Below are 56,816 nucleotides of genomic sequence, written 5' to 3'. Positions count from 1 at the left end.
CCGCTCGTCCACGACCCGCACGAACACCGCAACGTCGAAGGCCGTGCGCTGGCAGGCCACGTCGTGCACGATGCTCGCGGTGATCGGGGCGCGCTCGCTGCCGGACTCCGCCTCCTGCTGCATCACGGCCAGCTCGGCGGCCTCCCCGACGGGCCGTGACAGGGCGGCCGTCGCCATCAGCATGACGCCGTCCCGTGCGTCGAAGTGGTGCGCGAGCTTGACCAGTTCGTCGACCGGGCGGCGCAGCGCGAAGGCGTACAGGGCGCGCATGGCCATCGCCTCGCGATGCTCCTTGCGCATCCTGTCCAGGATTTCCATGAAGTGCCTGACCTCGACCCGCGCGACCCAGGCGTACGCCTCGTTGAGCGACTCGGCCAGGTCCGGCTGGAAGAGGTGATCCGTGCGGCGGTCCCCCGCGGCGCTGTCGGCGCCGGTCATCCGCCGCCCAGCATCGCGGGTTCGACCTCACCCCAGTACCTGACGAAGTCGGCGGGGTCGGGCAGCAGTTCGCCGGCTTTCCGGTCCACGCGGCGGGCCAGGTCGCGGCTCTGCTCGTCCCCGGCCTTCAGCCGTACCACCACGCGGCCCGCGAGGTCGGGCCGGCGCATCAGATCGGGCAGGTTGCGCTCGCCGTTGAGGAGCAGCTCGCGCACCCATTCGTCCACCGTGCCCAGGGCGCGGGTCCGGGGCCGGCGGCCCTTGGCGTGGTTGGTGAACAGCGGGGCCGCCTCCGAGGCGTCGTTCAGCAGCATCCGCGGCGCGTGGTGGACGCCGCACTCCTGCATCCCCTCGTCGATACCGGCGCGGAGCGCGCCGAGGGTGAGGTCCTCGGGGTGCTCGGGCATGCCCTGCCCGAGCACGTTCAGCAGATGGCCACTGAAGGGCGTGCAGGTGTCGAGGGGGTGCGGCAGGTTCTGACAGGCGCCGGCCCACGCGTTGTGCACGCTGCCGCCGACCGCGGTGAGGACGCAGGTGCCGTTGAAGCGGGTGCCGAGAGCGCCCGGCAGGGCGGACTCGGGTCCCAGGTGGGGCAGCATGCTGGAGTAACAGCAGTCCGCTATCAGCACTTTGAGGCCGGCCTTGCTCTTCCTGATCGCCCGGTACACGTACCAGGCGGACAGCCATGTCCAGGGTTCGCTGCTGCGCGAGGAGCCGACGGCGAAGTGGACCTGGCCGCCGGGGACGTCCTGCCAGTAGGCGCCGTGCCCGACGTACACCACGAGCAGGGTGTCCTCCGGCCCCTCGCCGGCCGCGGCCGCCTCGTGGAGGGCGCGCATCACGCCGTCGGCCGTCCGCACCTCGTCCCGCTCCAGCACCGGGGACCGGTCGGCGGCGCCCCAGCGCGGGTCCCGGGCCAGCGCTTCCCCGTAGGCACGGGCGCTCGCCTCGATCGTCGGATAGCCCTGTATGCCGGATTCGTCGTCGTATGCACCGACCCCGATCACCAGCGCCCGGGAGGCCATGCCGGTCAGCTCCCCTCGGGGGTGGTGAGGCCGTCGGTGCGCGGCGCGGGCTGCGGGTCCTGGGCGGGCGGCGGGGCCTGCGGGGGCTGGACGACGATGATGGTGACGGGTGGTGGATCGAGCCTGCGGCCCCGCCAGTTCTCGATCGCCCGCTGCACGGCGACCTGCACCGCGGCGCCGACGGCGCCGCCGAGCACGGCCTCCAGCATGATGGCGGCGAGACCGCCGTCGAGGGTGCCGTCCTGCCCGGCCGTCTCCAGCCGCCAGGTCAGCCCTGTCTCCCGTCCCAGCTCCTCCAGGAGCTGCTCCGGCTCGTCCAGCCCGACCGGTCCCTCGACCTTCACGGAGATCGTCGCCGTCATGTCTCCCGTGCCTCCCCCGCCGCCGCGCGGCGTACCCACCCACTCTGCCAGGCCGAACGCCTGCTGTGCGAGGGCGCGTTGACGCTCGTTACAGGGTCAGTACCTCCTCGCCCGCGATCGCCCACAACGGCGGAGGGGAAGCGGGCGGTTGTGCGCCGGTTTCCGTGATCGCCGGCCGGGACGGGCGGAGGGGCGGCAGAAGGACGGAGCTCTACGGGTAGCTGGTCAGATTGGCCACGTTGGTCGAGGAGTTGGACGGGCCACCGGTGCCGTTGACGACGTGCCGGATGGTGCCGGTGCCGCCGAGGGAGACCGTCACCATGCTCTGGAAGCGCACGCCCGCGGTGTCGGGCGCCTCGATGGCCCGTTCCGCGACCACGCCCGGGTTCACGTTGAAGTAGCAGTAACTGCCGAGGCCGTAGGCCTGGTGGCTGGTGACCGAGTCGGCGACCTTGTAGGCGGCGTAGCCCTGCGTGGAGCCGTTCGTCCAGGCCGCCTGGTTGGGCGGGTCGTACGGCATCTCGTTCTGGTAGAAGTACGTGCGGCCGCCGTTGCCGTTCCAGACGGTCTGGTACTTCTGGTAGTGCTCGACGAACAGGCCGTACGCCGTGACGTTGTCGCCGTTGACGATCAGGCCCGTGTCCGCGGTGTTGCTGGTCCAGCCGACGCCACTGCCGTGGTCGGCGCGCCAGATCCACATGTGGTCGCCGATGACGTTGTCGCTGTTGATCACGAGGCTGGTGGTCGCCTTGCCGACGCCCGCGCCGCCGACGCGGAAGTACACGTCGTGCAGGGAGGTCGGGTTCGCGGCGTGGGAGGCGGCGGAGCCGGTCGGCCCGACCTCCATCAGGGTGGGCGAGTTGGTGGTGCCCGCGTCGAAGAGGACGCCCGCGACCTTCACGCCGTCGACGTCGGCCACCTTCATCGCGGTGACGCCGTTGTCCGGGACGAACGTGGCGAGACCGAGGCCGAGTACGACGGTGTCGGCGCGGTTCACCTGGAGCGTCTGGTTCAGGTGGTACACGCCGGGGGTGACCAGGAGGTTCTTGCCCGCTGCCAGCGCCGCGTTGATGTCCGCGGCACTCGCGCCCGGCTTCACGACGTAGAAGGTGTCCAGGGCCAGGGAGCTGCCGGACGGGGAGCCGTTCGCCCAGCTGGTGCCGGTGGAGTTGGACCGCACGGACGGCACGAACACCTTGTAGGCGCCGTCGCCGTCGACGTAGAGGAAGGGCTTCTCCCGGCTGACCGGGGACTGCGCGACGGTGGTGTGGGGCGGGTTGGGGAAGCTGGTGCCCGGGACGCCCTGGCTGCCGACGAAGACCATGTTCCAGTTGGCGCCGGTCCAGCTGCCGAGCTGGGAGTTGCGGGTCAGCCACTGTTGCTGGCTGCCGGAGTCGACCTGTCCGTCGATCTTCGTGTCCGCGAGCAGGCCGCCGCTGGACCAGCCGTTGTCGTCGAGGGCGAGGTTGCCGCGCAGGTGCATCCGGCGGTACGCCGCCGCCTGCGATACCGCCCAACGGTCGCTGCCGTTCGTGGGGTTGACGGACAGGTTCTCGGCCCCGCGCCAGAAGTTCTGCGTCGCGTTGCCCTGGAACCAGTCGGCCTCGGCGTGCACGGCGCCGTTGACCGTGACCGAGTCCGGGCTCAGACCGAGCCCCGCGACCTGGGTGTAGAAGCCGACGTTGACGTCCGCGCTGTAGGAGCCGGGCTTGAACAGGACGGCGTAGCGCTGGGCGCCGAACTGGTTGGTCTCCTGCTGCTGGAAGATCGAGTTCAGCCGCGACTGGATCGTCGAGGACGGCATCGACGGGTCGAAGACGACCACGTTGGGCCCCAGGTCCGGGTCGGTGGCCGACTGGGCCACCGGGACCACCTGGAAGCGCTGGGCCGCGCTGCCGTTGCACGTGTACTGCACGAACTGCACGCTGTCGGCGGTGGAGGCACCCGGATCGTCCAGGCACTTGCCGCTGTTGCGGTTGACGAAGTGGTAGGCGCCGCCGCCCTCGTGGACGGGCAGCCACTGCTGGTTGGCGCCACCGCCGTAGGTCCAGAGGTGGACAGGAGCGTTGTCGGCGGTGGAGACGTCGGCCACGTCCACGACCTGGCCGGTGCTGTTGCGGTTGTCGATGCGGACGTAGCCGTCGCTCGTGGCGGTGAAGCTCCACTGCTGGGCCGTGGTGCTGTTGCACGCGTACTGCTGGACGACGGTTCCGTTGGAGGTGCCGGCCGACCTGGCGTCCAGACAGCGTCCGCTTGCCGCGTTCATGACAGTAGAAAACCCGGTGGGCAGCGCTGTGGCGGCATCGGCAGGCGTGGAGAGGGAGGTCAGGACAGACGCGGCGGCCACCGTGACGAGGGTGACGGCGCCGGATCTGCGGAGGCGCGTGAGGGTGTGCATGCGCAGAGCCCTTCGTGGGGGGTGAGGGTGTCGCGAGGTGTCTGGCTGACCCGTGAACCTAAAGGTATGGACCACTTACGTCAAGAGATGAAGTAAGGTTTGAGGGAAGGAGGTTGGCCTCATCGGTCACCCGCCGCGCTCAGAGGTCATGGGCGCCCTGATTGGGTGGCCGTCCGGGGGTACCCGGCCCGCATGAAGCTGCATATTCCTGGACACAAAGAGCACCACGCCAGCGACGAGGCTCCGGAACGCGAGGTTCCGCGCGCTGAGGAGATGGGCCCCGGGCCCGACGTGGAGCGGCGTGCGCCGGATACGCCCTCGCAGCTGCCGAAGCCGGCGTGGGGGGCCGTGCTGCGCGGCAGCCTGCGGGAGTTCAAGGACGACGAGCTGACCGACCGGGCCGCCGCGCTGACGTACTACGGCCTGCTGTCGCTCTTCCCGGCCCTGCTGGTCCTGGTGTCGATGCTCGGCCTGACCGGCAAGTCCGCCACGGACACGGTGCTGAACAACCTCAAGCAGTTCACTCCGGGATCCGCCCGCGACATCATCACCGGCGCCGTCGAGCAGCTGCAGAACAACGCGGGCGTCGGATCGGTCATGGCGATCGTCGGCATCGTCCTGGCGGTGTGGTCGGCATCCGGATACGTGGCCGCGTTCATCCGCGCGGCCAACCGGGTCTACGACATGCCGGAGGGCCGCCCGATCTGGAAGATCCTTCCGGTGCGGGTCGGCCTGACGGTCGTCCTGATGGTGCTCGCCGTCGTCAGCGCCCTGATCGTGGTCTTCACCGGCACTCTGGCCCGCAAGGCGGGAGGGGCGCTCGGCATCGGCGACACCGCCCTGACGGTGTGGTCGATCGCCAAGTGGCCCGTCCTGGTGGTCCTGGTCACGATCATGATCGCGCTCCTGTACTGGGCCACCCCGAACGCCAAGGTGAAGGGGTTCAGGTGGATCACCCCGGGCAGCTTCCTCGCCCTGGTCATCTGGCTGCTCGCGTCCGCGGGCTTCGCGTTCTACGTCGCCAACTTCGCCTCGTACAACAAGACCTACGGCACCATGGCCGGTGTCATCGTCTTCCTGATCTGGCTGTGGATCAGCAACCTGGCGATTCTTCTGGGCCTGGAGTTCGACGCCGAGACCGTCCGGCAGCGGGCGATCGCCGGCGGCCTTCCGCCCGACAAGGAGCCCTACACGGAGCCCCGTGACACCAGGAAGTGGGACGAGCAGGACCTGCGCCGGCTCGACGACTCGGGACCGGCGCGCAGCGGGTGACGGACTGAACCGGACTCGGACCGCCTATCTCGGGGAGCTTGGGGACAACCGCAGGACATGAGGTTGCCGACGGACATGCATGAGGTCGATCGGACTCTGACGCAGCGGGCGGCCGGCCGGATCCCGCCGGTCGTGGCCAAGGCGCTGTCGGCGGTGGAGGAGTCCGCGGAGAGCAGCAAGCTGTGGTGCGGTGCCGCTGCCGCGATGGCATGGCGGGGCGGGTGGCGGGGCCGCAGGGCGGCGGCCGCCGGAGTGGTGGCCATGGGGGTCGCCCAACTGGCGTCGAACGGCCTGTGCAAGCAACTGGCCGAGCGCCCCAGACCGCCCACGGAGTGGATCCCGCACGATGAGGTCGCCGACCGCCCCGACTCGTCCTCGTTCCCCTCCGGGCACACGGCGGCCGCGGTCGCCTTCACCGCCGCCGTCGCCCCCACCTGGCCGGCCGCGGGCGCGCTGTGCGCGGTGCCGACCGCTCTGGTGGCCGTGGAACGGGTGCAGTCGGGCGCCCACTACCCCAGCGATGTCGCCGCAGGTGCCGCCATCGGCCTGGCCGGCGCCTGGCTCACGCGCCATGCCGTCGCCCTGTTCCTGCGCCATTGGCCATAGGACGGGCCGACCCGGACCGACAGGGCACGGCTCTCAGCGCCCCGGCGCCGCCCCGCTGCTCGCGCGGACCACGAGGTCGACGGGGACGAGTGACTCGGGGTGCGGCGGTTGTGCCGAGTCGTCGATCCGGCTCAGCAGAAGCCGCAGGGACCGGGTGCCGATCTCCGCGAAGTCCGTGCGCACGGTGGTCAGCGGCGGCAGCAGATGCGCGGCCTCGGGGATGTCGTCGTAGCCCACCACGCTGATCTCGCCCGGCACCGAGCGTCCCGCCTCGTGGAAGGCGTGCAGGACTCCGAGGGCCATCTGGTCGTTGGACACGAACACCGCGGTGACGTCCGTACGCCGGGCCAGCCGGCGCCCCAGGTGGTAGCCGGAGTCGGCGCTCCAGTCGCCGAACAACGGCTCGGGGATGCGCGCACCGGCCGCCTCCAGCGTGGAGCGCCAGCTCGCCAGCCGGTGGTCGGCGGAGGTCCAGCCGCTCGGCCCCGCGATGTGCCAGACGGTCGGGTGGCCGAGCCCCAGCAGATGCTCGGTGGCCTTGCGGGCGCCCTTGCGCGAGTCGCCGGTGAGCCGCTCGGTCTCCGGGTCGAAGCCGTTCTCCAGCACCACCAGCGGGGTGTCGAACCGGGTGTCCGCCAGGGCGTGGCCCACCCACAGCTGCGGGGCGATGGCGATCACACCGTCCGCGCCCTCGGCCGAGAGCCGGTCGACTGCCTCGACGACCGTGTCGTGCTCGGCCGTGTCCAGGGCGATGGAGCTGAGCAGATAACCGGCCTCCTGGGCGGCGGTGTTGATCGCGGTCAGGATCGCGGACGGTCCGTAGCGCGCCGCGTCGAAGGTGATGACCCCGAGCATCCGGGTCCGCCCGCTGGCCAGCGACCGGGCGCTGCGGCTGGGCCGGTAGCCGAGGGTCCGCATCGCCGTCAGTACCGCCTCGCGGGTCTCGGGGCGGACCGACGGATGCTCGTTGAGCACACGGGAGACGGTCTGCTTGGAGACACCGGCCAGCCGGGCCACGTCGTCCATCACCGGGCGCGAGCCGGCGAAGTTGCGTCGGCTGCGCCCCTTGGGGACGGCTCCCTCGGCGGCGCTTGGGGTCATGGTGGCGGTTTCCTCGACGTGTGGTGGCGGTGGTACGGCGGTCCCGGCCCGCCCCGGCAGCACAGCTTAGGCGGGCCGGTCCCGAGGATCCGGCGGCGGCATCGGGCTCCGGGGCGGATCAGCCCGCCCGGACCGACCAGGTGTGCCTGGTGATCCACTCGGCGTGGGTGATGGCGGCCGTCCCCCGATCACCACGCGCCTGCTCCGGCAGATGCACCGGCGCCCCGGAGTGCAGGGGCAGCACCCGCAGCCGCAGACCCTCGGCCCGCAGGGTGTCGGCGGGCAGCCGGTCCAGGCCGATGTCCCATACCAGTCCCGAGCAGAACTGGTCGGCGACGAGCGTGTCTCCCACATACGCCCGCCCCACGTCCCCGCCCCAGTGCAGCCGCAGCAGCGTCCCGGGCGGCAGCGCGTCCGGCACCTCGACGCGGTACTCGGCGGCCACGGTGTCGAAGTGCTTGTCGGCCGGCGCGCTCGCCCGGCCCTGGACGCCGGTGACGGCCTCGGGGGCGGTCCCGGCGGCCCGGACCAGAGTGACCTCCACCGCGGAGCCCTCGCCGGCCGGCGCCTTCGGAACCGCGTAACGGGTGAACGCCCCGTCCGTGACCGCCTCCGCCGTCACCCCGTCCACCACGGGCGCCCGCCCGGGTGCGGGCAGCACGGCGAACGACGTCGCCGCCCCCGAACCGTGCAGCCGTACCTCGTCCCGGTCGAAGACCACACCGTCACCGCACAGCACCAGCCGCTCGGCACCCCAAGCCTCGCCCCGGTAGGCGGTACGGGCCGTCGCGGCGTCCAGCACCAGCAGCCCGACCCGCCCGCCGTCGTCGGTGTCCACCTCCACCAGGGCGTCGGTGCCGGGACGCAGCCCGGTCACCAGCAGCCGGTCGCCGACCGGGGTGACGTCACCGGTGGGCGTGTGCAGAGCCGACACCGTGGCCGTGTCCAGGGCGAGTTCGGGCGCGATGCCCTCCGTCGCGGCCAGCACCAGGACGGTACGGCCGTCGACGTCGACCGTGCACACCGGCTGGGCGGTGGCCCACTCCAGCCGCAGACCGGCCACGTCGAGACGCAGCGGCCAGCAGAAGTACGCGCCGCTCGGAACCGTGACAGGAACGCTGGGCAGGGTCAACTCGCCACCGGTGGACGGGAATTCCACCGTGAACGAGGTCTCCGGGTGCGCCGGGAGCTGTTCGTGCGGCTGGTGGTTGTTGACGAACAGGAAGCCCGAGGCGCCGTCACCGCGCACCGCCCAGCGCAGGGTGTCCCGGTCGAACTGCCCGTCCGGCCGCCGCTCGGGCAGCGCCGACTCCATGGGGGCGATCAGGTGCCCGAAGTCGGCCAACAGCAGTTGCTGGAGCCGGAGTTCGTGGTAAGTCCGCCGATACTGGCCGTACTCACCGAGCGGTGCCTGGAAGTCGTACGTCAGGACGGGCAGGTCGTTCGGATAGCCGGTGGCGTGCGACTCCTGCAGGGTGCTGAGCTCACCCGGCGGGTTCGTGCCGCCGTGGAACATGTAGAAGCCCTGCCAGACCGAGCCGCAGCCGATCTTGGTGAGGCCGAGTGCGCCGATGTCGTCGGGGTCGACGTACGGCCGACGGTGGTACGACACCGCCATGCCGCCGCCCAACTCGCAGGTGGCCCAGGGGAACCGGTCCGCGAAGGCATCGGGCTCGCTGCCCCGCACGCTGACCGGGCGCAGGTCGGATCCGATGCCCTCGTCGTCGCGCTGGTGGGTGAAGAAGAAGTGCTTGCGGCAGGTGTCGGGCCAGCCGCCGTCGGCCTCGGTCCAGAAGGCCTCGGTGTAGCCGCCGTAGAGCGGAAGCAGATCGTCCGGCGGGAGTCGGACACCGCCCCACGCGGTCGAGGTCCACAGGGGCGCGCTCAGGCCGGCCTCCTGGGCCATCCGCTTCAGCGTCAGCAGGTGGCCGGGCTGGTCGTAGAGCTCGTTCTCGATCTGGATCGCCACGATCGGGCCGCCGTGGGCCCGGTCGAGGCCGCTCAACTGCTCGGCGATCGCCGCGAACCAGGGGCGTACGGCGTCCAGGTACACCGGGTCGTCGGTGCGGGGTGCGCAGTCGCGGGCCAGGACCCAGTCGGGCAGGCCGCCGTTCCGGACCTCCGCGTGCGACCAGGGGCCGACGCGGGGGATGAAGTCCAGGTCGTGGCGGGCGCACAGCTCGGCGAAGCGGCGCAGGTCACGGTCGCCGTCGAAGCGGACGCGGCCCTCGATCTCCTCGTGGTGGATCCAGATGAGGTAACTGGCGACGGCGGTGACACCGCCCGCCTTCATCTTCAGCAGCTCCTCCTCCCACTCGTCGGCGGGGTAGCGGGAGTAGTGGAACTCACCGGAGACCGGGAACCAGGGCCGGCCGCCACGGGTGAGCCAACGGCTGGTCACTTCGATCGGGTCGGGCACCCCCGAGGCGTCCGCGAAGGGCAGGTGCCCGGTCAGCGGAGGCCCGGCGGGGGAGGGGAGGCGCAGGTGGTGAGGGTGGGACATCAGTCGATCTCCGGTCCGAGGTCGGGCGTGTCGGTGAGCTGGGCGCGCGTGCCGGTGGTGGCGTGCAGCTCCAGCAGGACCAGTTCGTTGGTGCCGGGGCGGAGGACGGGCGCGGGGACGTACAGGGTGTGCTGGGGACCCCGGTTCCAGTAACGGCCGAGATGGAACCCGTTGACCCAGGCCTGGCCCTTGGTCCAGCCGGGCAGGGCGAGGAAGGTGTCGGCCGGGGTGTCCACCTCGAAGGTGCCCCGGTGGAAGGCGGGTACGGCGTCCGTGGTCGCCTCGGAAGGGCCGAACGGCACGGCGGCCAGGTGGTCCAGGGGCACGGCCCGGCACTCCCAGCCGCGCAGTTCCGCGCCCTGGAAGGACACCGGACCGAGCAGCCCCTTGGGTGCCCCGATGCGCGGCCCGTAGTTGACGCCGCCCATGTTCTCCACGAGGACTTCGAGGACGGCACCGGTGTGCGGCACCCGCACGGACAGGGTCTCGTCGTGCCGTTCCCGCTCCAGTACGCCGACGGAGGCGCCGTCCACGAAGACCTGCGCGCGGTCGCCGACCCCGCCCGGGAAGTGCAACAGACCGTCGCCCGAGCCCGGAAGCGTGGTGCGGTAGAGCACGTAACCGGTGTGCACACCCAGTTCGTTCATCGTCACCGGGGCCTCGGTGCTCGTCGACGACAGCCCGCGGACGTACGGTAGCAGCGGCGCCCGGTGATCCAAGTGCACGTCGGTGAGCGGGAGTTTGGGGGCGGGTGAGGGCGCGTGTTCGTCGGGTGTGGCCGTGTGGCGGGCGATCACCTCGCGGAACGCGTGGTACTTGGGGCCGGGGTCACCGCTCTCGGTGAGCGGGGCGTCGTAGTCGTAGGACGTGACGGTGGGCTCGTAGGCGTGTTTGTGGTTGGCTCCGTTGGTGAAGCCGAAGTTGGTGCCGCCGTGGAACATGTAGATGTTCACCGAGGCCCCCGCCGCCAGCAGCCGGTCCAGGTCGGCCGCGGCGTCGGCGGCCGACCGTACGTGGTGCGGGCCGCCCCCAGTGGTCGAACCAGCCGATCCAGAACTCCGAGCACATCAGCGGGCCTTGGGGCTGGTGGGCGCGGAGCGCGGCCAGGTTCTCCTCGACCCGGCTGCCGAAGGTGACCGTGGCGAGCGTGCCCGGGAGGGTGCCGGCCGCCAGGTGCTCGGCGTTGGCCTGGTCGCAGGTGTACAGCAGTTCCTCGACGCCGCGGTCCCTTAGCGCCTGCTGGACGTGCTTGAGATAGGCGGTGTCGTCGCCGTACGCCCCGTACTCGTTCTCCACCTGGACGGCGATCACCGGGCCGCCGTGCGCGGCCATGAACGGCCGTAGGGCGGGCAGGAGTCGGTCGAGGTAGCCGTCGAACGCCGCCGTGAAACGGGGGTCGCTGCTGCGCAGCCGGATGCCGGGGTCCGCGAGCAGCCAGGCGGGCAGACCGCCGTCGTCCCACTCGGCGCAGATGAACGGCCCCGGGCGCAGCAGGACCTGCAGACCCTCCTCCTGGGCGAGGCGCAGCCAGCGGGGCAGATCGAGGAAGCCGTCCAGGACCAGGGTGCCGGGTTCGGGCTCGTGGAGGTTCCACGGCAGATACGTCTCGATCGTGTTGAGGCCCATCAGACGGGCCTTGCGCAGCCGGTCGGCCCACTGGTCGGGATGGGTCCGGAAGTAGTGCATGGCCCCGGAGATGATCCGGAACGGCTCGCCGTGCAGGAGGAAACCGTCGGAGGACGTCGTCAGAGCGGGCATGCGGGGCACCCTTCGAGTCAGCGGGAGTTCAGCGGGTGGGTCCGGGTACTGCGGATGAGCCAGAGCGTGGCGGCGAGACACAGCGCGGAGACACCGCTCAGCAGAAGCGGAACGGCCCGGATCCCGGACCATTCGATGGCCTTGCCCAGCGCCGGGCCGGCCGCCACACCGCCGATCATCGAGGCGGCTATGACCAGCGCGCCGGCGCGACGGGCGCCGGGGGCGGCCCGGTGCAGCCAGGGCAGACCGGTGGGGAAGATCGGCGCGATGAACAGACCGACACCGGCATACGCGTACGGCGCCAACTCCCCTACGGACGCCAGCAGAAGACAGACCGTCATACCCGCGCAGGACACGGTGATGATGGCCTGTGCCGAGAACCGCAGCGCGATCGGGGCGACCAGGAAGCGGCCCACCGTCATCATCAGCCAGTAGACGGAGGTGGCGGTCGCGGCCACCCCGGCGCCGTATCCCACGGTCTGCAGATGGGTGGGCTCCCAGCCGCCGACGCCCGCTTCGATGCCCACGTGCAGGACGTACAGGGCGACGAACACGGAGAGCACCGAGGCCAGGCTGCGGCCGAGAGCGCCGGGGGACTCGGGAGCCGTGCCGGACGGCTGTGGCGCCCGGTCCCGTACGCCCTTCAGGCACAGCAGCAACGGCAGGTTGACGAGCGCGAAGCCGAGGAAGACCGCCGCATAGTGCCCGGCACCCACCACACCGATCAGCGCCGGACCGAGGATCGCGCCCACGCCGAAGTGCGCGTTGAGGATGTTCAGCATCGCGGTGGAACGGTGGCCGAAGCCGACCGCGAACAGCTGGTTCAGGCCGTAGTCGATGCCGCCGAAGCCGAGCCCGGCGAGCAGCGCGGCGGTCAGGGCGGTGGGCCAGTTCGGCGCGAGCGCGAAGCCTGCCGCGCCGAGCGCCATCAGCAGGTACGAGGCGCCCAGGATCCGCCGGTCGCCGATCCGGCCGAAGAGCCGGTCGAACAGCAGGACACCGGCGACCCCGCCCACGAAATGGGCGCTGAGACCGAGTCCCGCTCCCGAGGGAGACAACCCGAACTCCTCGCGGAACGCGGGGATCGCCGGGCCGTACAGCGCCTGGAGCGCGCCGATGAGCACGAACCCGACGCAGGAGGCGACCACGGCGGCCGGGCTGAAGACCGGAGTGCGCGGGGGCGCCAGTGTGGAGGACATGGACGTTGATGTTACCGGTAACATCCCGACGGTCAAGATCCACGGACAAATGGAGAAGGAGGGGTGATGCTGGACTGGCGGTCCAGCGATTGGACTGCTAGTCTAGGTGGACTGTCGGAGGTGGGAGGACGCGATGGAGGCCGAGCGGGACGCGATCATCACCGCACTCACATCGGTCGTCGACGGGATCGCGGCGACCTTCGGGCCGGTGTGCGAGGTCGTGCTGCACGACTACCGCAGGCCGGAGACCTCGGTCGTGGCCATCGCCGGCTCGGTGACCGGGCGCAGGGTCGGCGGGGCGATGAGCGAGATCGGCATGCGGATGGTCGCCCGTGGCGACGAGGCGGCCGACGAGCTGAACTACGTCACCCGGACCGACGCCGGCAAGCTGGTCAAGTCGTCGACGATGCTGCTGCGGGACTCATCGGGCGCGGTCTTCGGCGCGCTGTGCGTCAATGTCGACGTCACCGCGGCGAGCGAGGTCCACGCCCTGCTGGGAGCCCTGGCCGGGAGCGGCACGGCCCCCGAGGAGCCGCCCGTCACCACCTTCGGTGACGACATCGACTCCGTCGTCGACGTCATGCTCGACGCGCACCGGCATCAGTCGTGGGCGCTGCTCGACCGTGCCGGGCGCCTGGACCTGTTCCGCAGCCTGGACGACCGGGGCGTGTTCGCGGTCCGGCGGGCGATCGAGCAGGTGGCAGGACGGCTCGGGATCTCGCGCGCCTCCGCCTACAGCTACCTCTCCCAGTCCCGGAAACAGGCGAACACTGGAGGGCACTCGTGACGACCACCACCCCGCCGGTCACCCTGGACGACGTCCAGGACGCGGCCACCCGGCTCAAAGGCGTCGCACACCGCACACCGGTGCTGCGCTCACGGACCCTCGACGCGCTGGTCGGCGCCGAGGTCTTCCTCAAGTGCGAGAACTTCCAGCGGGTCGGAGCCTTCAAGTTCCGCGGCGCCTACAACGCGGCCTCCCGGCTGACCTCGGACCAGCTCGCCCGGGGCATCGCCGCCTTCTCCTCCGGTAACCACGCCCAGGCCGTCGCCCTGGCCGCCCGTGAGCTCGGCACCACCGCGGTGATCGTCATGCCCGAGGACGCCCCACGCTCCAAGCGGGCGGCCACCGAGGGCTACGGCGCCGAGATCGTCACGTACGACCGCTACACCGGCGACCGCGAGGCCATTGCCGAGGCCCTGGCCGCCGAGCGGGGCCTGGCACTCATCCCTCCGTACGAACACCCGCACGTGATGGCGGGACAGGGCACAGCCGCTCTCGAACTCCTGGAGGAGACGGGCGAGTTGGGAGCGCTGGTCACGCCGGTCGGAGGCGGCGGACTGATGGCGGGCAGCGCGACCGCCGCCAAGGGCCTGCACCCGGGTATCCGCATGGTCGGCGTGGAGCCGGAGGCCGGCGACGACACCAAGCGGTCCCTGGAGGCGGGGCGGCGCGTCAGCATCCCGGTACCGAAGACCATCGCCGACGGGCAGGCCCTGCACACACCGGGCGAGCTGACCTTCTCGGTGAACCGGCGGCTGGTCGACGAGATCGTGCTGGTCTCCGACGACGAGATCCGCGACGCCATGCGGTTCGCCTTCGAGCGGCTGAAGATCGTCGTCGAGCCGAGCGGCGCGACCCCGCTGGCCGCCCTGCTCGGCGGCCGGGTGGGCGGCCTGCCGGACCGGGTCGGTGTGATCGTCTCCGGCGGCAATGTCGACGCGGAGCGCTTCGCGCGGCTCTGTGCGGGCGGGGGCTGAGGGGGCGGGGTCTGGGCGGGCAGGTCTGGGCGGGCGTCCTCACTCGAATGGCAGGCCGGACCGGACAGGCGGACGATGGAGTGGTGGGGCCAGGCCACCGCCGGTGCCGTCCAGGCAGGGCGGGAGACGGAGACCGGCCCCGGCCGTACCGAAACACGGCCGGAAGGGAGAGCCGTCATGTTTGAGGTGAAGACGCTCGACAAGCCGGACGAGCGCCGCGATTTCCCGCGGGGCCACCTCGAAGCGGTCCACATGAGCGGACTGGACTTCGCCGTGGGCACCTTCGAACCGGGCTGGCGCTGGTCCGAGTCCGTGGCACCCATCGCGGGCACCAAGAGCTGCGAGGTCCACCACAACGGCTATGTGGTCCAGGGCCGCATGCGCATAGCCATGGACGACGGTGGCGAGGGCGAACTGGGCCCCGGCGACATCTTCGTGGTGGCACCCGGACACGACGCCTGGGTCGTCGGCGACGAGCAGTGCGTGGTCTACGACTTCGCGGGCGGCATGGCGAAGGACTACGCCAAGGGCAAGTGAGCCACACCCGCTCCGTACCGTCACCTCACACGGTGACGACGATCTTCGCGCGTGCGTGCTCCACCTCCAGATGCCGGATGGCCTCGGCCGCCTCGCCGAGCGGATACGTCCGCTCGACGGCCGGGGCGATCTTCCCTGCCTCGGCGAGTTCCCGCAGGGCCGCGAGGTTCTCCTTGCGTGCCTTCGCCGGGAGTTGGAGCACCCGTTGCCGGACGAAGGGGGAGAGGAGCAGTCCCCGCAGCGTGAGCCGCACGGGGCCGAGGAGGCTGCCGCCCTCGTACACGCCCCCGCCGGACAGGACGACCGTTCCGGCGGGAGTCGTCGCGCGCCGCAGATCGCCCAGTGAACGATTGCCCACCAGGTCCAGTACGACGTCGTAGCGGCGTCCGGCGCGGGCGAAGTCCTCCCTGGTGTAGTCGACGACCTGGTCCGCCCCGAGCGACCCGACGAGTTCGACATTGCGCGCGCTGCACACAGCGGTCACCTCGGCGCCGTACGCCTTCGCGATCTGTATGGCGAAGGTGCCCACGCCGCCCGACGCGCCGTTCACCAGGACGGACTGCCCGGCCCGGAGCCCGGCCACGTCCCGCAGCCCGATGAGCGCGGTGTTGGCGGCCAGCGGCATCGCGGCCGCCTGCTCGAAGGAGAGGCCGGCGGGCTTGAGGTCCGTCTCGCTGTCCTTGGCACACACGAACTCGGCGAACGTCCCGTCCGCCTCGCCGTACACCTCGTCGCCCGGATGCAGCCCCTTGACCCGGTCACCGACCGCCTCGACGCGGCCGGCGAAGTCCCGGCCCCTGATCCGCACCTTCGGCGCGCGCGGTCCGAACGCCAGCCGGGCGATCTTCGGGTCGCCGCGCAGGTAGTGCCAGTCGTAGGCGTTCACCGAGGCCGCGTGCACCCGGACGAGCACCTCGTCGGCGGCCGGCACCGGCTGCTCGACCTCCCTCAGCTCCAGTGTGTCCGCCGAGCCGTACCGGTCCTGGACGACTGCCTTCATGGGACCCCCTCCGTCGTTTCGGAGCGTAGGGAAGAGGCCTCGCCTTGCCATCGGAAACCGATCGGTCTACTCTGCTGACGTAGGTAAACCGATCAGTTTCCCGATGCTCCTGGAGACTCGCATGACCACCATCGAAGGTTCCGTCGCCCTGGTCACCGGCGGCAGCCGCGGCATCGGCCGGGCCCTGGTGACGACCCTGTACGAGCGCGGCGCGAAGAAGGTGTACGCCACCGCCCGCGACCCGCGGACCGTCACGCACCCCGACGCCGTCCCGCTGGCGCTCGAGGTGAGCGACGCGGCCTCCGTCGCGGCCGCCGCCGCACAGGCCCAGGACGTCACCCTGCTGATCAACAACGCGGGCGCGTCCGTGAAGGCCGGCTTCCTGGACTCCCCCGTCGAGGACGTCCGCCGCGAGTTCGAGACCAACTTCTACGGCCCGCTCCTCGTCACCCGGGCCTTCGTCCCGGTCATCGAGCGCAACGGCGGCGGCCACATCCTGAACGTCCACTCGGTGCTGTCGTGGCTCGGCATCGCCGGCTCCTACAGCGCGTCCAAGGCCGCCCTGTGGTCGCAGACCAACTCCCTGCGCCTGGACCTGAGGCCGCGCGGCATCGGGGTCACCGGCCTGCACGTCGGGTACGTCGACACCGACATGACCGCGAAGATCGACGCCCCGAAGGTCACCCCCGAGAGCGTGGCCGCACAGGCCCTCGACGGCATCGAGTCCGGCGCCCACGAGGTGCTCGCCGACGACCTGTCCCGACAGGTGAAGGCAGGACTAGCCGCCGACCTCGCCACGCTGTACCCGCAGTTGGCGGCCTGAACCGACCGCGTATCGGCCCGCCGTCTTCCGGACGTCCTGGCTCGGGCCCCCGGCTCGGCCGGCCCTGGGCGGTGATGGCATGGGTGTCGGTGTGGGTGAGCCTGCGTGGAGTTCGGCGGTGGTCATCGGGGCCGCGGGTGAGGGTCGCGGGTCGGTGGGTCCGGGACTTGTTCCGCGCCTGGCGCACAGGTGTCGCCCGCGCGCCCGCGTTCGGGTTCGGGTCCCTGGCTCGGCCGGCCCTGGGCGGTGATGGCATGGGTGTCGGTGTGGGTGAGCCTGCGTGGAGTTCGGCGGTGGTCATCGGGGCCGCGGGTGAGGGTCGCGGGTCGGTGGGTCCGGGACTTGTTCCGCGCCTGGCGCACAGGTGTCGCCCGCGCGCCCGCGTTCGGGTTCGGGTCCCTGGCTCGGCCGGCCCTGGGCGGTGATGGCATGGGTGTCGGTGTGGGTGAGCCTGCGTGGAGTTCGGCGGTGGTCATCGGGGCCGCGGGTGAGGGTCGCGGGTCGGTGGGTCCGGGACTTGTTCCGCGCCTGGCGCACAGGTGTCGCCCGCGCGCCCGCGTTCGGGTTCGGGTCCCTGGCTCGGCCGGCCCTGGGTGGTGATGGCATGGGTGTCGGTGTGGGTGACCTGGGAGCCGTGCCCGCGGTCGCGTCCCCGGCGCGAGTGGTCAGGGCGGCGATCGTACGGGCGTCGGTGTGGGCGACCTGCGCGGAGTCCGGTGGCGGTCATCGGGACCTCCGGTGAGGGTTGCCGGTCGGTGGCGTCGGGACCTACTCCGCGCCCGGTGCGTGGTACCCGGCGATCGTGAGCCGGGCCTCGCGGGTGGCGGCCATGGCCGTGAGCTTCCCGGCGCCGGCCCCGGGTCAGATCGGCAGCAGTCGTCCCACCAGCGCGCTGAGCTGGCGGGCATTGCGGCACTCGTGCATCTCCACCGACTCGGCGTACTCGTACGCGGCCGAGTCGCCCGTGCCCCACTGCGCACGCGCCTCCGGGTTCAACCAGTAGACACGGCGTGCCCGTTCGGTGATCTCCCGTACGGCGGGCAGGTTCGGGTCGCTCATGTTGGTGCGGGCGTCACCGAGCACGAACACCGTCGTGCGCGGGCTCAGCGCATCCCGGTACAGCGACGCGAACTCGCCGAGCGCCACGCCGTAGTCGCTGCTGCCGTGCCACCCCGTCAGCGTGGCCTCGGCCCGGATGCGGGCGCCGAGCCCCTCCGGGTCGGCCGCGCCGTGTTCGAGGAGCCGGGTGATCTCGTCGAGCCGGTTGACGAAGGCGAACACCCGCACCTTGCTGAACTGGTCGTGCAGCGCCTGCACCAGCAGCATCGTGAAGTCCGAGAACCCCGACACCGAGCCCGACACATCGCACAGCAGCACCAGTTCGGGCCGGGCCGGCCTGCGTCGCCGCAGTACCGGTTTCATCGGCACCCCGCCCGTGGACAACGAACCGCGCAGAGTCCGCCGTAGATCGATACTGCCCCGCGCGGCACGGCGGCGACGGGCCGCGAGCCGGGTGGCGAGCTTGCGGGCCAACGGCTGCACCGTGCGCCGCAGTTCGGCCAGCCGGTCCTTCCCGGCGAACAGGAAGTCGACCCGGTCCGTCGTCGGGGCCACCGCCCGCCGCGCGATCTCGTCCCTGCCCCGCCGTTCGGCGACCCGCCGCCGGGCCTCCGCCGCCACCAGCGCGCGGAACGCCTCGATGCGCCGCCGGAGCTCGTCCTCAAGGAGCCGGTCCGTGAACCCGGACATGCCCTGTTGCCCCCGGACGTCGTCGCGGACGCGCGCGAGCAGCGTCTGCGGGCGCAGCCGGTCGAGGGTCTGGTACGACGACCAGCCGTCCGACGCGGGCGAGTTGCCGTATCCGCCGAACCCGTCCACGGCCTCCACCGCCAGCCGGGCCATCAGGGTCTCGTCGTTCGCGGCGAGGGCCTTGGCGAGGCGCTCGCGCAGGTCGTCCGGGTCCCCGGAGGTCTCTTCGGGGGCGCCGACGCCCCGCGGGAAGTACAGGTCGAAGACCGGGTCGAACACCTGCCGTTGGGCCGTGCCGTGCAGCAGCGTCGCCGCCAGGCCCTCCCGCAGCCGCTCCCGGTCCGCGAGGCCCAGCGCCTCGACCGCCTGGGCCGCGTCCACGGTCTCACCGGTCCCGATCCGGACACCGTGCGCGCGCAGAGCGCCGACCAGGGAGGTGAGCCGCTCGGCGGTGCTCACACCGCGTCCAGGTCGAGCTTGGCCCCCGCCTTGAGGATGTCGTCCTGGTGCTTGAGCAGCACACCCAGACTGTCCCGTACGACCGTCTCGTCGAGATGGTCCGCGCCGAGCGCGAGCAGCGTCCGCGCCCAGTCGATGGTCTCCGCGACCGAGGGCACCTTGCGCAGGTCCATGGCCCTGAGCGCCCCCACGACCCGGACCACGGACTTCGCCAGCGCCTCGTCCAGGCCCGGCACCCGCAGCCGTACGATCCGCCGCTCCAGCTCCTCCTCGGGGAACCCGATGTGCAGGAACAGGCAGCGGCGGCGCAGGGCCTCCGACAGTTCGCGGCTGGCGTTGGAGGTGAGGACGACGAAGGGACGGCGGGACGCGGTGATCGTGCCCAGCTCGGGGACCGTGACCTGGAAGTCGCTGAGCACCTCGAGCAGCAGGCCCTCGACCTCGACGTCCGCCTTGTCGGTCTCGTCGATCAGCAGCACCTTGGGCTCGTCGCCGCGGATCGCCGTGAGCAGGGGCCGGGAGAGCAGGAACTCCTCGCTGAAGATGTCCGTGCGCGCCTCGTCCCACGTCTCGTCGCGCCCCGCGCTGATCCGCAGGAGCTGCTTGGCGTGGTTCCACTCGTACAACGCCCGGGACTCGTCCACACCCTCGTAGCACTGCAACCGGACCAGCCGGGCCCGCGCGACCTCGGCCACGGCCTTGGCCAGCTCCGTCTTGCCCACCCCGGCGGGGCCCTCGACCAGGAGCGGCTTGCCGAGGCGGTCAGCGAGAAAGACGGTGGTCGCGACCGCGGGCGAGGCGAGGTAGCCGGTCTCGGCGAGGCGTGCGGAGACGTCGTCGACGGATGTGAACAGCAACGGGGCCTCCTGCGCGGCGCGAACAAATGTCCGCCAACTATCTAAGCGCTTGTTCACCCGTTCTGTCACGTGGTGCGAGAGGCCGCAGCAGGAAGGGGGGCGTCACCGAAGTGACGCCCCCCGACCGGTGCTCCTCACGCTGCCGAGCCCACCGCCTCCACCGCCGGAGTGCGCAGCACCCTGCGGGCCGTGACCAGGCCTGTCCCGATCGTCGCGGCCGCCGCGATCGACGCCACCGCCAGCCAGATGCCGAGGCCCTGGTGGGGCAGTACCGAGTCGGTGCGCACGACCGTGAACGGAATGATTCCGGCCAGCGCCGCCACCGTGCCGAAGCACAGACCGACGGCCGTGAGGACCAGACCTTCCACGCCCACCGTGCCCAGCACCTGCCCCGGGGTCGCCCCGGCGAGGCGCTGCTGCCCGAACTCCCGGCCGCGGTAAGTCGTCGCCGCGTACAGCGAGTTGACCAGCATCACGCAGACGAACACCACGATGATGCCGACGACCGTGAGGTTCAGCGTCTGAAGGTTCTTCGCGTCGACGGTCCGGACCGCGCCCGAGGCCCTCATGGCGTCGCTCTCCACACCCTGCATGTACAGCGTGGCGACGGACACCGCCGTGAACAGGATCAGCGACATCAGGATCCCGGACAGGTGGTCCGCCCGCCGGCGCAGGTTCCGCACGGCCAGCCAGCCGCTCGGACCGGTCAGCGGCAACCGGTCCAGGACACCCTTCAGCAGCCGCGGCGCGAGCAGCGCGAACCCCACGGACAGCAGGATCGCCCCGTACGCCGGTGTCGCCATGAGCGCCTCGTCCGTCGCCGAGAAGGCGAAGGTGGAGGTCACCGACACGGCACCGGTGCCGAGAGCCGCGTACGCGAGGAACGTCCGCGCCCGGCCGCGCGGTGGGCGTGTGCGCGTGGCCCGCCGTACGGCGAGGAAGGCGGCGCCCGCCGCGGCGATGAGCGTGATGTCGACACCCGACAGCAGCGCGACGGGGCCGAAGGAGTGGTCGACCGAGCCGGCGACCTGCCCGCTGTCCTGGAAGGCTTCCAGCAGGGCCTGTCCGCCGAGCATCGCCGGACCGATCGCCAGCACCGCACCGATCAGGGCGACGGCCACGGCCTCACCCACCACCATCCGCCTGATCTGCCCCGGAGTCGCCCCCGAGCAGCGCAGCAGCTCCAGCTCACCCGCGCGCTGGCGGACGTTGACCGTCAGCGTCGAGGCCACGGCGAAGAACACCAGGAGGGTGCCGTAGCCGCCGACGACACTCGCCGACATGGTCAGCGTGTCCGAGCTCACCGGGTCCACGCCCGGCCGGCCCGCCGTGTCGTACAGCGAGTTGAACGTCATGATGATCCCCGCGCCCAGGAAGGCGGCCAGCAGTGTCGCGAGGAACCGTCCGGGCCGTTGCCCTATCGACCGCATCGCCAGCATGAACATCGCTCACACCTCCGCTGTCACGTCGTCGCCCAGGTGCGCGAGGCGCTCGGCCACCGCGTCCGGTGTCGGTGCGTCCATCCGGCCCACGAGCCGGCCGTCCGCCAGGAACACCACGGAGTCGGCGTAGGAGGCGGCGACCGGGTCGTGGGTCACCATCACCACGGTCCGGCCGTGCACCCGCACCGCCTCCCGGAGCAGCCGCAGCACGTCCCGCGCACTACGGGTGTCCAGGGCGCCCGTCGGCTCGTCCGCGAAGATCACCCGAGGGTCCGTGACCAGAGCGCGGGCGATGGCGACCCGCTGCTTCTGACCGCCGGAGAGCTGGTCGGGACGATGGCCGAGGCGGTCGCCGAGCCCGACGGAGGTGAGGACCTCCTCCGCCCTCCTCCGGTCGACCTTCCGGCCCGCGAGCTTCAGCGGCAGCACCGTGTTCTGCGCGACCGTCAGCGTCTCCAGCAGGTTGTACTGCTGGAACACGAATCCGACCCGCCCACGCCGGAACCTCGTCAGCTCCGCCTCGCCCCCGCCCGTCAGCTCCGTGCCGTCCACCCGCACGATCCCGCTGTCCGGCCGGTCGAGACCGGCCGCGCACTGCAGCAGCGTGGACTTGCCGGACCCGGACGGCCCCATCACCGCGGTGAAGGTGCCCCGGCCGAGGCTCAGCGTGATCCCGTCCAGGGCGGTCACGGCACTGTCGTCGGTGCCGTAGGTCCTGCTGACCTTCACCAGCCGCAGCGCCTCGTCGGCGGGTCCCGTGTCCTGCCTGCGTCGTGAGCCTGTGCGAAACATCGTCGTCCCCCTTTGTCCGGCACGCCGTGTGCCCTGCTCAAGAAGCTACGGAGCCGCGGGCCGGGGCACATGGGGCGCAGAACCCGTCTTCCGGGGTGTATTCAGTGACACCCCCGCACGGATACGGCAGGGTTGATCGCCATGACCGACGGAACAGCCTGGCTCGCCGAGGCCCAGTCCATCGCCTACGGCGGCTACAGCGTGGTGATCGCCCCCGACCTCGAGTCGGAATCGCTGGCGAGAAGGATCGCCGAGACCGCCCGGGGTCCGTACCGGCCCCGCCCCATAGGGGAGTTGACCGGCCGTCAGGTGCAGGACCTGCTGGAAGGCCTCTACGGAGGAGTTTCCGAGGGCATCGCCCTGCGCCACGGCGAGCTCGACGAGTGGTCCTACGTCATCAAGTACGGCGGCTGGCAGGGCGAGTTCGGCTCCGCCGGCCGACCGGTCGACCGGGGCGGGCTGCACGTCTTCCACCTGGAGTACGAGGAGGAGAACGGCAGGCCGGTGCCCCCGCGCTTCACCTACCGCCACGACGAGAACCTGATGTGCGCGTTCAACCTGTACCTCGACGGCAGCTGGGCCCAGGGCAGTCCCGAGGGTGACTCCGAGGTGGCCGCCGTCGTCCAGGAACGGCTCACTGCTGCCGGACTGCCCGACGACGAGCTGGACCGCCGGGCCGTGCACCGGGCCTGCCTTGAGGTCATCCAAGGGCACTTCGGCCTCACTCTGCCCCGCGAGCGGATCCTGGAGGACACCCTGCCGACGCTTCTGCTGACCGCACCGTGACCCACGGACGCCGACGGCGGTCGGCGTTGTCAGTGCGGCGCTGTACGTTTCCGGACATGGGGATCTATCTGGTGAGCGTGGGCGCGCGGGAGTGGTTCGACGCGGACGAGGAGGAGGGCCGGGGGGCCGTCGCCGCGGGGCTGAACGAGGAACTGCGCCGCCGGGGGCTGCCGCCGTACGAGTCCGTGCCCGAGGACACGGAGTTCGTCCGTGGGTCGGGGCTGCAGTTCGAGGAGAAATTGGTGCCGTCCATGGACGGTTTCCTGCGGCTGGCGCGTGAGCATCTGGCGCCCTCCGAGCCGGAGGCCCTCCTCGACTGGTCGGTACTGGTGCCGGTGTCGCTCGACGTGGAGGTCGAACTGCCCGTCGAGTCCGCCTACTCGGACACCACGGTGATCGCCGGAGCCCCGCGGATCCTCGACCTCGCGCGCCGGCTGGCCGAGGCCGTGCGCCTGCCCCTCGACGAGATACCCGAAGCCTGCGACAACCTCGACCTCACCATGTGGTTCCTCGACGGCGAGGCGAAACGGGTGGCGGACGCCCGGCCCGGGCCGTGGGGCGAGGACCTGGACGCGGCGTTCTACGTGGCGCTGTATCTGCGCGCCGCCCAGCACTCGCTGCGGCGGGGGTGTCCGATCGTCTACTGCTGACGTCACCCCGGCTGTGCAGCAGAAGTAGATTCACCTCCGAGCAGCCGAAGGGACAACGGCATGACCGATGGAGTCGACAGCGCGCACACGGCCGCCGACCGTACCGCCGTAGAGGGCCTCACGGTGGAGCACCGCACCAATCCGCTCGGCGTGGACGCGGACCGCCCGAGATTCGGCTGGCGCACCGCGTCCCGGGTCCGTGGCCGGCGTCAGACGGCGTACCGCCTCCTGGTCGCGTCCACCCCCGACCGCCTGGCCGACGGCCGCACGGACGTCTGGGACAGCGGCCGGGTCGACTCGGCGGACTCGGTGGCCGTGCGCTACGCGGGCCCCGGGCTGCGCGCCTCGACCCGCTACCACTGGACGGTCCAGGTCTGGGACGAGAACGACCGCAGGCTCCCCGAGGCCCCGACCGCCCGCTTCGAGACCGGCCTGCTCAGCACCGACGGCGTGACCGGCTGGGACGGCGCGAAGTGGATCAGCATGGCGGGCAAGGCGCCGAACAGCGCGGGCTCGCCGCTCCTGAGGAGGCAGGCGGACCTGAAAGCCGGCCGCGTGCGCGAGGCCCGGCTCTACGTCTCCGCGCTCGGCGTGTACGACGCCTACGTCAACGGCCACCGGGTCACCGTGCCCCAGGACGGCTCCACCACCCACGAACTCCTCACCCCGGGCTGGACCAACTACGACACCACCGTCAGCTACTTCACCTACGACGTGACGGGCCCGGTGGTGGGGAAGCCGCAGGTCACCCTCGCGGCGGTGCTGGGCAACGGCTGGTTCAACGGCCGCGTCTCCGACAACAGCGTCTACTACTCCGAGGACGGCAACCGCCTCGCCCTCAAGGCCAAACTCCTGATCCGCTACGAGGACGGCTCGACCCAGACCGTCGTCACCGCGCCCGGCGACGACTGGAGGGCCACGGACACCGGCCCCTACCGCGCCGACGACATCTACGACGGCCAGACCTACGACGCCCGCAGGGAACTGCCCGGCTGGACCGAGAACGGCTTCGACACCTCTGCCTGGTCCGGCGTCGAGGAGCACGACTTCACCACCCGGTTCCCCGAGTCCCGGCTGGTCGCCTACCCCGGCGAGTCGGCCCGGCTCATGCCCGAATGGGACCGCAGGCCGCGGTCGATCACCGTCTACACCGGCGGCGGCGACTTCGTCCCCGACCCCGCCCGCACGGTCACCGATCCCTCCCGGGCCGCCACCACCCACACCACCCTGCACCCCGGCGACACCGCCGTGATCGACCTCGGCCAGAACCTGGTCGGCGTCCCCCGCTACACCCTCCGCGGACCCGCGGGCGCCGAAGTGGCCTTCGCACCGGGGGAGATGCTCAACGACGCCGGCGCGGGCGCGGACGGCCCGGAGGGTTCCGTCTACCGGGCCAACCTCCGCACCGCCGAAGCCACCAGCACGTACATCCTCAAGGGCGACCCGAAGGGCGAGACCCACCAGGACTCCCTGACCTTCTACGGCTTCCGCTACGTCTCCGTCACCACGACCGCCACCGTCACCCTCACCGAACTGACCGGCAGGGTCGCCACCTCCGCCCTCCGCGACATCGGCACCGTCGAAACGGACGACGCCGACGTCAACCAGCTGATCAGCAACGTCCGTTGGGGCCAGCGCGGCAACTACCTGTGGGTACCCACCGACTGCCCGCAACGCGACGAACGCTGCGGCTGGACCGGCGACACCCAGCTCTTCGCCCACACCGGTCTCTACAACGCCGATTCGGTCGCCTTCCTGAGCCACTTCCAGGACATCCTGATCGACTCCCAGCGCACCTATGGCGCGGACGGCGCCCAGTTCACCTGGATCGCGCCCGGGGCCCGCTACAACGAGCCGGTCCCGGCGAGCGGTTGGGCGGACTGCGGAGTCGTCGTCCCCTGGACCGTGTGGCAGATGACTGGCGACACCACCCTCGTCGACCGCAGCTGGGAGGCGATGACGGCCTACATGGACTGGATCCGCGCGCGCACCGGAGACACCTACGCCGGACAGGGCGCGATCTTCGGCGACTGGCTGGCCTTCCAGGTGACCAGCACCCAGCTCATCAGCGACGTCTACTACGGCTACAGCGCCCGGCTCATGGCGGACATGGCCCGCGCCACCGGCCGCACCGGCGAGGCCCACGCCTACGAGGAGCTCTTCTCCCACATCAAGCGGGCGTTCATCACCAAGTACGTGAGCACCGAGGGAGGCCGCCTCACCGTGCGTTCCAGCCTCGGCTCCCCGCCGCCGTGGACCCCGGGAGGCAGTCCCACCCGGACCGAGGACGACAGCCAGACCGCGCTGCTCTGGGTGCTCAAACTCGGCCTGTACGACACCGAGGTCCAGCGGCGCGCACTCCTCGAGCTCCTCGTCCAGAACATCCGCAACGACGCCGCCTACAAGGCCGCCCACCCCGACAGCACCCGTGTCGGACACGCCGAGAACACCCTCTCCGTCGGCTTCCTCGGCGTGAACGTCCTGGCCCCCGTCCTCACCGAGGAGGGCCAGGTGGAGCTGGCGTACAAGCTGCTGCACCAGGACGCGATGCCGTCCTGGCTGTACTCCGTGAGGAACGGCGCGACGACGGTCTGGGAGCGCTGGAACTCGTACGCGAAGGAGGAGGGCTTCGGGCCGGTCGAGATGAACTCGTTCAACCACTACTCCTACGGCGCGATCATGGAGTGGATGTACGAGAGCATGGCCGGTATCGCGAAGGACCCGGCCCACCCGGGCTTCAAGCACTTCCACCTGCGGCCCCACCTCGACCCGACCGGCAGGATCACCCAGGTCTCCTGCTCGCACCGGTCGCCGTACGGCGAGATCGTCAGCGAATGGGCGGTGCGGGAGAGCGAGTTCAGGCACCGGGTCGCGGTCCCCGCCAACAGCACCGCGACCCTGCGCATCCCCACGAGCGACCCCGTCTCCGTGCGCGAGAGCCGCACCCCCCTGTCACGCGTCAAGGGGGTGACGTACCTGGGCTTCGAGGACGGCACCGCGTCCTTCGAACTCCCCTCAGGGCGCTACGAGTTGACCTCCGCGCTCGCCTGAGGGTCCACCAGCACCACCTCGAGGGTGCGCGGACCGTGCACCCCCTCGACCCGGTCCAGTTCGATGTCGCTGGTCGCCGAGGGGCCCGAGATCCATGTCAACGGGCGTACCGGGTCGAGGCGTTCGAGGGCCTGCGGCACGGAGGAGACGACCTGGTCCGGGACCCGTACGACACAGATGTGATGGTCCGGGACGAGGGTGATGCGGCGGCGGCCCTGGTCCGGGCCCCCGTCCAGCACGATGGTGCCGGTCTCGGCGACCGCCACCGCGCACGCCGTGACCACGCTGTCGACCCGGTCCAGTTCGTGCGGGGTGCTCTCGACCCGGTCCGGGACCTGCTCGGTATCGGCCTGCGCCAGCCATGAACCGTCCAGCCCCGGCGGTACGAGCACCGTCTTCGCACCCCGTGCCGCGAGCATCCCGGCGAGCGTCGCCGGCAGGTCGGCCGCCGTAGAGCGGTGCACGATCGCCCGGTAGTCCGCGAGGTTCTCGGCCAGCAGTTCCACCGTCTCCTCGACGCTCCGGTCGCCGTGCTCGCGCAGATACCCGCGCTCGATCGGGGTGTCCTCGCTCGGGGCGTCGGCCAGCGCGCGCCGCACCCGGCCCAGGATCCGTTCCCTGCTGCTCACTTGCCGCCCTCCTTGCCACCGTTGGTGCGCTGCCACCAGTCGCGGAAGGGTTCCGCGGGCACGGCGGGCAGATCACGGGTGCCGCTCCACGCCTTGCCGGGACCGGGCAGACTGCGCGGATGCAGGCGTCGGGTACGCGAGGCCAGCCGCTGGCCGGTGCGCAGTGCGCCCGGATGGGCGAACGCCCAGCGGGCCGCCCGCATCGCCGCCCGCTCGGCCGCGTGTCCCTTGGCGGGCTTCAGCACCACCTTGTTGCCTTCGCGGACCACCGGCCCGCCCTCCACGATCCGCTCCCGCAGATGCACCAGCACCTCGGGGATGTCGATGGCGACCGGGCAGACCTCGTAGCAGGCCCCGCAGAGACTCGACGCATACGGCAGCGAGGCGTCGATCTCGCTTGCCGTGCCCCGGAGCTGGGGGCTGAGGATCGCGCCGATCGGGCCCGGGTAGACCGAGCCGTAGGCGTGGCCGCCGGCCCGCTCGTACACCGGGCACACGTTCAGGCACGCCGAACAGCGGATGCAGCGCAGGGCCTGGCGGCCGACCTCGTCGGCGAGCGTGTCGGAGCGCCCGTTGTCGAGCAGCACCAGATGGAAGTTCTGCGGGCCGTCCTCGTCCCTGGTACCTGTCCAGGTGGACGTGTACGGGTTCATGCGCTCGGCGGTCGAGGAGCGGGGGAGCGTCTGGAGGAAGACCTCCAGGTCCTGCCAGGTCGGCACGATCTTCTCGATGCCGACGACCGAGATCAGCGTCTCGGGCAGGGTCAGACACATCCGGCCGTTGCCCTCGGACTCCACGACCACCAGGGTGCCGGTGTCGGCGACCATGAAGTTGGCGCCGGAGATGCCGACCTTGGCGCGCAGGAACTTCTCCCGCAGGTGCAGGCGGGCGGCCTCGGCGAGTTCGGCGGGCGTGTCGGTGAGGCCCTCGGGGGCCGGGCGACCCCACTCGCTCATCTCGCGCGCGAAGATGTCCCGGATCTCGCCCCGGTTGCGGTGGATCGCCGGGACGAGGATGTGCGAGGGCCGGTCCTTGCCCAACTGCACGATCAGCTCGGCGAGATCGGTCTCGTAGGCCCGGATGCCCTCGGCCTCCAGAGCCTCGTTGAGCCCGATCTCCTGCGTGGCCATCGACTTGACCTTGACGACCTCCGACTCGCCGGTCATCTTGACGAGTTTGGTCACGATCTCGTTGGCCTCGTCGGCGTCGGCGGCCCAGTGGACGGTGCCGCCCGCCGCCACGACCGACTCCTCCAACTGCACGAGGTAGCGGTCGAGATGACGCAGCGTGTGGTCCTTGATCTGCTTGCCCGCCTCGCGCAGCTCCGCCCAGTCGGAGACCTCACTGACGGCCTTCTCCCGCTTGGCGCGGATCGTGTGCGTGGCGTGGCGCAGATTGCCGCGCAGCGTCGGGTTGTTGACCGCCTCGTGCGCGGCCTTCGGGAAGGCCGGCATCCCTACGAACGTTCCGCTCATACGGCCGGTTCCTCCTCCGTGCTCGCCAGGATCTCCGCGATGTGCACCGGCCGCATGCCCGACTCCAGCCGGCCCATCGTGCCCCCGATGTGCATGAGGCACGAGTTGTCGGCGGCGCACAGCACCTCCGCGCCCGTCGACTCGGCGTTGCGCACCTTGTCCGCGCCCATCGCCGCCGAGACATCGGCGTTCTTCAGCGCGAAGGTGCCACCGAAGCCGCAGCACTCGTCGGCGCCCGGAAGCTCCTTGAGCTCGAGTCCCTTGACCGCCTGGAGCAGCCGCCGGGGCCGGTCACCGAGACCGAGGCTTCGCAGTCCGTGACAGGTCGGGTGGTAGGTCACCGTGTGCGGGTAGTACGCCCCGACGTCCGTCACCCCCAGCACGTCCACCAGGAACTCCGTCAGCTCGTACGTCTTCGGCACCACCGGAGCGAGAGTGGTCGCGAGGCTCTCCCCGCGCCCCTCGGCCCGGGCCCGCTCACCCATCCGCGGATACAGCTCCCGCACCATCGCCCCGCACGATCCGGACGGCGTCACGATCGCCTCGTAGTCCCGGAAGACATCGGAGAAATGCCGGGCCAGCGGTTCCGCCTCATGTCGATAGCCGGTGTTGTAGTGCGCCTGCCCGCAGCAGGTCTGGGACATCGGGAAGTCGACGTCGACGCCCAGCCTGGTCAGCAGTTTCACCACGGCGCGCCCGGTGTCCGGATAGAGCGTGTCATTGACACAGGTCAGGAACAGGGCGACACGCATCGCGGCTCCTTGTGGTCGATCATCGGATGAGTGAAGCGTAGTCCGGGGTGGGAGTCCGGGGGAGACCCCGGTCAGTCCCCGGCGAGCCGGGCCTGCGCCTCGCGCCAGCGCGCGGAGTCGCCCCGCGGCTCGTACCGCGTGAGCGGCTGGGTCCGGGTGAGCAGTTCGCGCCCGCCCGCGAGGTCACGCACGAGCCCGTGGGCCCGCGCCTGGACCAGGACGTTGCCGAGCGCTGCCGCCTCGGTCGGCCCGGCCACCACCGGCAGCCCGCAGGCGTCGGCGGTCAGCTGGCACAGCAGGGCGTTGCGCGTCCCGCCCCCGACGACGTGCACGACGTCGACGGGATGGCCGGCCAGCCGCTGCGCCTCGTCGACGGCCTTGCGGTGGGCCAGCGCGAGCGAGTCGAGGATGCACCGCGTGACCTCGGCGGGGGAGACGGGCACCGGCTGCCCCGAAGCACGGCACGCCTCGGCGATCCGCTCCGGCATCCGGCCCGGCGCGAGGAACTTCGCGTCCCCGGCGTCCACCACCGACCGCAGCGCCGGCACCTTGGCGGCGTCGAGGAGCAGTTCGCCCAGGTCCGGGTCGCCCCAGGCCCGTACGCACTCCTGGAGCAGCCACAGTCCCATGATGTTCCGCAGATAGCGGACCGTGCCGTCGAGCCCCAGCTCGTTGGTGAAGTTGGCGGCCCGGCTCTCCTCGGTCAGCACCGGAGCGTCGAGCTCCAGGCCCGCGAGGGACCAGGTGCCGGTGCAGATGTAGGCGAACCGCTCGCCGGACGCGGGCACGGCGGCCACCGCGGAGGCGGTGTCGTGCGACCCGACGGCCGTCACCGGCACGGGCCCGCGCAGTCCGGTCTCCTCCAGCACCTCGGGCCGCAGCAGTCCCGCCGGATCCCCCGGCTGCCGCAGCGGCGCGAACAGTTCGAGGTCGATCCCGACCCGCTCGGCGATGTCGTACGACCACGCCCGCGTCCGGGGATCGATCAGCTGGGTCGTCGAGGCGTTGGTCAGCTCGGTGCCCTGCTCGCCGGTCAGCCAGTAGGTGAGCAGGTCGGGAATGAGCAACAGGCGCTGTGCGCCCACGAGTCGGTCCGCCACGAGCTGGTACAGCGTGTTGAACGGCGCGTACTGGAGTCCGGTCGCCGCATAGAGCTCCGGCGCGGGCACGGTCGCCCACACCTTCTGCGCGACCCCTTCGGTACGGGAGTCCCGGTAGTGCACCGGGTTGCCGAGCAGCGCCCCGTCGGCGTCCAGCAGCCCGTAGTCCACGGCCCAGCTGTCGATACCGACGGAGTCGACCTGCCCGGCGGCCCGCAGCCCGTCCAGGACACCCCCGTACAGCGAGAGGATGTCCCAGCGCAGGCCCTCGGGGACCCGGACCGGACGGTTCACGAACCGGTGTGCCTCGGACAGCTCCAGGCTGTCGGGGCCGACGCGGCCGACCATGACACGTCCGCTGGACGCGCCGAGGTCGACCGCGGCGTACGACTTCACGGACGCGCTCATCGCAGGAAGGCGGCCGCGACGCCGGCGTCGACCGGGACGTGCAGCCCGGTGGTGTGCGTCAGCTCCCCGCCGGTCAGCGCGAACACGGCGTTCGCCACGTGCTCGGGGAGCACCTCGCGCTTGAGGATGGTCCGCTGCGCGTAGAACTCGCCCAGCTTCTCCTCCTCCACGCCGTACACGGCCGCGCGCTTGGCACCCCAGCCGCCGGCGAAGATCCCGGACCCGCGCACCACCCCGTCCGGGTTGACACCGTTGACGCGGATGCCGTGCTCGCCCAGCTCGGCGGCCAGCAGCCGCACCTGGTGGGCCTGGTCGGCCTTGGTGGCGGAGTAGGCGATGTTGTTGGGCCCGGCGAAGACGGCGTTCTTGGAGGCGATGTAGACGATGTCGCCGCCGAGCTTCTGCGCGATCATCACCCGGGCCGCCTCCCGCGACACCAGGAAGGAACCGCGCGCCATGATGTCGTGCTGGAGGTCCCAGTCCTTGGCGGAGGTCTCCAGGAGCGGCTTGGAGATGGAGATGCCCGCGTTGTTCACGACCAGGTCCACCCCACCGAAGGCCAGCACCGCGGCGCGGAACGACTCGGCGATCTGCTCCTCGGACGTGACGTCGACGGTCACGGCGACGGCCTTGTCGGGCCCGCCGAGCTCCTCGGCGACCGCGGAGGCGTTCTCGGCGTTGAGGTCCGCGACGACGACACACGCCCCCTCTGCGACCAGGCGCTGCGCGATGGCCTTGCCGATACCGCTGCCCGCGCCGGTCACCAGCGCCACGCGGGTCGCGAGCGGCTTGGGCTTCGGCATCCGCTGGAGCTTGGCCTCCTCGAGGGCCCAGTACTCGATGCGGAACTTCTCGGACTCCTCGATGGGCGCGTACGCCGAGACGGCCTCGGCGCCCCGCATCACGTTGATCGCGTTGACGTAGAACTCACCCGCGACCCGGGCGGTCTGCTTGTCCTTGCCGAAGGAGAACATGCCGACACCGGGGACGAGCACGATCGCCGGGTCGGCGCCGCGCATGGCGGGGGAGTCGGGCAGCGCGTGCCGCTGGTAGTAGGCGGCGTACTCCTCGCGGTACTCGGCGTGCAGGACGTCGAGCCGCGCGATGGCCTCCTCCAGCGGAGCCGTCGGCGGCAGGTCCAGGACGAGCGGCCGCACCTTGGTCCGCAGAAAGTGATCGGGGCAGGAGGTTCCGAGCGCGGCGAGCCGGGGGTGCTCGGCGCGGGCCAGGAACTCCAGGACGGCCTCGGAGTCGTTGAAGTGCCCGACCTGCGGCTTGTCCTGGGAGGCGACGGCGCGGACATACGGTGCGAGGGCAGCCGCCCGCTCCCGCCGGTCGGCCTCGGGAAGGGCGCCGTATCCCTCGATGACGGGCCCGAAGGGCTCGGCCTTGCCGTGCTCCTCCAGGAACTTCTCGGCGGTCCGGATGATGTGCAGCGAGTTCCGCTCGCACTCCTCGGCCGTGTCACCCCAGGCGGTGATCCCGTGCCCGCCGAGGACGACACCGATCGCCTGCGGGTTGGCGGCCTTGATGGCGGCGATGTCCAGCCCCAGCTGGAACCCGGGCCGCCGCCACGGCACCCAGGCGACGGTGTCGCCGAAACACTCGGCGGTCAGCTTCTCCCCGTCGGCGGCACAGGCCAGCGCGATACCGGAGTCCGGGTGCAGGTGATCGACATGGGCGGCCTCGACCAGCCCGTGCATGGCGGTGTCGATGGACGGAGCCGCCCCACCCTTCCCATGCAGGCAGTAGTCGAACGCGGCGACCATCTCGTCCTCGCGCTCGACACCCGGGTACACATCGACGAGCGCCCGCATCCGATCGAGCCGCAGCACGGCGAGCCCACCCTCGGTGAGCGTCCCGAGGTCACCCCCGGACCCCTTGACCCACATCAGCTCGACGTCACCCCCGGTGACGGGGTCGGTGTCGGTGCCCTTGGCGGACGCGTTGCCGCCGGCGTAGTTGGTGTTGCGGGCGTCTGAGCCGAGCCGGTGAGACCGGGCGAGGAGGGCGGCGGCTTCGGGGTGGGTTGCCATGACGTTCGATTCCTTCTGGAGAGAGGGGAAGTTTTCCTACCTAGGGGCGCGGGGCTGCATCAATGTGCGGCTCCGCCGCGTGGGCGCGACCAGCCACAACGGACCCGCACCCCGCATACGACGGAAATCGGCAGACGCTTACGCTCCCCAACCAGCCTGTTCCCCACCAACCCGCTCGGCCACGATCTTCTCGGCCCACCCGGACCGCTTGTACGCAGCAATCGGATTGGCGTCCAACCCCGTCTCTTCCCGCAGCTCGGCCAGAAGCGGCCGCACATCCGTGTTGTACGCATCCATCAGCACAGCGTTGGCCTCCAGCACATCACCCTCGCGCTGAGCCACGGCAAGAGCGTCCCGGTCGACCAGCAGCGCCTTGGCGGTCGCTTCCTGGACGTTCATGACGGACCGGATGATCGCCGGAATCTTCGCCTCGATGTTGTGGCACTGGTCGAGCATGAAGGCGACGTCGGGCGTGTACCCGCCGCCACGGATGACCTCGTACATGATCCGGAACAGCTGGAACGGGTCGGCCGCCCCCACCATGAGGTCGTCGTCGGCGTAGAACCGCGAGTTGAAGTCGAACCCGCCGAGCTTCCCCTCCCGCAGCAGCGTGGCGACGATGAACTCGATGTTGGTGCCGGGAGCGTGGTGCCCGGTGTCGACGACGACCTGCGCCTTGTGCCCGAGCTTCAGACAGTGCGCGTACGCCGTCCCCCAGTCCGGTACGTCCGTCGAGTAGAAGGCCGGCTCGAAGAACTTGTACTCGAGCAGCATCCGCTGCCCGTCACCCAGACGGTCGTACACCTCGGACAGACCTTCGGCCAGCCGGTCCTGCCGAGCCCGCAGATCATCCTGACCGGGATAGTTCGTGCCGTCGGCGAACCACAGCTTCAGGTCCTGGGACCCGGTCGCGTCCATGATGTCGACGCACTCCAGCAGATGACCGAGAGCCTTCCGCCGCACGGAGGCGTCCGGATGGCAGATGCTGCCCAGCTTGTAGTCGTCGTCCTGGAACGTGTTGGAGTTGATGGCGCCCAGCTTCACGCCCCGCTCCTCGGCGAACTTCGCCAGCGCGGCGTAGTCCTCGACCTTGTCCCAGGGGATGTGCAGGGCGACGGTCGGGGCCACCCCGGTGAAGGCGTGCACCTGCGCCGCGTCCTCCAGCTTCTCCTGCGGAGTACGCGGTACGCCCTGCTGGGCGAAGACCTTGAAGCGGGTTCCGGAGTTCCCGTACGCCCACGACGGCGTCTCGACTGCCTGGGTCTTGAGAGCGGCCTTCACCGCGGCGAGCTCGGTCACTTGAGGGCTCCTGTGACGTCGGGTCCGAAGGGCTTGCGAACAGCTTCACTGTGAAACGATTCAAGACGCGAAAGTATGGCGACCTCGAAGGGGTGTCAACCCCTGCGGCCAAGGCTGTTGCCCGTGACCATGCCGTGACCTGAGTCCATCGAAACATTTTCGACACGAACCCATTGACGTGACATGCGCTCCATGCCTAACGTCCCGGCAACCAAGTTGAAACCTTTCACGACGCCGAGAGGGCCGTCCCGCCGGCGTCGTCGAGGAGCCCCCAATGACCCACCCGTCCACCACGGGTCCGGCCCCGGTTCTCGCGCTCAGGGACATTTCGAAGTCCTTCGGCGCGGTTCGCGCCCTGCGGGACGTCTCCCTGGAGCTGTTTCCCGGGGAGGTACACGCCCTCGCCGGCGAGAACGGCGCGGGCAAGTCGACCCTCATCAAGACCCTCGCGGGAGTGCACCGGCCGGACTCCGGCCAGGTAGTGCTCGACGGCGAGCCGGTCCTCTTCCACGGTCCCGGTGACGCCCGCGACGCCGGTATCGCCGTGATCTACCAGGAGCCCACGCTCTTCCCAGACCTGTCGATCGCCGAGAACATCTTCATGGGCCGCCAGCCCCGGCGCGCCCTGGGCCGGATCGACCACAAGTCCACGCACGCCGCGACCCTGGCGCTGATGCAGCGCCTCGGCGTCGAGCTCGACCCCGACCGCCCGGCGCGCGGCCTGTCCATCGCCGACCAGCAGATCGTCGAGATCGCCAAGGCGCTGTCCTTCGAGGCCCGGGTCCTGATCATGGACGAGCCGACCGCCGCCCTCACCGGCAGCGAGGTGGCCCGCCTCTTCGGTGTCGTCAAGGCGCTGCGCGAGCAGGGCGCCGCCGTCCTGTTCATCTCGCACCGCCTGGAGGAGATCTTCCGGATCTGCCAGCGGGTCACCACCCTGCGCGACGGCGCCTGGATCGCCAGCGAGCCGATCGAGGGCATGACCGAGGACGACCTCGTCCGCCGGATGGTCGGCCGCGACCTCGACGACCTGTACCCCAAGCAGGACGTACGCCCCGGCGAGGTCGCGCTCACGGTGAGCCGGCTGACCCGGGAGGGCGTCTTCACCGACGTCTCCTTCGAGGTCAGGAAAGGCGAGATCGTCGGCCTCGCGGGGCTCGTCGGAGCGGGCCGTACCGAAGTCGCCCGAGCCGTGTTCGGCATCGACCGCTGGGACGCCGGCGAGGTCTCCGTGGACGGCAGGGCCCTGGTCAACGGCGCTCCGTCCACCGCGATGGCCGCCGGCCTCGCCCTGGTCCCCGAGGACCGGCGCGCCCAGGGCCTCGTGATGGACATGTCCATCGAGCGCAACATCGGCCTCACCGGACTCCGTACGACCGTCAAGGCGGGCCTCATGGACCGCGGTGCCGAACGCAGCCGTTCGCTCGACTGGGCCGTCAAGCTCCAGGTGAAGTACGCCCGGATCGCCGACACCGTCAACACCCTGTCGGGCGGCAACCAGCAGAAGGTCGTCCTCGCCAAGTGGCTGGCCACCGGCCCCAAGGTGCTCATCGTCGACGAGCCCACCCGCGGCATCGACGTCGGCACCAAGGCCGAGGTGCACCGGCTGCTCAGCGAGCTGGCCGCCGACGGGGTGGCCATCCTGATGATCTCCTCCGACCTGCCCGAGATCCTCGGCATGGCCGACCGCGTGCTCGTGATGCACGAGGGCCGCCTCACCGCCGAGATCCCGCGCTCCGACGCCACCGAGGAAACCGTGATGGCCGCAGCCACCGGGAGGGCCGCCGCATGACGGTCACCACCCCCCAGCAGTCCCCTCCCGCTGAGGTGCCGAAGGCCGGTGCCACCCGGCTCGTCGACCGCGTCTTCAAGATGCGCGAGCTCGCCATCCTGCTCGTCTTCCTGGTGATGATCGTCGTCACCCAGATCGGGAACAGCGACTTCCTCACCGAGCAGGGCATCAAGGACCTGCTGCTGAACGCCACCATCCTGGTCCTGGTCGCCACCGGACAGTCGCTGGTGGTCATCACGAGGAACGTCGACCTCTCGGTCGGCTCCATCCTCGGGATCAGCGCCTTCGCCGCCGGTACCTATCTCCAGGGCGGCGGGAACCCGGTCGTGGCGATCGGGCTCGCGGTCCTGTTCGGCATCGGCTTCGGCCTGCTCAACGGCCTCCTCGTCAGCCTCGGCCAGGTGCCCGCGCTCGTGGTAACCCTCGGCACGCTCTACATCATCCGGGGCATCGACTCCATCTGGGTCGGCTCCCGCCAGATCACGGCGGCCGACCTCCCGGACGGCTTCGTGAACTTCGGCTCCGGCGGGATCTCCGCAGTGCCCTACCTGGCCCTGATCGCGCTGGCCGTGCTCATCGCCACCGCCTACTACCTCAAGCACTTCGGCAGCGGACGCGAGCTGTACGCGCTCGGCTCCAACCCCGAGGCCGCCCGGCTCGCCGGCATCCCGGTGCGCAAGCGGATCCTGGCCGCGTACACCTTCTGCGGCGGCCTCGCCGGTCTCGCCGGCGCGATGTACCTGGCCCGGTTCGGCAACGTCGACTCGGGCACCGGCAACGGCTACGAACTGACCGTCGTCAGCGCGGTCGTGGTCGGCGGTGTCGTCTTCACCGGCGGCTCCGGCAGCGTCTACGGTGCGGCTCTCGGCGCCCTGCTGCTGACCTCCATCAACAGTGTGCTGCCCGCCCTCGGCGTCAGCTCGGTCTGGGTGCTCGCCATCAACGGCATCCTGCTCATTCTCGCCATCGCGGTCGACCGGATCGTCGCGCTGCGCGTGGCCTCCGCCCTGAAGAAGAGGAACGCCCGCCATGCCTGACTCCCTGACGCGTGCGAGCCGCTGGTCCGCCTCGTTGAGGTGGGATGCAGTCGTCGGCGCGCTGCTCATCGTCGTGCTGCTGCTGTCCTTCGGAACGGTCGACGGGTTCGGCAACGCCCTCAACCTGTCCTTCCTGATCGGCAACACCCTGCCGATCGCCCTGATCGCCCTGCCGATGACCATGCTCGTGGTCTCCGGCGAGATCGACCTCTCCGTCGCCTCCACCGCCGGTCTGTCCGGCGCGGTCATGGGCGCCCTGTGGAACCAGGGCCTGACGATCGAGGTGATCATCCCGATCTGCCTCGTCCTCGGAGTGGTGTGCGGCCTGGTCAACGGCCTGCTCGTGACCCGGCTGGGCCTGCCCTCCCTCGCCGTCACCATCGGCACCCTCGCCGCCTACCGGGGCATCGCGCAGATCGTGCTGGGCTCCGACGCGGTGACCGACTTCCCGACGCAGTACCTGGACTTCGCCGCCGGTCGCATCGGGGACACGTTCATCCCGCAGGCCTTCCTGCCCTTCCTCGTCCTGCTCGCGATCGCCGTGGTCGTCCTGCACGCCACACCGTTCGGGCGGTCGGTGTTCGCGACCGGTGCGAGCGAGGAGGCGGCGCGTTTCGCGGGCATCCGGGTCAAGCGCCAGAAGCTGATCCTGTTCACGGTGACCGGCCTGATGGCCTCGCTCACCGGCATCTTCTGGGCACTGCACTACGCCAGCGCCCGCTACGACAACGCCACGGGGCTCGAACTCTCCGTCGTGGCAGCCGTGTTGCTCGGCGGTATCGACTTCGACGGAGGCAAGGGCACGCTCGGCGGTGCGATCGCGGGAGTCTTCCTGCTCGGCGCACTGCAGAACGTGATGAGCCTCCAGGACGTCTCCGCCCAGTCCCAGATCGTCGTCACCGGCGTTCTGCTCGTCCTCTCCGTGCTCGGCCCGCGGGTCGCACGGCAGATCTCGGTTGCGAGGGCCGGCCGCCGAGCCGCCTCGACACCGGCGTCCAAGGCGCCCACACCGGCCGCGTAGGTCCGGGCGCTCAAGGAAACCTCGTATCCGCTCACCTTCGTAAGGAAGATCCGTCATGCGTAAGTCATCCCTCCGCCGTTCCTGCGCGGCCCTCGCCGCCGGCACCTCCCTCGCCCTCGCGCTCACCGCGTGCGGCGGCACCACCAAGAAGGACGTGCAGGACGAGGGCGCCTCGGCCGCCTCGACCGCCAAGGCCGACCCGAACGCGGCCACCAAGAAGGGCCTGACCGTCGGCTTCCTGCCCAAGCAGGTCAACAACCCCTACTTCACCTCGGCCGACAAGGGCGGCGAGGCGGCCCTGACGGAACTGGGCTCGAAGTACAAGGAGGTAGGTCCGTCCAGCGCCACCGACACCGCCGGGCAGGTCTCCTACGTCAACACGCTCACCCAGCAGCAGGTGAACGCGATGGCCGTGTCCGCGCAGGACCCGGGCGCCCTGTGCACCGCCCTCAAGCAGGCCATGTCGAACGACATCAAGGTCGTCACCTACGACTCCGACACCAAGCCGGAGTGCCGCAACGCCTTCGTGTCGCAGGCCTCCGCCGAGGACCTGGGCCGCACGGAGGTGCAGCTGCTCGCCGAGCAGATCGGCTACAAGGGCGAGATCGCGATCCTGTCCGCCGCGCAGACGGCGACGAACCAGAACACCTGGATCGACTTCATGAAGGACGAGCTGAGCGACCCGAAGTACAAGAACATCAAGCTCGTCAAGGTCGCGTACGGCAACGACGACGCCCAGCAGTCCTTCCAGCAGACCCAGGGCCTGCTCCAGGAGTACCCGAACCTGAAGGGGATCATCTCCCCGACCACTGTGGGCATCAAGGCCGCCGCCCAGTACCTCTCCGGCTCCAAGTACAAGGGCAAGGTCAAGCTGACCGGCCTCGGCACCCCCAACGACATGCGCAAGTACGTCAAGAACGGCACCGTCGAGGGCTTCGAGCTGTGGGACCCGTCGAAGCTCGGCGCGCTGGCCGCCCAGACCGCCGTCGCCCTGGTCTCCGGCCAGATCACCGGCAAGGAGGGCGAGACCTTCAAGGCCGGCGGCACCACCTACACCATCGGCAAGGACGGCGTGATCAACCTCGGCAAGCCGACCGTGTTCACCGCCAAGAACATCGACCAGTTCAACTTCTGATTGCGGAGCGGTACTTCATGCAGCGCGTCTGTTTCCTCCTCAAGGTCCGTCAGGACAAGCTCGCCGAGTACCGCGAACGACACGCCGCCGTGTGGCCGGAGATGCTCGAAGCACTCTCGGCCACCGGCTGGCACAACTACTCGCTCTTCCTACGTGACGACGGCCTGCTCGTCGGCTACCTGGAGACCGAGGACTTCGAGGCCGCCAAGGCCGGTATGGAGGCCACCGCGGTCAACGCCCGCTGGCAGGCCGAGATGGGCGAGTTCTTCGAGTCCCTCGACGGAGCCCGCCCGGACGAGGCGATGAAACCGCTCACCGAGGTGTTCCACCTCGCCTGACCTTCCCCATCAGGACATCAGGAGCCGCACCCATGAGAAGACGCACACTGCTGGCAGGTGCCATCGTGTCCGCCATGTCCACCACCGCGCTCACCGGCGGCACCGCCCGCGCCGCCGACCCCGGTCCCTCCGTCACCCGGACCGGCACCACCACGCTCGACAGCCAGGCGGTCTTCTTCGTCTCCTACGACGGCCTCGTCAACAACAACTCGTTCCAGAAGAACGGCCTGCTGACCTACAAGGGCTATCAGTACGCCGTCTGGTACACCGCCGACAAGAACGCCGTCGTCGGCCGCCGCGTCCTCGGGGGAAGCACCTGGTCCACCGTCCAGGTCGGACACACCCTCAAGACCAGTGACTCCCACAACGTCATCTCCATGGGCGTCTCCAAGGTGGACGGCCGCCTCCACCTCAACATGGACTCGCACAGCGACGGCTTCACCTACGTCAAGTCGGTCGCCGGCCTCATGGACAACCCGTCAGGTCTGAGCTGGACCGCGGCCCGGTTCGGCGCACCCCAGTCCACCCTGGACGGCCTGGCCCTCACGTCGCAGTTCACCTACCCGCAGTTCCTCTCCACCCCCGACGGCAAGCTCCAGCTCAGCTACCGGGTCGGGATATCCGGCAACGGCCGCAACGCCCTCGCGGAGTACGACGGTTCGAGCTGGACCAACATCGGCGAGTGGTCCGCCTCCACCGGCACCTACACCAGCGAGCACGGCTCCTCGACGGCCCGCAACATGTACCTGCACGGCATCGACTACGACAAGAATGGCCGGCTGCACTCCTTCTTCACCTGGCGCGAGCAGAACGGCGCCGTGATGTGCTCCAGCGGCGGCATCACCAACCACGACACCGGTTACGTCTACTCCGACGACCGCGGCCGCACCTGGCGCAACAACGCCGGCACCGTCGTCGGCACCACCGGCGGCTCCGACAAGGTCGCCGTCACCGACAGCGGCCTGGTCATCGACGCGCTGAACCCGGACCACTCCCTGATGAACCAGGAGAGCCAGTCCACGGACTCCTCTGGCCTGCCGCACGCGATCATCTCGTACGTCCCCGGCCGCTTCGGTCAGTGCACCACGAACTACGTCTCCGACCGCACCGCCAACGGCCGCGCCTTCCACGTCCGCAAGAACTCCTCGGGCACCTGGCAGAAGACCGAGATACCGGTCGTGCTCGGCTCCAGCCAGCGCACCAAACTGATCCTGGACAAGTACGACAACGCCTACGCGATCTTCCCGTTCGGCCGGATCGCCGGCGCCTCCAAGGCGTCCGGGTACACCGACTGGACGGTCCTGTTCGACGGCAGCGGCCTCAACGCCTTCGGCGAGGTCGTGATCGACGAGATGCGGGTCGCACAGAGCAACGTGCTGTCGTTCATGTACCAGGAGAAGTCGAGCGGTACGACGCCCTCGGCGCTCCACGTCGTCGACTTCGCACTGCCTGCCTGATCGTGACCGGTGTGGGGGCGACTCGACGATAATGTGAAGGTCGTCCTGTCGCCCCCCGTCTTCCTGGAGGTCCCTGCCCGATGGCCCAGTCGGTGGGTATCAAGGACGTCGCCCGCGCCGCCGGAGTCTCCGTCGGCACGGTCTCGAACGTCATCAATCGTCCGGACTCCGTCGCCACCGAGACCCGGGCGCGCGTCCTGTCCGCGATAGACCGGCTCGGCTACGTCCGCAGCGAGTCCGCGCGTCAGCTGCGCGCGGGCCGCAGCCGGATCATGGGTCTGCTCGTGCTCGACATGGGCAACCCCTTCTTCGTCGACGTCGCGCGCGGCGCCGAACGGGCCGCCCGCGAGGACGGCCTCGGTGTGATGGTCTGCAACAGCGCCCAGAGCGCGAGCGAGGAGGCGGAGTACCTGTCCCTCTTCGCGGAGCAGCGGGTCCGGGGCGTACTGCTCACCCCGACCGACGCCTCCGGCCGCAACATCGACTCCTTCCGCCGCCACGGCATCCCCTTCGTCCTCGTCGACCGGGTCGCCGAGGGCACCACCGAGTGCTCGGTCTCCGTCGACGACGTCGCCGGCGGCGCCCTGGCCGTCCGCCACCTCGTGGACGCCGGGCACCGCTCCATCGCGTACGTCAGCGGCCCGCCCGGCCTCAACCAGGTCCGCGACCGCCGCACCGGCGCCCTCAACGCGCTGGCCGAGGCGGGCCTGGGCCCCGAGAACCTGCGCGAGCTTCCCACCGAACGGCTCGACGTGGCCGCGGGCCGGGACGCCGGCGCCCGTCTCCTGGGCCTCGCCGACCGCCCGACCGCCGTGTTCTGCGCCAACGACCTGCTCGCCCTCGGTGTCCTGCAGGCCATGTACGCGGCGGGGATCACGGTCCCCGACGACCTCGCCATCGTCGGTTACGACGACATCGAGTTCGCCGCCGCCGCGGCCGTCCCCCTCACCTCGGTCCGGCAGCCCGCCGTCACCATGGGTGCCCTGGCCGCCGAACTGCTTCTGGAGGAGACGGAGGCGGAGACCACCGGCAAGCGGCACGACCACCGCCGGGTGGTGCTCCAGCCCGAACTGGTGGTGCGGCGCTCCAGCCTGGCCGCCCGCTGACCCGGGAGTCAGTAAGATTTCATGATCGAAGGGGTCGGACGGCGGACGAACATGTGCTGAACTGGGACGCGTCCACAGAATGTCCGTCCGTCCCGGGAGCCCTGTTGACCGCGACCTACCGCCAGCCCGGCCTCGTCCTCACCGACCGCCGCTTCACCGTCCCCCTCGACCACGACGACCCGGCCGGGGAGACGATCGAGCTCTACGCCCGCGAGGCCGTCGCGAGCGACAAGGCGGGCCAGAACCTGCCGTGGCTGGTCTATCTCCAGGGCGGCCCTGGCTTCGGGGCGAACCGTTTCGTCGGCAAGGGGGCCTGGTTCGGCCGGGCCCTGAAGGAGTTCCGCGTCCTCCTGCTCGACCAGCGCGGCACCGGCCACTCCACACCGGCCAACCGTCAGACGCTCCCGCTGCGCGGCGGCCCCGCCGAACAGGCCGACTACCTGGCCCGCTTCCGCGCCGACTCCATCGTCCGCGACTGCGAGGCGATCCGCGCCCAGGTGACCGGCGGCGCCCCCTGGACCGTCCTCGGCCAGAGCTTCGGCGGTTTCTGCGCCACGACCTATCTGTCCCTCGCCCCCGAGGGCCTCGCCGGCGCTCTGATCACCGGCGGTCTGCCCTCCCTCGACGCCCACGCCGACGACGTCTACCGGGCCGCCTACCCGCGCGTGGAGCGCAAGGTCGCCGCGCACTACGCCCGCTATCCGCAGGACGTCGAACGGGCCCGCCGTATCGCCGACCATCTCCTCACCCGCGACGTCACCCTGCCGAACGGCTACCGCCTGACGGTCGAGGCCTTCCAGTCCCTCGGCATCCTCCTCGGCGGCGGCGAGGGCAGCCACCGGCTGCACTACCTGCTGGAGCACGCCTTCGTCCGCACCCCGCAGGGCCCGGAGCTCTCCGACGCGTTCCAGGAAGAGGTCCAGGGACTCCTCTCCTACGCGTCCCACCCGCTCTACGCCCTCGTCCACGAGGCCACCTACGGTCAGGACGAGCGCCCCACCGCCTGGTCGGCCGAACGGGTACGCTCCGAGTTCCCGCAGTTCGACGCGGCCAAGACCCTCGCAGGCGACGAGCCGTTGCTGTTCACCGGCGAGTCCATCCACCCCTGGCTGTTCGACTGCGACCCGGCCCTGCGCCCGCTGCGCGAGACCGCCGAGCTCCTGGCCGCCCGCACCGACTGGCAGCCCTTGTACGACCCGGCCCGCCTCGCCGTCAACGAGGTCCCGGTCGCCGCCGCCGTCTACCACGACGACATGTACGTCGACACGGCCCACTCCCTCGCGACCGCCCGCGCGATCCGCGGTCTGCGCACCTGGGTGACGGACGAGTTCGAGCACGACGGAGTCCGCGCGGGTGGCCCCCGCGTCCTGGACCGGCTGCTCGCCCTCGCCCGCGAGGAGGTCTGACGCCGGACATCCGGGCGGCCCGCGGGCGGCGACATGCCGCCCTCTCGATTCCGGCATAGGGTTCATTTCGGCCATGTGTCGATGCCGGAGTCGAGAGGACGTCAGTCGATGAGCACACCGTCACCCCACGGACGGTCCCGGATCGCCGCCCTCGCCGTGGCCCTGGCCGCCGCGAGCGCGCTCACCCTGACGGCCTGCGACGACGACTCCGGCGGCTCGTCGACGTCCAGCGACACCCCGACGGCCCCGGACACGGCCTCCTTCTCCGGCAACGCGGCCTCCGCGCTCGCGTCCGCCAAGGCCTCGGTGCGGGCCGAGGCTTCGAAACGGGCCGCGTCCGCCTCGGCCGCCGCCTCCTCCTTCGAGGCCTCCGTCTCCGCGGAGGTGGAGCGTGCCAACACGGCCGCGCGGATCGAGCTCGCCAAGGTCGACGGACAGGGCAACGCGATGTCCGACGTCACCATGACCGGCAAGCCGCGCTCCGAGACCGGCGGTCTGCTCGCCGTCGTCGTCACCATCACCAACAAGACCGACAAGACGGCCTCGTACGCCGTCCAGGTCGACTTCCTGGACTCGTCCGGCAAGGCGGTGGAGACCCGGTACGTCGGCGCCGAGGACCTCGAGCCGGGGCAGAAGGCACAGCCGGTGGCCGTCAGCCGCAAGCCCGCCGAGCCGGTGCTGACGCCCAAGCTGGCGAAGGCGCAACGGTATTGACTCAGACGGCCGTGGCCAGCGCGCCGGGCGTGCGGTGCGGGCTCACGACCCGTCCGTCCGGGAGGAGTTCACCGGTGTCGTCGAAGACGATGGTGCCGTTGCACAGCAGGCTCCAGCCCTGTTCGGGATGGGCCGAGACGATCACCGCGGTGTGGTGACAGGGGCTGTCGGCGGTGGGGCACGGGGGCTGGTGGCTGCACATGACGTCTCCTCGATGCGTTCGGCTCCTGCCTCGGTTCGGCCGCTGTCTCTGTGGTAGCCGAGCTTGTTTTCCGTTGGATGAGGAGACCCCCACATCGCCGGAATCTCATCGGTGAGTTCTCGTCAGGTGGGCCGGTCGGCGGGGCGGTTAGGCTGGTGGCGATGCAAGAACAGTTGATCGATCTCAGTGGCGACTGCGCGCGGTGCTTCGGCCTGTGCTGTGTCGCCCTGCCCTTCACCGCCTCCGCGGACTTCGCCCGCGACAAGCCGGCCGGGACGCCCTGCCCGAATCTCCGGGACGACCACCGGTGCGGCATTCACGCGAAGCTGCGCGGCGAGGGCTACACCGGATGCACGGTCTACGACTGCTTCGGCGCCGGGCAGAAGGTCTCGCAGGTCACCTTCGGCGGCCGGGACTGGCGTACCGGCCCGCCCGAGGACGCCCGCCGCATGTTCGACGTCTTCCCGGTCGTGCGCCGGCTCCACGAGTTGCTCCGGTACCTCACCGAGGCACTCACCCTGCCCGCCGCCCGTCCGGTCCACGCCGATCTGCGCGGCATGCTGGAGCGGACCGACGCGCTCACCCGGGGGACCGCCGAGGAAATCGCAGCGCTGGACGTCGACGCGCACCGGCAGGAGGTCAACGTCCTCCTGCTGCGGACCAGCGAACTGGTGCGAGCAGGCATCGGCGGCAAGAAGAAGAACCGCCGGGGCGCGGACCTGATGGGCGCCCGTCTCAAGGGCGCCGACCTGCGCGGAGCCACCCTTCGCGGCGCCTACCTCATAGCGGCCGACCTCACCGGCGCCGACCTGCGCGGCGCGGATCTGATCGGCGCCGATCTGCGCGACGCCGACCTGACGGACGCGGACCTGACGGGCGCGTTCTTCCTCACCCAGCCCCAGCTGAACGCGGCCCGGGGCAGCGCCGGCACCCGGCTGCCGGACTCACTCACCCGCCCTGGACACTGGACAGCGTGACTCCGAGGCGGCCGGGGCCTCGTCTGAATCCCCCACGGGGGCGGCCGTAGCGCCACCGCCCGCCCGCTGTTCCAAGTGCAGCCGCAGCCCCTCCGGCATCAGCGTCAGCCGCTCGGTGACGCTGAGCCGGTAGCCGGGGTCGGCCCGCAGCTCGTAGCGGCGCAGCAGCAGACCGAGCACCAGCGTGGCCTCGTGGAGCGCGAACTGCCGCCCGATGCAGGCCCGGGCCCCGGTGCCGAACGGCTTGAAGACATGCGGGGGACGCGAGCGTACGGCCTTGGGGTCGAAGCGGTCCGGGTCGAACCGCTCGGCGTCGGCGCCCCACACCTCGGGATCGCGCTGCAGCATCGGCGTGAGCACCAGCGTCCAGGCCCCGCGGCGCATCGGGTGCCGCCCGGCCAGCACGGTGTCCTGGACGGCCTCGCGGGCGAACGCGGGTGCCGTGGGCCACAGCCGCAGCGACTCGTCCAGCACCCGGCGCACGTACCGCAGCTTCGCCACCTGGTCGTAGCCCGGCACGGCGGCCGAGCCCCAGACCCGGTCCACCTCGGCACGTGCGCGTGCCGCGACCTCGGGGTGCCGGGAGAGGTAGTGCAGGGCGAAGGAGAGCGCGCCCGACGTCGTCTCGTGACCGGCCACCAGGAAGGTGATGACCTGCCGGCGGACGTTCTCCGGCGACAGCCGCTCACCGGTCTCCGGGTGGGCCGTCTCCAGCATCCGGTCCAGGAGATCGCCGTCCCCGCCCGCCGCGCGCCGGGCCTGTACCAGTTCGTCGACCATGCGGTTGAGGTAGGCGATGTCGTCCGCGTTGCGCTGCGCGGCACGCCGTAGAAGAGCCGGGAAGGGCACGGAGTTGAGGCGCTGCGCGTAGGTCAGGGTGCCCACCATGGCCGTCACGAAGGGATGCGGCCGGTCCCGCTCGAAGGAGCCGAAGTCATGGCCGAACCCGGTCCGCGCGATGGTCTCCAGGGTCAGCTTGGTCATGTCACCGGGGACGTCCACCGACCGGCCCGCCGTCTGCTCGCGGTCCCAGTGGTCCGTCAGCCGCCCGGCGACGGCCAGCATCATCGGGTGGTAGGCCTCCATCGCCTCGCGGCTGAAGCCCGGTGCCAGCACGTCGTGTGCCAGCTGCCAGTTCGGCTCGTGGTTGTACGCGGTGAACAGCCCGTCGCCGGCGACCGGCCGCAGATTGGCGACCCCCAGACCGACATGCTTCGCGAACCGCGACTCGTCCGCCAGGTCCGCCACCAGGTCGGCACCCCAGACGAACACGAACTCCCTGTTGAACGCCTTGCGCCGGTAGATCGGTCCCAATTGGCGGGCGAAGCGCAGGGAGTCCTGGAGCGGGGTCGCCCGGTTGACGCCGAGGACGTCACCGAGCAGGGGGAGCCGGCGCGGCGGGCGCGGAATGCGGTGCAGCTCCGGCCAGCCCAGCTCGGCACTGCGGAAACCCCTCGGCTGCGCGGCCCTTGTCGTCGTCTCCGCCATGACGAGATCTCCCTTGATCCAGCGGCAGTTGAGCGCGTTGTACGTGGGTTCAATAACGCGCCTCAGTCTGATCCCGTTGTTGAACCGGCGTCAAGTAAAGTGCGGGCATGGCCGGGAAGCAGGGCGAGCGCACGCGCCGCAGGCTCAGCACCGGGGAGCGCCGGGAGCAGCTCCTGTCGGTGGGGGCGAGGCTGTTCTCGGAGAGCCCCTACGACGAGGTGTGGATCGAGCAGGTCGCGGAGATCGCCGGTGTCTCGCGCGGGCTGCTCTACCACTACTTCCCGACGAAGCGGGACTTCTTCGCGGCGGTCGTCGAGCGTGAGAGCGGGCGGATGCTGGCCATGACCGCGGCCGTGCCCGGCGTCCCGGTGCGCGAGCAGCTCACCGCGGGGCTGGACACCTATCTGGAGTACGTGTCGGCGCACGCGCACGGCTACCGCGCCTTTCACCGCGCCGACGCCGCCGGCGACCAGTCCGTCCGCAAGGTCTACCAGCGGGCACTGGCCGCGCAGGAGCGGCAGATCCTGGCGGCACTGGCCGCGGATCCGGAGTTCGGGGCCCAGGCCGAAGAGCGCCCCGACCTCCAGCTGGCCGTCCGTGGCTGGCTGGCCTTCACCACGGCCGTCTGTCTGGAGTGGCTGAGGGGCTCGGACCTCTCCCGGGAACAGGTGCGCGATCTGTGCGCACGGGCCCTGCTCGGCGTTCTCAGGCCCTGACCGGGATTCGCACGTCCGTCATGCGTCCCACGGTTGGCTTCGTCGCCGATCTTCGATAGGTTAGGCAAGGCTTACCTTAGGAGGCAATGGATGGGTGACAGCCAAACCTGGACGGCCGCGCCTTCCGCGGCGGAGCACGCCCGGTCGGTGCTCGCCGCCTCGTGGTCCTGCGCGGTGACCGCAGAGGGCGGCCGCGAGGAGTTCGTCGGCGCGCACACCGTCGCCGAGGACGGGCGGGTGACACTGCAGGTGCCCGAGGACAGCGCCCTGGTCGCGGCCGCGATCTGCGCGCCCCGCGGCGAGCCGTCCGCCGTCCTGGAGTTCGCCGACGTGGCACCCGTCCCCGTGCGCAGCCGTATCCGCGCCCGGCTCTGGATCGCCGGCTGGTTCGTCCCCGGGGACGGCCGGCTGGAGTTCAAGGCCACGCGCGTGGTGCTGCGCCGGCCGTCCGGCGCGGTGGTCGTCGACCTCGACGAGTTCGCCGCCGCCGAGCCCGACCCGCTCGCCACGGCCGAGGCCCGGCTGCTCACCCACCTCGCCGACTGCCACCCCGACGCGGTCGAGCGGCTCACCCGGCTCGTCGACGCCGACAGCCTGCACGGCGCGGTCCGAGTCCAGCCCCTCGCCGTGGACCGGCACGGACTGACGCTGCGCATCGAGCGCGCCCGCGCCCACGGCGACGTACGCCTGCCCTTCCACGCGCCCGCCGACGACGTGTCGCGGCTGACGGAGCGCATGCACGTCCTGCTGACCCAGGCGAGCGCCGCGTCCTGCCCGCGTGCCCTACAGCGGCAGCGCACAGACCGCGACGGGTGAGGCGAACGGCCGGCCGGCGGCCCGCAGGCCACCGCTCGCCGTGTCCACGTGGAACACGCTGACGCTGCTGGACCTCTGGTTCGCCGCGAACAGCAGTGTCCCGTCCGGCGAGAAGGCGATCTGCCGCGGGAAGTCACCGTTCACAGGAACCGTGTCGAGCAGCCGGAGCCGGGCGCCGTCCGCCTCCACCGCGTAGCGCGTGAGGCTGTTGTGGCCCCGGTTGGCGAGATAGGCGTACGAGCCGTTCGCCGTGACCAGCAGCTGCGCCGGGTAGTTCGTGCCCGAGCCCGTTCCCGTGGACTGCGCCGCCCCGACGGAGAGGCGGCCGGTCTTGCGGTCGTAGGCGCAGACCGCCACCGTGTTGTCGGCCTCGTTGGCCAGGTAGGCGTACCGGCCCCCGGGATGGAAGGTGAGGTGGCGCGGTCCGGCACCGGCCCGGGTGTGCGCCTGCGAGACCTCCGTGAGAGCGCCGGTCCGTTCGTTCAGGCGATAGCTGTAGACGGTGTCCGTGCCCAGGTCGACGGCGAGCACATGGCCGCCGTCGGGACTGGTGAGGAACTGGTGGGCGTGCGGACCCTCCTGGCCGGGCCCCGGCGCCGGACTGGAGTGCGTGACCGTTTCCCTGCGCTCGCCAAGCGCTCCCGAGGAGTCGATCGGATGCACGGTCACACTGCCGGAGCCGTAGTTCGCGCTGAGCAGCCAGCGGCCGCCCGGATGCACCGAGAGATGACACGGCCCCGCCCCGCCGGTGCCGCGGCTCCCCAGGACCTTGCGGTCGGACAGGCGTACGGCGGTCACGGCACCGGCGTCCTGCTCGGCGACCGCGTACAGCGTGCGGCCGTCGGGGTGCAGCGCGAGATACGAGGGGTTGGTGACGCCGGTGATCGTGCTCGTGCCGGTGATACGCCCGCTGCCGGGGTCGTACGCGGCGACGCCGATGCCGTTGCCGCCGCCCTCGGCGGAGGTGTAGGTGCCGAGGTAGAGGGGGCGGGGGCCGGTCGGCGCCGGAGCGGACGGAGTTTTCGCCGGACTCGGTGAGGTTCCAGCGGGGGAGCCGGGAGTCCGCGAGGGCACCGACGCCGACGACGATCCGGACGACGTCGAGCAGCCGACGAGTCCCGAGGCCGCTCCCGCGAGAACGCCGACGAAGCCGCGCCTGCTCCAGCAGCCGTTCGCACTGCCCATCCCTGCGCACCCCGGGTGATCGATCGTCGCGGTCGTGACAGCCACCTTCGCCCGGATCACGCGCCCCGTGCAACCCGAGCCCGCGCGGTCCGCTACCAGTCGCCGTCCTGGACCGGCTTGCCCGGTGCGTCGCCCAGCTTCTTGACCTGGTGCGATCCCGGCGGCTGCCAGGGCTCGTGATCGTCCCCGAGCCAGTCGCCGACCGGCTTCACGCCCTCCAGCGGGTCCGACGGGGCGAGGTCCTCCGCGTCCTGGTCGTAGTAGTCGAACCAGGGCAGACCCGCGTTGGTGTAAGCGGCGCGGTCCACGGGCGACGGCGGGGGAGCCTCGCCGGTGATGCGGCGCCACTCGGGTGGTGTCACCAGATGCACGAACACCCGGCCGGCCGGTGTGTCCGCCCAGTCCGACAGGGGCCGGTCGTCCCGGTAGACCTCCTGGCGCATGGATCCGCCGACGCCGAGTCCCATGGCCGGAGCGCTGCGGGGCGCCCCCGCCGGAGCGGCAGGCGCGGCCATCGCCATCGGTACGGCAGCCCCGTAGCCCATGGCGGACCTGCTCACCGACCGCAGCCGCCGCTGCGCCTCCCGCCACTCGGCCAGTCGCTCCTCGACCAGCGGGAAGGACTGCAGCTGGACACCGCCCCAGACCTCCTCGCCCGTGACCTGCCCCTCGACGGTCGCGCCCAGCCCGAGCGGCACGGCCACGAACTGGCGGACCGTCCCCTTGCCGGAGTTGATGCCGTCCAGCCACGGCTGGCGGGGCAGGACCACGTAGTTCTGCGGGTCACGGGTCAGCCGGTCGCTCCAGGGCTTCCCGGAGACCGCGCACACCTTGCCCACCCCGACCTGGAGGGCGGCGGGCTCGGTGGTGCTGCCGAAGCTCAGCCACATCGCCTCGCGCAGATACACCGGCAGCATCACTCCGCCGCGGGCCCGCCACTGCTCCGGCACGGTGTCGGGGTAGTCGGAGACGCGGCGCACCGGGAACTCGCCGAGCCCCGGCGGCAGCGGATGCGTGCCCGTCTCGGGCAGCCGCAGGGTGCGGACGAACCGCACCGCCGCACCGCCCGGCAGCCGCAGTGTGTTCCCGTCGATCCGCACGCTCGTGCCGGTCATCGGCCTGCCCCCTGTGTCTGCTCGATGTGCCTACCTCACCTGGAACGACGGGAGAGCACCGGGCGGTTCCCGCGCCACCGCTCCTGGAGCCGGGTCAGATGCGGCATCCGCTCGCGCTGCTCGCGGGCGGCCCGGTCCAGTTCCTCCAGCAGGCGGCGGGAGCGGTGCTCGGTGTCGAGCTCGTCGAGGATGCGGTTGACCTCGGTGAGGACGGCGCCGTGCAGCTGCCAGTGGCGGGGGTCGCGCTGGATCTCCTCCAGCAGCAGCTGGGCCAGTTTGTCGCGGGTCGCCGTGGCCTGGCGCAGCTCGGCGGTGAGCCTGGCCTCCGCGGACTCGGCGCTCACGCTGACATGGGTGGTGACCAGGACCGCGAAGCTGACCACGGCGTCGCCGATCTCCGACAGCAACTGCTCCACCGTGCGGCCGGTCTCGGGCCCGAACAGCGGATCGGGAGCCTGTCCCTCGTCGACCGCGTAGGGCTCGTCGGCGAAGGGGTCACGCTCCTTGGCGAGGTCGGTGAGGGTGCGGGCGAGGACCCGCAGCACGACCGTGCAGATCTCCAGGGTGTCCAGGCCGGTGCGCAGCACCACCCGGTGCAGCAGGCCCTCCTTCACCCGGGGGTTCAGTTTGAGACTGTCCTCGGCCTGCCTAAGGGCCGCGTCCACCTCGACGATGTCGTGGTCGAGCTCGCGCGCCTCGTACAGCCGGGCCGTCGCCAGCTCCACGGGCGTACGGCCCGCGGCCTCCTCGCCGATCCGCAGCATCAGCTTCCGCAGCCGGCGGGCCAGCCCCTCGATCGACTCGCCCGCCTCGCCCACCCACACCGGGGGAGCGAGCAGCAGATTGAAGGCGAGGCCGACGACCGCGCCGATCAGCGTCTCCAGCACGCGCGCCCAGGCGGTGTCCCCGACGGTCGTCACCCCGAGCACCAGCATCGCGCTGATCGCCACCTCGGGCACGAACTCCTCGACCCGCACCAGCCGTCCGACCACCAGCGACGCCACGATCAGCAGGGCCAGACTCCACCAGGTCAGACCCACCAGCAGACTGAAGGCGATGGCGACGAGGACTCCGGTCACCACGGAGTTCACCCGGCGGATGCCGGTGGTGAGCGTGGAGTAGAGGGTGACCTGCACGACCAGCAGCGCGGTCAGGGGAGCCGTGAGCGGCGCCGATTCGGGGCTGAGCCGCAGCGCGATGACGTACGCGATCGTCGCCGCGCCCGCCGACCGCAGCGTCTGCACGACGACAGGGTCCCGGCGCCGCTTCACAAACCGCACCAGGGACGCCGTCCACTCACGTACATCTCGCATCCTCAGTGTGTTCCTCTTCCACATAGGCGTCCGGTGCACTCCTTGCGGACCGTAACCGTCCTCAAGCGTGCCCACATTGTGGGGTGCGGCCGGTTGACGGCAAGGGGCCAGGGCAGTGATCGCGGACACCCGGCACGAGCTCGGGCGATCCCTGGGGAAAACCCCCGGCGTCGACGGTGGACCGCCGGATGGCCCACGGCAGGTCGGGGGCGAAAGCGTGGAGCGATGACCTGGACACGGACCTCTACCATCCTGACCCTGATCATCACTCTCGGCACGGTCGTGCCGGCGGCGGCGACGACCCGGGCACCGGCCCCGACCGTCGTCGAGGCCCTCGACCGGACCGCGCACCCCCTGCGGACCGTCGAACCCGGCGGCGACACCCGCGATCTGCGCCCCCTCGACCGGATGATCGCCGACGCCGAGGTCGTCGGCATCGGCGAGGCCACGCACGGCTCGCACGACTTCTTCGCCCTCAAGGACCGCATCTTCCGCCACCTCGTCGAGAACAAGGGCTTCCGCACCTTCGCCCTGGAAGCCCCCTGGAGCACCGGCCTGCGACTCGACGACTACGTGGTGCACGGCAAGGGAGACCCGCGGCGCATCATGCGCGAGGAGTTCCAGCGCGACTACCTGTGGTGGAACAACACCGACTATCTGCGGCTCGTCGAGTGGATGCGGGCGTACAACGTCCGCCACCCCGCCGACCCCGTCCGCTTCATCGGCGACGACACCGCCTGGACCGGACCCGAGGTGTACGACGAGGTCGTGGCCCGCGTGGCCGCCGCCGACCCCGTCTCCGGCGAGCGCCTGAACGGGCTGTACCGCGGGCTGCGGCCCACCGAGCCGACGGGAACGTACATCGAGGGCTACCTCGGCAAGCCGTACGCCGAACGCAGGGAGATGGCCGAACGCACCGGCGAGGCGCTGGAGCTGGTGAGGCGGACGGGGGCCGGCGACCGGACCGTCCAGGACGCCACCGCGATCGACCGCACCGCCCGCCAGTACGCCTTCGATTTCGAGGAGCCCGGACAGATCCCCGACGCCATGCGCTACCGCGACCGGGCGATGGCCGCCAACGTGCTCTGGTGGCAGCGGCACACCGGGACCAAGGTCCTGCTGTCCGCGCACGACGCGCATGTCGGCTACGAGAGCTACGACCCCGCCTACCCGAAGATGCAGGGCGCCTTCCTGCGCGACGGCCTGGGAGCGGCGTACGTGAACATCGGCCTGACCTTCGACCGGGGCTCGTTCAACGCCACCGACCAGGACGAGACCGCCGTCCGGCGCTGGACCGTGGGCCCGGCCGCCCCCGGCAGCAACGAGCGGACCCTCGACCGGGTGAGGTACCGCGACTACGCGGTCGACCTGCGAACCGTCGGCTCACCCGCGCGCGCCTGGCTCCGCCAGGCCCGCCCGACCTACCGGATCGGCACCGCCTACCCCGACGGCCCGCACGACGTCGCCCTGGCCCGCACCCACGACATCCTGATCCACCTTCACCGGGTGGAGGCGGCCCGGCTGCGGGACCGGTAACCCGCGATCTTCGCGAGGTTGCCGCAGCGGTCCATCGAGCACCAACGGCGCCGGCGGGCCTGCGAGTCGTCCAGGAACAGCAGTGAACAGGCCGGGTTCTCACACTCCTTGACCCGCTCCAGGAGCGGGCCCCGCACCAGGAGTACGGCGTCCCGCGCCACCGTCGCCAGGGCCGCGCGGGCCGGACTGCGCGCCGTCCAGCGGACCGGACCCAGTTGGGGCGCGAGATCCGGCTGGGCGGCGACCGCGTTGACCCGCTCCACGTCGGCCGGGTCGGGCTCCCGGCCGGCCATCGCGGCGCGGACCAGGCCGTACAGGGCCTCGCGCAGGAGGCGGGCGTCCGCTAGATCCCGAGCGGTGACCCGCACCGCTGCCTCGTCGGTGGCCAGCTCCGCCTGCGTGATCCAGCGTGCGAGGGCCGCGGTGTCGGGGAGCCGCTCCAGCGGCGTGGCGTGCCGTTTGCCGAGGGTGGCCGCGAAGTCCAGACAGGGGCGGCCGCCGATGAAGGGGAACGCGAGTGCCGGGTCGGCGGGGGCGGGGCTGCCGGTCATGCGATGAGCGTACACCGGTTCATGGGGTGTCGGATTTGTGCACCGGCCCTCTTGACACCGGTTGAGGAGGTGTCGGATGGTGACACCAGTTCAACCGGTGTCAGTCGCTCGGGTGGCCGGGCAGGGAGCAGGTGCGGTATGCGTGCGGTGCGGATCGACAGTTTCGGCGGACCGGAGGTACTGGTGCCGGTCGACGTCCCCGACCCGGTACCGGGCCCCGGAGAGGTGCTGGTGCGGATCGCCGCGGCCGGGGTGAACCGGGCGGACGCCCTGCTCCGCGCCGGCCTCTACCACCGCGCCGGACGCCCGCCGCTCATCCCCGGTGCCGAGGCGGCGGGGGTCGTCGTGGAGGTGGGGGAGGGGGTGACCGACTTCGCGCCGGGACAGCGGGTCATGGCCCTGGACGGCGGCAAGTCGTCAGGTTTCTACGCAGAGTTGGCGACAGTGCCCGCCACCCACGTGGTCGTGCTCCCGGACGCCGTGGACCTGGTGCGGGCGGCAACTCTGCCGATCGCATGGCTCAGCGCCTGGTACTGCGTGCGGCACCTCGCCCGTGTCTCCAAGGACGACACCGTGGTGGTGAAGGCGGCGGCGAGCGGTGTGGGTACCGCGGCCGTGCAGCTCGCCGCCGAGGCGGGGGCGCGGGTCCTCGCCCTCGCCGGCTCGGCCGAGAAGGCCGCCTGGGCGGGGGAGTTCGGCGCCGACGTCACCGTCGACACCTCCGCCTTCCCCGAGGACGCCGAGGTCGAGGAGGTGCTCCGGCTCACCGACGGCCGTGGTGCCGACGTCGTCCTGGACACCGTCGGCGGCCGGGCCTTCGGCCGCAGTCTGCGTGAAGTGGGCCACGGGGGCCGGGTCGTGGCCCTCGCCAACGTCGCCCTGGAGCCGAGCACCGTCGACACCCGCGACTTCTATCCCAAGAACGCCTCGATCCTCGGCTTCCAGCTCACCAACCTCCAGATCCACGGCTACGACCCGCGCCCCGACCTGCGCGAACTGGCCGACCGGGTCGCCGCCGGCGGCTATCGCGTGCCGATCGAGACCGTCGTACCCCTGGAAGAGGCGCGGGCCGCCCACGAGCGGCTGGAGCGGCGTGACAACCGCGGCAAGATCGTGCTCTCGGTCGGACCCGTATTCGGCAAATGAGATGCGGGCGTCCTCCTCGCCAGGTGATCATCCGGAGAGTCGTGGGTGAGTCGTGGGTCAGTCGTGGGTGAGGAGACGCCGGTGGATCCAGTCGGGTCGGCGCGAGCGCGGGCAGCGCTGAACCATGTGGCGGCCGTCTCGGAGGGGCCGGCCGTCGCCCCGGACATGCGCATCACGCTGAACTTCCATCCGGACCGCGTGGCGCGCGGCCTGCCCCTCCTGGAGGCCCTGGCCCAGGACGGTGCCTACCACTCGCAGTTCGTCACCGGCACGAGCAACGGCGGGCTGACCGCGCACCCCGGCGGCGACCGCTGGCGCTGGGAGAGCCGGATCTTCGGCGGCGCCTACGACGACGCGGACGCCCATGACCGGCCCGTGTACGGCGCGCTGAACTTCCGCCGTCAGGTGGTGGGCGCGGCCCCGCGGTTCGGCTCCTCGCACTTCCGGCTGACCGGCGAGCCGCTGGCCCGCGCCACCTTCTGCTACCCCGACAGCGCCGCCGAGCCGGTCCACTTCGGGGTCGCCGCAGGCATGTCCCTGATCGCCCTCGCGGAGGCGGACGAGCAGGACGCCCTCAACGACTACATCGAGGCCCAGGTGCACGGCGGCGTGGACCTGGCCCGCGACGTGGAGGCCCTCGTCCTGGACGCGAGCTACCGGAACACCCCCGTCGAGGCGGCGGCACACCTGCTGCCCGTCCCCCTCGAGTGGCACCCCGGCTACCGGATCACCGTCGCGGAACTGCTCCGCCACGCCCACTACCGCGGACAGGAGTACGCCGACCTGGGCGCGAGCATCGCCGAGGACGGAGTCGTCGACCCGCGCATCATCGGCGACGCCGCCCGGACCGGCCGCTACGAACTCCAGCACCTGAAGATGGTCTGGCACACACTGGCCCGCTTCGGGGCGCCGGAGGCGACGGCACATGCGGGGCGACGCGCGCGGATCCTTCGCGCCACTGCCGACTCCGTCGGCGGAGGATAGGGGGTGACTGATTCATCCTTGTTTGATGCTTATGTGCCCGCACGGCCTCGGTAGGTGACTGCACCCGTCATCTGCTTCGTCGTCGCAGGCGCGTCAGGAGATGGTCCGTGAATCCGTGGGCACTGGTGGTGGCGGGTACGGCGGTTGCCCTCTATGGAGTGCTGTCACGACGGCTGTCCACCACGGTGGTGTCCGGACCGTTGGTGTTCGTGGCCGCGGGGCTGGCCATCGGCCCCCTCGGTCTGGGGCTCCTCCAGGAGGAGGGTCCGGAGCCGGTCCGGGCTCTGCTGGAGGGCGCGCTGGCGGTGGTGCTGTTCACCGACGCGTCGGCGATCCGGGGGCGCGAGCTGCGGCGGGAGCGGTTTCTGCCGTTGCGGCTGCTGGCTGTGGGGCTGCCGTTGACGATGGTGTTGGGGTGGCTGGTGGCATGGCCGTTGTTGCCGGGTCTTGGCATGTGGGAACTGGCTCTGGTCGCGGTCATTCTGGGTCCCACGGACGCGGCGCTGGGCCAGC

The 56,816-nt window shown here is 71.1% G+C and carries 49 protein-coding genes and 1 pseudogene (2 of these 50 only partly in view); 25 read left to right on the top strand and 25 right to left on the bottom strand.

Translation table 11 applies throughout. The annotated features are described in order from the left end of the window. From M2157_RS07020 to M2157_RS07005, 4 genes are all read right to left on the bottom strand, one after another. Positions 1–438 carry the beginning of a hypothetical protein gene (locus tag M2157_RS07020; protein WP_280864761.1) on the bottom strand. Its footprint begins 1,230 nt before the window's first position, so 438 of the gene's 1,668 nt are visible here — the first part of the coding sequence; the start codon lies at positions 436–438; its stop codon lies off the left edge, out of view. Beyond that, positions 435–1,463 carry a hypothetical protein gene (locus M2157_RS07015; protein WP_280864760.1) on the bottom strand — a complete coding sequence of 343 codons (1,029 nt, stop codon included), beginning with the start codon at positions 1,461–1,463 and terminating at the stop codon, positions 435–437. The genes M2157_RS07020 and M2157_RS07015 overlap by 4 nt, the downstream gene beginning before the upstream one ends. A gap of 5 nt (positions 1,464–1,468) precedes the next feature. Next, positions 1,469–1,825 carry a hypothetical protein gene (locus M2157_RS07010; protein ID WP_280864759.1) on the bottom strand — a complete coding sequence of 119 codons (357 nt, stop codon included), beginning with the start codon at positions 1,823–1,825 and terminating at the stop codon, positions 1,469–1,471. Positions 1,826–2,036: 211 nt separating this feature from the next. Beyond that, entirely contained in the window at positions 2,037–4,223 is a 2,187-nt protein-coding gene (locus M2157_RS07005; protein WP_280864758.1) for an RICIN domain-containing protein, read from the bottom strand. Between the two features lie 192 nt (positions 4,224–4,415). On the opposite strand from M2157_RS07005, the gene M2157_RS07000 reads away from it, so the two are divergent. Continuing rightward, on the top strand, positions 4,416–5,495 hold the full coding sequence (locus tag M2157_RS07000) for a YihY/virulence factor BrkB family protein (RefSeq protein ID WP_280864757.1): 1,080 nt from the start codon (positions 4,416–4,418) through the stop codon (positions 5,493–5,495). Positions 5,496–5,552: 57 nt separating this feature from the next. Next, the gene (locus M2157_RS06995; protein WP_280864756.1) at positions 5,553–6,101 is read left to right on the top strand and encodes a phosphatase PAP2 family protein; all 549 of its coding nucleotides are present in this window, start codon (positions 5,553–5,555) and stop codon (positions 6,099–6,101) included. A gap of 33 nt (positions 6,102–6,134) precedes the next feature. On the opposite strand, the gene M2157_RS06990 is transcribed toward M2157_RS06995, so the two are convergent. From M2157_RS06990 to M2157_RS06975, 4 genes and pseudogenes are all read right to left on the bottom strand, one after another. Beyond that, positions 6,135–7,202, bottom strand: coding sequence for a LacI family DNA-binding transcriptional regulator (locus M2157_RS06990; protein WP_280864755.1), 1,068 nt, complete (start codon positions 7,200–7,202; stop codon positions 6,135–6,137). A 118-nt stretch (positions 7,203–7,320) separates the two neighbouring features. Continuing rightward, positions 7,321–9,705, bottom strand: coding sequence for a beta-galactosidase (locus tag M2157_RS06985; RefSeq protein WP_280864754.1), 2,385 nt, complete (start codon positions 9,703–9,705; stop codon positions 7,321–7,323). Further along, a pseudogene (locus M2157_RS06980) lies at positions 9,705–11,463 on the bottom strand (beta-galactosidase). The gene M2157_RS06985 and the pseudogene M2157_RS06980 overlap by 1 nt, the downstream one beginning before the upstream one ends. Before the next feature lie 17 nt (positions 11,464–11,480). Next, complete coding sequence (locus M2157_RS06975; RefSeq protein WP_280864753.1) at positions 11,481–12,662, bottom strand: MFS transporter; 1,182 nt, start codon at positions 12,660–12,662, stop codon at positions 11,481–11,483. A 133-nt stretch (positions 12,663–12,795) separates the two neighbouring features. On the opposite strand from M2157_RS06975, the gene M2157_RS06970 reads away from it, so the two are divergent. The 3 genes from M2157_RS06970 to M2157_RS06960 all read left to right on the top strand — a co-directional run bounded on the left by M2157_RS06970 (position 12,796) and on the right by M2157_RS06960 (position 14,960). Next, positions 12,796–13,449 (top strand): PAS domain-containing protein, encoded by a 654-nt coding sequence (locus M2157_RS06970; RefSeq protein WP_280864752.1) that lies wholly within the window; start codon positions 12,796–12,798, stop codon positions 13,447–13,449. Beyond that, on the top strand, positions 13,446–14,423 hold the full coding sequence (locus tag M2157_RS06965) for a threo-3-hydroxy-L-aspartate ammonia-lyase (protein ID WP_280864751.1): 978 nt from the start codon (positions 13,446–13,448) through the stop codon (positions 14,421–14,423). The genes M2157_RS06970 and M2157_RS06965 overlap by 4 nt, the downstream gene beginning before the upstream one ends. A gap of 177 nt (positions 14,424–14,600) precedes the next feature. Continuing rightward, positions 14,601–14,960, top strand: a complete 360-nt coding sequence (locus tag M2157_RS06960) for a cupin domain-containing protein (protein WP_059204310.1) — start codon at positions 14,601–14,603, stop codon at positions 14,958–14,960. Positions 14,961–14,985: 25 nt separating this feature from the next. Here M2157_RS06960 and M2157_RS06955 read toward each other — a convergent pair whose 3' ends face one another. Beyond that, positions 14,986–15,960: an NAD(P)-dependent alcohol dehydrogenase gene (locus M2157_RS06955; RefSeq protein ID WP_280860913.1), complete on the bottom strand. Its 975-nt coding sequence runs from the start codon at positions 15,958–15,960 to the stop codon at positions 14,986–14,988. Positions 15,961–16,081: 121 nt separating this feature from the next. Here M2157_RS06955 and M2157_RS06950 point away from each other — a divergent pair, with 121 nt between their 5' ends. Then, a complete protein-coding gene (locus M2157_RS06950; RefSeq protein ID WP_280864750.1) occupies positions 16,082–16,783 on the top strand; it encodes an SDR family oxidoreductase in 702 nt (233 codons plus the stop codon). A gap of 861 nt (positions 16,784–17,644) precedes the next feature. Here the strand turns inward: M2157_RS06950 and M2157_RS06945 are convergent. The 4 genes from M2157_RS06945 to M2157_RS06930 all read right to left on the bottom strand — a co-directional run bounded on the left by M2157_RS06945 (position 17,645) and on the right by M2157_RS06930 (position 22,082). Continuing rightward, the gene (locus M2157_RS06945; RefSeq protein ID WP_280864749.1) at positions 17,645–18,991 is read right to left on the bottom strand and encodes a VWA domain-containing protein; all 1,347 of its coding nucleotides are present in this window, start codon (positions 18,989–18,991) and stop codon (positions 17,645–17,647) included. Continuing rightward, a complete protein-coding gene (locus tag M2157_RS06940) occupies positions 18,988–19,845 on the bottom strand; it encodes a MoxR family ATPase (RefSeq protein ID WP_266514782.1) in 858 nt (285 codons plus the stop codon). The genes M2157_RS06945 and M2157_RS06940 overlap by 4 nt, the downstream gene beginning before the upstream one ends. A 137-nt stretch (positions 19,846–19,982) precedes the next feature. Continuing rightward, on the bottom strand, positions 19,983–21,293 hold the full coding sequence (locus M2157_RS06935; RefSeq protein ID WP_280864748.1) for an ABC transporter permease: 1,311 nt from the start codon (positions 21,291–21,293) through the stop codon (positions 19,983–19,985). Positions 21,294–21,296: 3 nt separating this feature from the next. After that, a complete protein-coding gene (locus M2157_RS06930; RefSeq protein WP_280860908.1) occupies positions 21,297–22,082 on the bottom strand; it encodes an ABC transporter ATP-binding protein in 786 nt (261 codons plus the stop codon). 141 nt (positions 22,083–22,223) lie between these two features. On the opposite strand from M2157_RS06930, the gene M2157_RS06925 reads away from it, so the two are divergent. The 3 genes from M2157_RS06925 to M2157_RS06915 are packed head-to-tail and all read left to right on the top strand — an operon-like array spanning position 22,224 to position 26,569. Continuing rightward, positions 22,224–22,868, top strand: coding sequence for a hypothetical protein (locus tag M2157_RS06925; protein WP_280864747.1), 645 nt, complete (start codon positions 22,224–22,226; stop codon positions 22,866–22,868). Positions 22,869–22,924: 56 nt separating this feature from the next. After that, complete coding sequence (locus M2157_RS06920; RefSeq protein ID WP_280864746.1) at positions 22,925–23,518, top strand: hypothetical protein; 594 nt, start codon at positions 22,925–22,927, stop codon at positions 23,516–23,518. A gap of 60 nt (positions 23,519–23,578) precedes the next feature. After that, positions 23,579–26,569 (top strand): alpha-L-rhamnosidase, encoded by a 2,991-nt coding sequence (locus M2157_RS06915; RefSeq protein ID WP_280864745.1) that lies wholly within the window; start codon positions 23,579–23,581, stop codon positions 26,567–26,569. On the opposite strand, the gene M2157_RS06910 is transcribed toward M2157_RS06915, so the two are convergent. The 6 genes from M2157_RS06910 to rhaI all read right to left on the bottom strand — a co-directional run bounded on the left by M2157_RS06910 (position 26,542) and on the right by rhaI (position 34,268). Beyond that, complete coding sequence (locus M2157_RS06910) at positions 26,542–27,198, bottom strand: LUD domain-containing protein (RefSeq protein ID WP_280860904.1); 657 nt, start codon at positions 27,196–27,198, stop codon at positions 26,542–26,544. The genes M2157_RS06915 and M2157_RS06910 overlap by 28 nt on opposite strands. Continuing rightward, positions 27,195–28,673 (bottom strand): LutB/LldF family L-lactate oxidation iron-sulfur protein, encoded by a 1,479-nt coding sequence (locus tag M2157_RS06905; RefSeq protein ID WP_280860903.1) that lies wholly within the window; start codon positions 28,671–28,673, stop codon positions 27,195–27,197. The genes M2157_RS06910 and M2157_RS06905 overlap by 4 nt, the downstream gene beginning before the upstream one ends. Continuing rightward, a complete protein-coding gene (locus M2157_RS06900; RefSeq protein WP_057612901.1) occupies positions 28,670–29,425 on the bottom strand; it encodes a (Fe-S)-binding protein in 756 nt (251 codons plus the stop codon). Before M2157_RS06900 ends, M2157_RS06905 begins: the two co-directional genes overlap by 4 nt. A 71-nt stretch (positions 29,426–29,496) precedes the next feature. Further along, positions 29,497–30,933 (bottom strand): rhamnulokinase family protein, encoded by a 1,437-nt coding sequence (locus M2157_RS06895; RefSeq protein ID WP_280860901.1) that lies wholly within the window; start codon positions 30,931–30,933, stop codon positions 29,497–29,499. Further along, positions 30,930–32,969 carry a bifunctional aldolase/short-chain dehydrogenase gene (locus M2157_RS06890; RefSeq protein WP_280864744.1) on the bottom strand — a complete coding sequence of 680 codons (2,040 nt, stop codon included), beginning with the start codon at positions 32,967–32,969 and terminating at the stop codon, positions 30,930–30,932. Before M2157_RS06890 ends, M2157_RS06895 begins: the two co-directional genes overlap by 4 nt. A gap of 138 nt (positions 32,970–33,107) precedes the next feature. Beyond that, positions 33,108–34,268 (bottom strand): L-rhamnose isomerase, encoded by a 1,161-nt coding sequence (gene rhaI, locus M2157_RS06885; RefSeq protein ID WP_280864743.1) that lies wholly within the window; start codon positions 34,266–34,268, stop codon positions 33,108–33,110. 274 nt (positions 34,269–34,542) lie between these two features. Between rhaI and M2157_RS06880 the strand changes: the two genes are divergently transcribed. The 9 genes from M2157_RS06880 to M2157_RS06840 all read left to right on the top strand — a co-directional run bounded on the left by M2157_RS06880 (position 34,543) and on the right by M2157_RS06840 (position 44,274). Then, positions 34,543–36,060: a sugar ABC transporter ATP-binding protein gene (locus tag M2157_RS06880; RefSeq protein WP_280864742.1), complete on the top strand. Its 1,518-nt coding sequence runs from the start codon at positions 34,543–34,545 to the stop codon at positions 36,058–36,060. After that, entirely contained in the window at positions 36,057–37,097 is a 1,041-nt protein-coding gene (locus M2157_RS06875; RefSeq protein WP_280860897.1) for an ABC transporter permease, read from the top strand. The genes M2157_RS06880 and M2157_RS06875 overlap by 4 nt, the downstream gene beginning before the upstream one ends. Then, entirely contained in the window at positions 37,090–38,118 is a 1,029-nt protein-coding gene (locus M2157_RS06870; RefSeq protein ID WP_280864741.1) for an ABC transporter permease, read from the top strand. The genes M2157_RS06875 and M2157_RS06870 overlap by 8 nt, the downstream gene beginning before the upstream one ends. A 55-nt stretch (positions 38,119–38,173) precedes the next feature. Further along, positions 38,174–39,253: a rhamnose ABC transporter substrate-binding protein gene (gene rhaS / locus M2157_RS06865; RefSeq protein WP_280860895.1), complete on the top strand. Its 1,080-nt coding sequence runs from the start codon at positions 38,174–38,176 to the stop codon at positions 39,251–39,253. Positions 39,254–39,270: 17 nt separating this feature from the next. After that, positions 39,271–39,591, top strand: coding sequence for an L-rhamnose mutarotase (locus tag M2157_RS06860; RefSeq protein WP_057612909.1), 321 nt, complete (start codon positions 39,271–39,273; stop codon positions 39,589–39,591). 32 nt (positions 39,592–39,623) lie between these two features. Then, a complete protein-coding gene (locus M2157_RS06855; RefSeq protein WP_280864740.1) occupies positions 39,624–41,048 on the top strand; it encodes a BNR repeat-containing protein in 1,425 nt (474 codons plus the stop codon). An 80-nt stretch (positions 41,049–41,128) separates the two neighbouring features. After that, positions 41,129–42,154, top strand: coding sequence for a LacI family DNA-binding transcriptional regulator (locus M2157_RS06850; protein WP_266556040.1), 1,026 nt, complete (start codon positions 41,129–41,131; stop codon positions 42,152–42,154). A 104-nt stretch (positions 42,155–42,258) separates the two neighbouring features. Next, the gene (locus M2157_RS06845) at positions 42,259–43,560 is read left to right on the top strand and encodes an alpha/beta fold hydrolase (protein WP_280864739.1); all 1,302 of its coding nucleotides are present in this window, start codon (positions 42,259–42,261) and stop codon (positions 43,558–43,560) included. Positions 43,561–43,668: 108 nt separating this feature from the next. After that, positions 43,669–44,274 carry an FxLYD domain-containing protein gene (locus M2157_RS06840; RefSeq protein WP_280860892.1) on the top strand — a complete coding sequence of 202 codons (606 nt, stop codon included), beginning with the start codon at positions 43,669–43,671 and terminating at the stop codon, positions 44,272–44,274. A gap of 1 nt (position 44,275) precedes the next feature. Here the strand turns inward: M2157_RS06840 and M2157_RS06835 are convergent, their stop codons facing one another. Then, positions 44,276–44,476 (bottom strand): DUF5999 family protein, encoded by a 201-nt coding sequence (locus M2157_RS06835; RefSeq protein WP_280860891.1) that lies wholly within the window; start codon positions 44,474–44,476, stop codon positions 44,276–44,278. A 161-nt stretch (positions 44,477–44,637) separates the two neighbouring features. On the opposite strand from M2157_RS06835, the gene M2157_RS06830 reads away from it, so the two are divergent. Continuing rightward, positions 44,638–45,453 (top strand): pentapeptide repeat-containing protein, encoded by an 816-nt coding sequence (locus M2157_RS06830; protein WP_280864738.1) that lies wholly within the window; start codon positions 44,638–44,640, stop codon positions 45,451–45,453. Here M2157_RS06830 and M2157_RS06825 read toward each other — a convergent pair. Next, positions 45,421–46,941, bottom strand: a complete 1,521-nt coding sequence (locus M2157_RS06825) for a cytochrome P450 (RefSeq protein ID WP_280864737.1) — start codon at positions 46,939–46,941, stop codon at positions 45,421–45,423. The genes M2157_RS06830 and M2157_RS06825 overlap by 33 nt on opposite strands. 107 nt (positions 46,942–47,048) lie before the next feature. On the opposite strand from M2157_RS06825, the gene M2157_RS06820 reads away from it, so the two are divergent. Together M2157_RS06820 and M2157_RS06815 are read left to right on the top strand one after the other, a co-directional pair. Continuing rightward, complete coding sequence (locus tag M2157_RS06820; RefSeq protein WP_280860888.1) at positions 47,049–47,657, top strand: TetR/AcrR family transcriptional regulator; 609 nt, start codon at positions 47,049–47,051, stop codon at positions 47,655–47,657. A gap of 90 nt (positions 47,658–47,747) precedes the next feature. Next, positions 47,748–48,473, top strand: a complete 726-nt coding sequence (locus tag M2157_RS06815) for a DUF2470 domain-containing protein (protein ID WP_280864736.1) — start codon at positions 47,748–47,750, stop codon at positions 48,471–48,473. On the opposite strand, the gene M2157_RS06810 is transcribed toward M2157_RS06815, so the two are convergent. From M2157_RS06810 to M2157_RS06800, 3 genes are all read right to left on the bottom strand, one after another. After that, positions 48,441–49,658 (bottom strand): lactonase family protein, encoded by a 1,218-nt coding sequence (locus M2157_RS06810; protein WP_280864735.1) that lies wholly within the window; start codon positions 49,656–49,658, stop codon positions 48,441–48,443. The two genes, M2157_RS06815 and M2157_RS06810, sit on opposite strands and share 33 nt — an antisense overlap. Positions 49,659–49,750: 92 nt before the next feature. Further along, positions 49,751–50,773 carry a hypothetical protein gene (locus tag M2157_RS06805; protein ID WP_280864734.1) on the bottom strand — a complete coding sequence of 341 codons (1,023 nt, stop codon included), beginning with the start codon at positions 50,771–50,773 and terminating at the stop codon, positions 49,751–49,753. A 35-nt stretch (positions 50,774–50,808) separates the two neighbouring features. Next, a complete protein-coding gene (locus M2157_RS06800) occupies positions 50,809–52,086 on the bottom strand; it encodes an aromatic acid exporter family protein (protein WP_280860884.1) in 1,278 nt (425 codons plus the stop codon). 225 nt (positions 52,087–52,311) lie between these two features. Here M2157_RS06800 and M2157_RS06795 point away from each other — a divergent pair, with 225 nt between their 5' ends. Beyond that, complete coding sequence (locus M2157_RS06795) at positions 52,312–53,622, top strand: erythromycin esterase family protein (RefSeq protein WP_280860882.1); 1,311 nt, start codon at positions 52,312–52,314, stop codon at positions 53,620–53,622. Here the strand turns inward: M2157_RS06795 and M2157_RS06790 are convergent. Further along, a complete protein-coding gene (locus M2157_RS06790; RefSeq protein ID WP_280860881.1) occupies positions 53,586–54,173 on the bottom strand; it encodes an ABATE domain-containing protein in 588 nt (195 codons plus the stop codon). The two genes, M2157_RS06795 and M2157_RS06790, sit on opposite strands and share 37 nt — an antisense overlap. 138 nt (positions 54,174–54,311) lie before the next feature. Between M2157_RS06790 and M2157_RS06785 the strand changes: the two genes are divergently transcribed. From M2157_RS06785 to M2157_RS06775, 3 genes are all read left to right on the top strand, one after another. Further along, on the top strand, positions 54,312–55,319 hold the full coding sequence (locus tag M2157_RS06785; protein ID WP_280860880.1) for a zinc-binding dehydrogenase: 1,008 nt from the start codon (positions 54,312–54,314) through the stop codon (positions 55,317–55,319). A 126-nt stretch (positions 55,320–55,445) separates the two neighbouring features. Beyond that, positions 55,446–56,303: a DUF3626 domain-containing protein gene (locus tag M2157_RS06780; RefSeq protein WP_280868174.1), complete on the top strand. Its 858-nt coding sequence runs from the start codon at positions 55,446–55,448 to the stop codon at positions 56,301–56,303. A 107-nt stretch (positions 56,304–56,410) separates the two neighbouring features. Next, positions 56,411–56,816 carry the 5' portion of a cation:proton antiporter gene (locus M2157_RS06775; protein ID WP_280864733.1) on the top strand. The gene runs 902 nt beyond the window's last position, so the window shows 406 of its 1,308 coding nt (coding positions 1–406); its start codon is at positions 56,411–56,413; its stop codon lies off the right edge, out of view.

Origin of the sequence: Streptomyces sp. SAI-127 (assembly GCF_029894425.1) — a bacterium.
In the GTDB taxonomy this organism is placed as follows: domain Bacteria; phylum Actinomycetota; class Actinomycetes; order Streptomycetales; family Streptomycetaceae; genus Streptomyces.
The sequence above is the reverse complement of the archived record's forward strand: the minus strand, read 5'-3'. Positions and strand labels throughout refer to the sequence as shown.

Excerpts from the sequence above, each read along its gene's own strand:
- M2157_RS07015 (WP_280864760.1), bottom strand. The coding sequence starts at position 1,463 with ATGGCCTCCCGGGCGCTGGTGATCGGGGTCGGTGCATACGACGACGAA.
- M2157_RS07010 (WP_280864759.1), bottom strand. The coding sequence starts at position 1,825 with ATGACGGCGACGATCTCCGTGAAGGTCGAGGGACCGGTCGGGCTGGAC.
- M2157_RS07005 (WP_280864758.1), bottom strand. The coding sequence starts at position 4,223 with ATGCACACCCTCACGCGCCTCCGCAGATCCGGCGCCGTCACCCTCGTC.
- M2157_RS07000 (WP_280864757.1), top strand. The coding sequence starts at position 4,416 with ATGAAGCTGCATATTCCTGGACACAAAGAGCACCACGCCAGCGACGAG.
- M2157_RS06995 (WP_280864756.1), top strand. The coding sequence starts at position 5,553 with ATGAGGTTGCCGACGGACATGCATGAGGTCGATCGGACTCTGACGCAG.
- M2157_RS06990 (WP_280864755.1), bottom strand. The coding sequence starts at position 7,202 with ATGACCCCAAGCGCCGCCGAGGGAGCCGTCCCCAAGGGGCGCAGCCGA.
- M2157_RS06985 (WP_280864754.1), bottom strand. The coding sequence starts at position 9,705 with ATGTCCCACCCTCACCACCTGCGCCTCCCCTCCCCCGCCGGGCCTCCG.
- M2157_RS06975 (WP_280864753.1), bottom strand. The coding sequence starts at position 12,662 with ATGTCCTCCACACTGGCGCCCCCGCGCACTCCGGTCTTCAGCCCGGCC.
- M2157_RS06970 (WP_280864752.1), top strand. The coding sequence starts at position 12,796 with ATGGAGGCCGAGCGGGACGCGATCATCACCGCACTCACATCGGTCGTC.
- M2157_RS06960 (WP_059204310.1), top strand. The coding sequence starts at position 14,601 with ATGTTTGAGGTGAAGACGCTCGACAAGCCGGACGAGCGCCGCGATTTC.
- M2157_RS06955 (WP_280860913.1), bottom strand. The coding sequence starts at position 15,960 with ATGAAGGCAGTCGTCCAGGACCGGTACGGCTCGGCGGACACACTGGAG.
- M2157_RS06950 (WP_280864750.1), top strand. The coding sequence starts at position 16,082 with ATGACCACCATCGAAGGTTCCGTCGCCCTGGTCACCGGCGGCAGCCGC.
- M2157_RS06935 (WP_280864748.1), bottom strand. The coding sequence starts at position 21,293 with ATGTTCATGCTGGCGATGCGGTCGATAGGGCAACGGCCCGGACGGTTC.
- M2157_RS06930 (WP_280860908.1), bottom strand. The coding sequence starts at position 22,082 with ATGTTTCGCACAGGCTCACGACGCAGGCAGGACACGGGACCCGCCGAC.
- M2157_RS06925 (WP_280864747.1), top strand. The coding sequence starts at position 22,224 with ATGACCGACGGAACAGCCTGGCTCGCCGAGGCCCAGTCCATCGCCTAC.
- M2157_RS06920 (WP_280864746.1), top strand. The coding sequence starts at position 22,925 with ATGGGGATCTATCTGGTGAGCGTGGGCGCGCGGGAGTGGTTCGACGCG.
- M2157_RS06915 (WP_280864745.1), top strand. The coding sequence starts at position 23,579 with ATGACCGATGGAGTCGACAGCGCGCACACGGCCGCCGACCGTACCGCC.
- M2157_RS06905 (WP_280860903.1), bottom strand. The coding sequence starts at position 28,673 with ATGAGCGGAACGTTCGTAGGGATGCCGGCCTTCCCGAAGGCCGCGCAC.
- M2157_RS06900 (WP_057612901.1), bottom strand. The coding sequence starts at position 29,425 with ATGCGTGTCGCCCTGTTCCTGACCTGTGTCAATGACACGCTCTATCCG.
- M2157_RS06895 (WP_280860901.1), bottom strand. The coding sequence starts at position 30,933 with ATGAGCGCGTCCGTGAAGTCGTACGCCGCGGTCGACCTCGGCGCGTCC.
- M2157_RS06890 (WP_280864744.1), bottom strand. The coding sequence starts at position 32,969 with ATGGCAACCCACCCCGAAGCCGCCGCCCTCCTCGCCCGGTCTCACCGG.
- M2157_RS06880 (WP_280864742.1), top strand. The coding sequence starts at position 34,543 with ATGACCCACCCGTCCACCACGGGTCCGGCCCCGGTTCTCGCGCTCAGG.
- M2157_RS06875 (WP_280860897.1), top strand. The coding sequence starts at position 36,057 with ATGACGGTCACCACCCCCCAGCAGTCCCCTCCCGCTGAGGTGCCGAAG.
- M2157_RS06870 (WP_280864741.1), top strand. The coding sequence starts at position 37,090 with ATGCCTGACTCCCTGACGCGTGCGAGCCGCTGGTCCGCCTCGTTGAGG.
- rhaS (WP_280860895.1), top strand. The coding sequence starts at position 38,174 with ATGCGTAAGTCATCCCTCCGCCGTTCCTGCGCGGCCCTCGCCGCCGGC.
- M2157_RS06860 (WP_057612909.1), top strand. The coding sequence starts at position 39,271 with ATGCAGCGCGTCTGTTTCCTCCTCAAGGTCCGTCAGGACAAGCTCGCC.
- M2157_RS06855 (WP_280864740.1), top strand. The coding sequence starts at position 39,624 with ATGAGAAGACGCACACTGCTGGCAGGTGCCATCGTGTCCGCCATGTCC.
- M2157_RS06850 (WP_266556040.1), top strand. The coding sequence starts at position 41,129 with ATGGCCCAGTCGGTGGGTATCAAGGACGTCGCCCGCGCCGCCGGAGTC.
- M2157_RS06840 (WP_280860892.1), top strand. The coding sequence starts at position 43,669 with ATGAGCACACCGTCACCCCACGGACGGTCCCGGATCGCCGCCCTCGCC.
- M2157_RS06835 (WP_280860891.1), bottom strand. The coding sequence starts at position 44,476 with ATGTGCAGCCACCAGCCCCCGTGCCCCACCGCCGACAGCCCCTGTCAC.
- M2157_RS06830 (WP_280864738.1), top strand. The coding sequence starts at position 44,638 with ATGCAAGAACAGTTGATCGATCTCAGTGGCGACTGCGCGCGGTGCTTC.
- M2157_RS06825 (WP_280864737.1), bottom strand. The coding sequence starts at position 46,941 with ATGGCGGAGACGACGACAAGGGCCGCGCAGCCGAGGGGTTTCCGCAGT.
- M2157_RS06820 (WP_280860888.1), top strand. The coding sequence starts at position 47,049 with ATGGCCGGGAAGCAGGGCGAGCGCACGCGCCGCAGGCTCAGCACCGGG.
- M2157_RS06815 (WP_280864736.1), top strand. The coding sequence starts at position 47,748 with ATGGGTGACAGCCAAACCTGGACGGCCGCGCCTTCCGCGGCGGAGCAC.
- M2157_RS06810 (WP_280864735.1), bottom strand. The coding sequence starts at position 49,658 with ATGGGCAGTGCGAACGGCTGCTGGAGCAGGCGCGGCTTCGTCGGCGTT.
- M2157_RS06805 (WP_280864734.1), bottom strand. The coding sequence starts at position 50,773 with ATGACCGGCACGAGCGTGCGGATCGACGGGAACACACTGCGGCTGCCG.
- M2157_RS06800 (WP_280860884.1), bottom strand. The coding sequence starts at position 52,086 with ATGCGAGATGTACGTGAGTGGACGGCGTCCCTGGTGCGGTTTGTGAAG.
- M2157_RS06795 (WP_280860882.1), top strand. The coding sequence starts at position 52,312 with ATGACCTGGACACGGACCTCTACCATCCTGACCCTGATCATCACTCTC.
- M2157_RS06790 (WP_280860881.1), bottom strand. The coding sequence starts at position 54,173 with ATGACCGGCAGCCCCGCCCCCGCCGACCCGGCACTCGCGTTCCCCTTC.
- M2157_RS06785 (WP_280860880.1), top strand. The coding sequence starts at position 54,312 with ATGCGTGCGGTGCGGATCGACAGTTTCGGCGGACCGGAGGTACTGGTG.